This window comes from Planobispora longispora, from assembly GCF_016863135.1.
GTDB lineage: Bacteria > Actinomycetota > Actinomycetes > Streptosporangiales > Streptosporangiaceae > Planobispora > Planobispora longispora.
Genome location: NZ_BOOH01000057.1, coordinates 57672 through 113392, shown reverse-complemented (window position 1 = coordinate 113392; position 55721 = coordinate 57672). Strand labels below are relative to the sequence as shown.

Annotated in this window: 52 protein-coding genes (2 of these 52 cut by a window edge); 22 read left to right on the top strand and 30 right to left on the bottom strand. The window is 73.2% G+C overall.

Annotated elements, in window-relative coordinates; genetic code table 11:
* Positions 1-820 carry the 3' portion of an AAA family ATPase gene (locus Plo01_RS33310; protein WP_203894723.1) on the top strand. Its footprint begins 494 nt before the window's first position, so only the last 820 of its 1314 coding nucleotides appear in the window; its start codon lies beyond the left edge, outside the window; the stop codon is at positions 818-820.
* 199 nt (positions 821-1019) lie between these two features.
* On the opposite strand, the gene Plo01_RS33305 is transcribed toward Plo01_RS33310, so the two are convergent.
* Entirely contained in the window at positions 1020-2024 is a 1005-nt protein-coding gene (locus tag Plo01_RS33305) for a helix-turn-helix transcriptional regulator (RefSeq protein WP_239317557.1), read from the bottom strand.
* A gap of 101 nt (positions 2025-2125) precedes the next feature.
* Between Plo01_RS33305 and Plo01_RS33300 the strand changes: the two genes are divergently transcribed.
* The gene (locus tag Plo01_RS33300) at positions 2126-3508 is read left to right on the top strand and encodes an MFS transporter (protein WP_203894722.1); all 1383 of its coding nucleotides are present in this window, start codon (positions 2126-2128) and stop codon (positions 3506-3508) included.
* Between the two features lie 121 nt (positions 3509-3629).
* Here the strand turns inward: Plo01_RS33300 and Plo01_RS33295 are convergent, their stop codons facing one another.
* Positions 3630-4583: a GNAT family N-acetyltransferase gene (locus Plo01_RS33295; RefSeq protein WP_203894721.1), complete on the bottom strand. Its 954-nt coding sequence runs from the start codon at positions 4581-4583 to the stop codon at positions 3630-3632.
* Between the two features lie 101 nt (positions 4584-4684).
* A complete protein-coding gene (locus tag Plo01_RS33290) occupies positions 4685-6262 on the bottom strand; it encodes an MDR family MFS transporter (protein WP_203894720.1) in 1578 nt (525 codons plus the stop codon).
* A 140-nt stretch (positions 6263-6402) separates the two neighbouring features.
* Between Plo01_RS33290 and Plo01_RS33285 the strand changes: the two genes are divergently transcribed.
* From Plo01_RS33285 to Plo01_RS33275, 3 genes are all read left to right on the top strand, one after another.
* Positions 6403-6954 (top strand): TetR/AcrR family transcriptional regulator, encoded by a 552-nt coding sequence (locus Plo01_RS33285; protein ID WP_203894719.1) that lies wholly within the window; start codon positions 6403-6405, stop codon positions 6952-6954.
* A complete protein-coding gene (locus Plo01_RS33280) occupies positions 6951-7229 on the top strand; it encodes a DUF4031 domain-containing protein (RefSeq protein ID WP_203894718.1) in 279 nt (92 codons plus the stop codon). The genes Plo01_RS33285 and Plo01_RS33280 overlap by 4 nt, the downstream gene beginning before the upstream one ends.
* 85 nt (positions 7230-7314) lie before the next feature.
* Positions 7315-7764, top strand: a complete 450-nt coding sequence (locus Plo01_RS33275) for an ATP-binding protein (protein ID WP_203894717.1) — start codon at positions 7315-7317, stop codon at positions 7762-7764.
* Here the strand turns inward: Plo01_RS33275 and Plo01_RS33270 are convergent.
* From Plo01_RS33270 to Plo01_RS33260, 3 genes are all read right to left on the bottom strand, one after another.
* Positions 7729-9168 (bottom strand): WS/DGAT/MGAT family O-acyltransferase, encoded by a 1440-nt coding sequence (locus tag Plo01_RS33270; protein WP_203894716.1) that lies wholly within the window; start codon positions 9166-9168, stop codon positions 7729-7731. The two genes, Plo01_RS33275 and Plo01_RS33270, sit on opposite strands and share 36 nt — an antisense overlap.
* The gene (locus tag Plo01_RS33265; protein ID WP_203894715.1) at positions 9125-9331 is read right to left on the bottom strand and encodes a hypothetical protein; all 207 of its coding nucleotides are present in this window, start codon (positions 9329-9331) and stop codon (positions 9125-9127) included. Before Plo01_RS33265 ends, Plo01_RS33270 begins: the two co-directional genes overlap by 44 nt.
* Positions 9332-9450: 119 nt before the next feature.
* Positions 9451-10299 carry an SDR family NAD(P)-dependent oxidoreductase gene (locus Plo01_RS33260; protein WP_203894714.1) on the bottom strand — a complete coding sequence of 283 codons (849 nt, stop codon included), beginning with the start codon at positions 10297-10299 and terminating at the stop codon, positions 9451-9453.
* 75 nt (positions 10300-10374) lie between these two features.
* On the opposite strand from Plo01_RS33260, the gene Plo01_RS33255 reads away from it, so the two are divergent.
* Positions 10375-11037 (top strand): TetR/AcrR family transcriptional regulator, encoded by a 663-nt coding sequence (locus Plo01_RS33255; protein ID WP_203894713.1) that lies wholly within the window; start codon positions 10375-10377, stop codon positions 11035-11037.
* Here Plo01_RS33255 and Plo01_RS33250 read toward each other — a convergent pair.
* Both Plo01_RS33250 and Plo01_RS33245 read right to left on the bottom strand, forming a co-directional pair.
* Entirely contained in the window at positions 11034-11939 is a 906-nt protein-coding gene (locus Plo01_RS33250; protein ID WP_373871747.1) for a Sco1979 family transcriptional regulator, read from the bottom strand. The genes Plo01_RS33255 and Plo01_RS33250 overlap by 4 nt on opposite strands.
* Positions 11940-12056: 117 nt before the next feature.
* Positions 12057-12293, bottom strand: a complete 237-nt coding sequence (locus tag Plo01_RS33245; protein ID WP_203894712.1) for a DUF397 domain-containing protein — start codon at positions 12291-12293, stop codon at positions 12057-12059.
* A gap of 153 nt (positions 12294-12446) precedes the next feature.
* Between Plo01_RS33245 and Plo01_RS33240 the strand changes: the two genes are divergently transcribed.
* A complete protein-coding gene (locus Plo01_RS33240) occupies positions 12447-13022 on the top strand; it encodes an ATP-binding protein (protein WP_203894711.1) in 576 nt (191 codons plus the stop codon).
* A gap of 166 nt (positions 13023-13188) precedes the next feature.
* Positions 13189-14040: an SAM-dependent methyltransferase gene (locus tag Plo01_RS33235; RefSeq protein WP_203894710.1), complete on the top strand. Its 852-nt coding sequence runs from the start codon at positions 13189-13191 to the stop codon at positions 14038-14040.
* Here Plo01_RS33235 and Plo01_RS33230 read toward each other — a convergent pair.
* Complete coding sequence (locus Plo01_RS33230; protein ID WP_203894709.1) at positions 14027-14662, bottom strand: hypothetical protein; 636 nt, start codon at positions 14660-14662, stop codon at positions 14027-14029. The two genes, Plo01_RS33235 and Plo01_RS33230, sit on opposite strands and share 14 nt — an antisense overlap.
* A gap of 17 nt (positions 14663-14679) precedes the next feature.
* On the opposite strand from Plo01_RS33230, the gene Plo01_RS33225 reads away from it, so the two are divergent.
* Complete coding sequence (locus Plo01_RS33225) at positions 14680-14880, top strand: hypothetical protein (protein ID WP_203894708.1); 201 nt, start codon at positions 14680-14682, stop codon at positions 14878-14880.
* On the opposite strand, the gene Plo01_RS33220 is transcribed toward Plo01_RS33225, so the two are convergent.
* Both Plo01_RS33220 and Plo01_RS33215 read right to left on the bottom strand, forming a co-directional pair.
* Positions 14874-16490: a methyl-accepting chemotaxis protein gene (locus Plo01_RS33220; RefSeq protein ID WP_203894707.1), complete on the bottom strand. Its 1617-nt coding sequence runs from the start codon at positions 16488-16490 to the stop codon at positions 14874-14876. The two genes, Plo01_RS33225 and Plo01_RS33220, sit on opposite strands and share 7 nt — an antisense overlap.
* 104 nt (positions 16491-16594) lie before the next feature.
* Entirely contained in the window at positions 16595-17554 is a 960-nt protein-coding gene (locus tag Plo01_RS33215; RefSeq protein ID WP_203894706.1) for a helix-turn-helix transcriptional regulator, read from the bottom strand.
* A 180-nt stretch (positions 17555-17734) separates the two neighbouring features.
* Here Plo01_RS33215 and pgm point away from each other — a divergent pair, with 180 nt between their 5' ends.
* Positions 17735-19372 (top strand): phosphoglucomutase (alpha-D-glucose-1,6-bisphosphate-dependent), encoded by a 1638-nt coding sequence (pgm, locus tag Plo01_RS33210; protein ID WP_203894705.1) that lies wholly within the window; start codon positions 17735-17737, stop codon positions 19370-19372.
* A 72-nt stretch (positions 19373-19444) separates the two neighbouring features.
* Here the strand turns inward: pgm and Plo01_RS33205 are convergent, their stop codons facing one another.
* The gene (locus tag Plo01_RS33205) at positions 19445-20689 is read right to left on the bottom strand and encodes an anhydro-N-acetylmuramic acid kinase (protein WP_203894704.1); all 1245 of its coding nucleotides are present in this window, start codon (positions 20687-20689) and stop codon (positions 19445-19447) included.
* Between the two features lie 169 nt (positions 20690-20858).
* Between Plo01_RS33205 and Plo01_RS33200 the strand changes: the two genes are divergently transcribed.
* The 3 genes from Plo01_RS33200 (at position 20859) to Plo01_RS33190 (ending at position 24656) form a co-directional block, all read left to right on the top strand.
* Entirely contained in the window at positions 20859-21890 is a 1032-nt protein-coding gene (locus tag Plo01_RS33200) for an N-acetylglucosamine kinase (RefSeq protein WP_239317555.1), read from the top strand.
* Positions 21891-22071: 181 nt separating this feature from the next.
* Entirely contained in the window at positions 22072-23178 is a 1107-nt protein-coding gene (locus Plo01_RS33195) for a serine/threonine protein phosphatase (RefSeq protein WP_203894703.1), read from the top strand.
* Between the two features lie 53 nt (positions 23179-23231).
* Positions 23232-24656: a M20/M25/M40 family metallo-hydrolase gene (locus tag Plo01_RS33190; RefSeq protein ID WP_203894702.1), complete on the top strand. Its 1425-nt coding sequence runs from the start codon at positions 23232-23234 to the stop codon at positions 24654-24656.
* 22 nt (positions 24657-24678) lie between these two features.
* Here Plo01_RS33190 and Plo01_RS33185 read toward each other — a convergent pair whose 3' ends face one another.
* Entirely contained in the window at positions 24679-25647 is a 969-nt protein-coding gene (locus Plo01_RS33185; RefSeq protein WP_203894701.1) for a helix-turn-helix transcriptional regulator, read from the bottom strand.
* A gap of 65 nt (positions 25648-25712) precedes the next feature.
* Here Plo01_RS33185 and Plo01_RS33180 point away from each other — a divergent pair, with 65 nt between their 5' ends.
* The gene (locus tag Plo01_RS33180; RefSeq protein ID WP_203894700.1) at positions 25713-27188 is read left to right on the top strand and encodes an MFS transporter; all 1476 of its coding nucleotides are present in this window, start codon (positions 25713-25715) and stop codon (positions 27186-27188) included.
* A 705-nt stretch (positions 27189-27893) separates the two neighbouring features.
* On the top strand, positions 27894-28892 hold the full coding sequence (locus tag Plo01_RS33175; RefSeq protein WP_203894699.1) for a LysR family transcriptional regulator: 999 nt from the start codon (positions 27894-27896) through the stop codon (positions 28890-28892).
* Here the strand turns inward: Plo01_RS33175 and Plo01_RS33170 are convergent.
* Positions 28846-30402 carry a glycoside hydrolase family 10-like protein gene (locus Plo01_RS33170; protein WP_203894698.1) on the bottom strand — a complete coding sequence of 519 codons (1557 nt, stop codon included), beginning with the start codon at positions 30400-30402 and terminating at the stop codon, positions 28846-28848. The genes Plo01_RS33175 and Plo01_RS33170 overlap by 47 nt on opposite strands.
* Positions 30403-30644: 242 nt before the next feature.
* Here Plo01_RS33170 and Plo01_RS40660 point away from each other — a divergent pair, with 242 nt between their 5' ends.
* Entirely contained in the window at positions 30645-32375 is a 1731-nt protein-coding gene (locus tag Plo01_RS40660) for a glycoside hydrolase family 3 protein (RefSeq protein ID WP_239317553.1), read from the top strand.
* Between the two features lie 186 nt (positions 32376-32561).
* Positions 32562-33461: a MurR/RpiR family transcriptional regulator gene (locus tag Plo01_RS33160; RefSeq protein ID WP_203894697.1), complete on the top strand. Its 900-nt coding sequence runs from the start codon at positions 32562-32564 to the stop codon at positions 33459-33461.
* A gap of 89 nt (positions 33462-33550) precedes the next feature.
* Here Plo01_RS33160 and Plo01_RS33155 read toward each other — a convergent pair whose 3' ends face one another.
* From Plo01_RS33155 to Plo01_RS33140, 4 genes are all read right to left on the bottom strand, one after another.
* Complete coding sequence (locus Plo01_RS33155; RefSeq protein ID WP_203894696.1) at positions 33551-34036, bottom strand: NUDIX domain-containing protein; 486 nt, start codon at positions 34034-34036, stop codon at positions 33551-33553.
* Between the two features lie 119 nt (positions 34037-34155).
* Positions 34156-35766: an alkaline phosphatase D family protein gene (locus tag Plo01_RS33150; protein WP_239317551.1), complete on the bottom strand. Its 1611-nt coding sequence runs from the start codon at positions 35764-35766 to the stop codon at positions 34156-34158.
* 175 nt (positions 35767-35941) lie between these two features.
* The gene (locus Plo01_RS33145) at positions 35942-36928 is read right to left on the bottom strand and encodes an aldo/keto reductase (protein ID WP_203894695.1); all 987 of its coding nucleotides are present in this window, start codon (positions 36926-36928) and stop codon (positions 35942-35944) included.
* A 71-nt stretch (positions 36929-36999) separates the two neighbouring features.
* Positions 37000-37749, bottom strand: a complete 750-nt coding sequence (locus Plo01_RS33140; protein WP_203894694.1) for a DUF4386 family protein — start codon at positions 37747-37749, stop codon at positions 37000-37002.
* 89 nt (positions 37750-37838) lie between these two features.
* Here Plo01_RS33140 and Plo01_RS33135 point away from each other — a divergent pair, with 89 nt between their 5' ends.
* On the top strand, positions 37839-38543 hold the full coding sequence (locus Plo01_RS33135; RefSeq protein ID WP_203894693.1) for a TetR/AcrR family transcriptional regulator: 705 nt from the start codon (positions 37839-37841) through the stop codon (positions 38541-38543).
* Positions 38544-38571: 28 nt separating this feature from the next.
* On the opposite strand, the gene Plo01_RS33130 is transcribed toward Plo01_RS33135, so the two are convergent.
* From Plo01_RS33130 to Plo01_RS33085, 10 genes are all read right to left on the bottom strand, one after another.
* Positions 38572-39567, bottom strand: coding sequence for an alpha/beta hydrolase (locus tag Plo01_RS33130; protein WP_203894692.1), 996 nt, complete (start codon positions 39565-39567; stop codon positions 38572-38574).
* A 357-nt stretch (positions 39568-39924) separates the two neighbouring features.
* Complete coding sequence (locus tag Plo01_RS33125; protein ID WP_239317549.1) at positions 39925-41055, bottom strand: serine hydrolase domain-containing protein; 1131 nt, start codon at positions 41053-41055, stop codon at positions 39925-39927.
* Positions 41056-41131: 76 nt separating this feature from the next.
* On the bottom strand, positions 41132-42049 hold the full coding sequence (gene murQ, locus Plo01_RS33120; protein WP_203894690.1) for an N-acetylmuramic acid 6-phosphate etherase: 918 nt from the start codon (positions 42047-42049) through the stop codon (positions 41132-41134).
* Between the two features lie 191 nt (positions 42050-42240).
* Positions 42241-43134 (bottom strand): GNAT family N-acetyltransferase, encoded by an 894-nt coding sequence (locus Plo01_RS33115; protein ID WP_239317546.1) that lies wholly within the window; start codon positions 43132-43134, stop codon positions 42241-42243.
* Positions 43131-44141 (bottom strand): oligopeptide/dipeptide ABC transporter ATP-binding protein, encoded by a 1011-nt coding sequence (locus Plo01_RS33110; RefSeq protein WP_203894689.1) that lies wholly within the window; start codon positions 44139-44141, stop codon positions 43131-43133. The genes Plo01_RS33115 and Plo01_RS33110 overlap by 4 nt, the downstream gene beginning before the upstream one ends.
* Positions 44138-45196, bottom strand: a complete 1059-nt coding sequence (locus Plo01_RS33105) for an ABC transporter ATP-binding protein (RefSeq protein WP_239317544.1) — start codon at positions 45194-45196, stop codon at positions 44138-44140. The genes Plo01_RS33110 and Plo01_RS33105 overlap by 4 nt, the downstream gene beginning before the upstream one ends.
* A 3-nt stretch (positions 45197-45199) precedes the next feature.
* Complete coding sequence (locus tag Plo01_RS33100) at positions 45200-46102, bottom strand: ABC transporter permease (RefSeq protein ID WP_203894688.1); 903 nt, start codon at positions 46100-46102, stop codon at positions 45200-45202.
* Positions 46103-46166: 64 nt separating this feature from the next.
* Positions 46167-47177 carry an ABC transporter permease gene (locus Plo01_RS33095; protein ID WP_203894687.1) on the bottom strand — a complete coding sequence of 337 codons (1011 nt, stop codon included), beginning with the start codon at positions 47175-47177 and terminating at the stop codon, positions 46167-46169.
* A gap of 26 nt (positions 47178-47203) precedes the next feature.
* Positions 47204-49021, bottom strand: coding sequence for an ABC transporter substrate-binding protein (locus tag Plo01_RS33090; RefSeq protein WP_203894686.1), 1818 nt, complete (start codon positions 49019-49021; stop codon positions 47204-47206).
* Positions 49022-49244: 223 nt separating this feature from the next.
* The gene (locus tag Plo01_RS33085) at positions 49245-50222 is read right to left on the bottom strand and encodes a GlxA family transcriptional regulator (protein ID WP_203894685.1); all 978 of its coding nucleotides are present in this window, start codon (positions 50220-50222) and stop codon (positions 49245-49247) included.
* A 112-nt stretch (positions 50223-50334) separates the two neighbouring features.
* Here Plo01_RS33085 and Plo01_RS33080 point away from each other — a divergent pair, with 112 nt between their 5' ends.
* The 4 genes from Plo01_RS33080 (at position 50335) to menC (ending at position 54412) form a co-directional block, all read left to right on the top strand.
* Entirely contained in the window at positions 50335-50895 is a 561-nt protein-coding gene (locus Plo01_RS33080; protein ID WP_239317542.1) for a hypothetical protein, read from the top strand.
* Between the two features lie 184 nt (positions 50896-51079).
* Entirely contained in the window at positions 51080-52408 is a 1329-nt protein-coding gene (locus Plo01_RS33075; RefSeq protein WP_239317540.1) for a M20/M25/M40 family metallo-hydrolase, read from the top strand.
* A gap of 41 nt (positions 52409-52449) precedes the next feature.
* A complete protein-coding gene (locus tag Plo01_RS33070; RefSeq protein ID WP_203894684.1) occupies positions 52450-53268 on the top strand; it encodes a GNAT family N-acetyltransferase in 819 nt (272 codons plus the stop codon).
* 16 nt (positions 53269-53284) lie between these two features.
* Positions 53285-54412 carry an o-succinylbenzoate synthase gene (menC, locus tag Plo01_RS33065; protein ID WP_203894683.1) on the top strand — a complete coding sequence of 376 codons (1128 nt, stop codon included), beginning with the start codon at positions 53285-53287 and terminating at the stop codon, positions 54410-54412.
* 111 nt (positions 54413-54523) lie between these two features.
* Here menC and Plo01_RS33060 read toward each other — a convergent pair whose 3' ends face one another.
* A complete protein-coding gene (locus Plo01_RS33060) occupies positions 54524-55411 on the bottom strand; it encodes a haloalkane dehalogenase (protein ID WP_203894682.1) in 888 nt (295 codons plus the stop codon).
* Between the two features lie 52 nt (positions 55412-55463).
* Positions 55464-55721, bottom strand: partial view of a TetR/AcrR family transcriptional regulator C-terminal domain-containing protein gene (locus Plo01_RS33055; RefSeq protein WP_203894681.1) — the 3' portion only. Its footprint extends 381 nt past the window's final position; 258 of the gene's 639 nt are visible here — the last part of the coding sequence; the start codon falls outside the window, past its right edge; its stop codon occupies positions 55464-55466.

Sequence of the window (55721 nt, the reverse complement as noted above, 5' to 3'; positions counted from 1 at the left end):
GGGCGATCCGGGGCAGCTGGACCCGTTCTCGATCGTGGACGGCGACCGGTGGGCGGGCCTGTCGTGGGATCCGGTGCAGAGCGCGGTCTCGGTGCTGCTGCGCCACAATCCGGACCTGCCGGTGCACCGGCTCCCGGTCTCGTGGCGGCTGCCCGCGTCGGCGGCGCCGGTGGTGTCGGAGGCGTTCTACCCGTTCACCGGGTTCCGGTCGGGGACGACGCACGCCGACCGGACGCTGGAGCTGACGGTGAACGGCATGCGGACCTCCTACGACCGGGCGCTGGAGACGGCGGCGGCCTCGGGCTGGGCGCTGTACGAGCTGCCGAACCGGCACACGATCCGCACCGACGCCGAGGCGGTGCAGGCGGTGGCGCTGCTGGCGGTACGGCTGCTGCAGCGGGCTCCGGTGGCGCACTCGGAGCGGGGCAGCCACCCGGTCACGGCGGACCGGATCGCGATCGGCGCGGCCCACCGCGACCAGGTGGCGGCGATCCGCGCGGCCGGGGTGCCCGACGAGATCACGGTGGACACCGCCAACCGGCTGCAGGGCCGGGAGTACGACGTGACGATCGTGCTGCACCCGCTCTCGGGGCGGCGTGACGCCACCGCGTTCCACCTGGAGTCGGGTCGGTTGTGCGTGCTCACCTCGCGGCACCGGCACGCGTGCGTCGTGGTGGCGCGGGCGGGCATCCCGGAGCTGCTGGACGCCCACCCGTCGGCCGAGCCGGTCCGGCTGGGCGTGCCGGTGAAGTTCCCGGACGGCTGGGAGGCCAACCAAGCCGTGATGGCCCACCTGGCCAAGCACCGGGTGACGCCCTGAGCCCCGGGTGACGCCCTGAGCCCCGGGTGACGCCCTGAGCCCCGGGTGACGCCCTGAGCCCCGGGTGACGCCCTGGGCTCAGGGGTGCTGCCCTGGCTCTGGGGTGCTGCCCTGGAACGCCCCGAGCCCGGGTGACGCCCTGGACGCCGGGCGACATCCTGCGTTCCGGGCGACGTCCCGGCCGCCGGACCCGTACCGGTCAGTGGACGTGGTCGGGGGTGGGAACCTCCAGGTTCGCGCGGAGCCAGGCGATGCGCTCGCGGCTCTCGTCGTCGGCGGGCGTGTAGACCACCATGCGGGTCTCCGGCGGCGAGGCCAGGGTCATGCTCGTCGAGACGGTGCGGATCAGCCCCGCGACGCTGTGCTGGAAGATCTTCATACGGCTGCCGGGCCTGGCCACGTCATGGGTGTCCCACATCCGGGCGAACTCGGGGCTCGCCGCCGAAAGGCGCCGGACGAAGTCGGTCCAGACGGGTTCGCCGAGATGGCGGCCGAACCCGGCGCGCAGGGTCGCCACCATCTGCGGGAGCTCCTCCTCCAGGTTGACCACCGGGTTGCAGCAGTCGCGGCCGGTGAACAGCTGCCAGAGCGCGTTGCGGGCGGCGGGCGGCTGTCCCGTCAGGTTGGGGAACATCCACTCGTAGGTGTCGTTCCAGGCCAGGAGGTCGTAGCGGGCGTTGTAGACCGCGGCGGGGATCGGGTCGAGCTGGTCGAGGATGAGCTGCGTCTCGGGTTCCAGGGTGCGGCGGCCCCCGGTCTCGGTCACCTCGGGCACGTCGGCGAGCCGGTAGAGGTGCTCGTGCTCGGCCGGGTCCAGCCCGAGGGTGCGGGAGATCGCGTCGAGCACCTGCACGCTGACGTTGATCGGCCGTCCCTGCTCCAGCCAGGTGTACCAGGTGATGCCGACCCCGGCGAGCTGGGCGACCTCCTCGCGGCGCAGGCCCGGAGTGCGCCGGCGCAGGCCGGGCGGGAGGCCGACGTCCGCCGGGGTGACGCGTTCCCGGCGGCTGCGCAGGAAGGCGGCGAGTTCCGTCCGGCGGGCGCCCGATCGGCTTCCCGCCGGCGTCCCCGCCCTCGCGGCAGGCCTGGCGTCCGCCGGCGTCCCCGTCCCCGCGGCGATCCCGGCGTCCGCCGTCGCGTCGCGGGCGCCCCGGCGGCTTCCGGTACGGCCGGCGGGGCGGGCGTCGGGCTGGGTCACGGTCACCTCCCCATGCTGACCGACATGCGACCCGCTTGCCAGGTGCTGCCGGTACCAGGATCGGCAGGCTCTCACTACCCGTATCCGCCCGGCCGCAGAGTCGTCCCATGACCGCTGTCTCCACGGGCCCCGCGAGGACTCCGGCCCTTCGCTCTCCCTGGCTGCTGACGATCCTCCTGAGCGGGCAGTTCATGGCGATCCTGGACGTCTCGATCGTCAATGTCGCCGCCCCCGTCATCCGTTCCGATCTCGGCGCGTCGGGTTCCGCGCTCCAGATGATCATTTCCGGGTACACCGTCGCCTACGCCATGCTGCTGGTCACCGGGGCCCGTCTGGGCGGCCGGTACGGCGGGCGGCGGCTGTTCCTGTCCGGCCTGGCGCTGTTCACCGCCGCGTCCCTGGCCTGCGGGCTGGCCGTCTCGGCGGGCCAGCTGATCGCCTTCCGGCTGCTGCAGGGCGCGGGGGCGGCGCTGATGGTCCCGCAGGTGCTGAGCATGATCCAGACGAACTTCGCGGGGGCGGCCCGGGTCCGGGCGCTCAGCCTGTACGCCGCGGTGATCTCCGGGGCGGCGATCGCCGGCCAGGTGCTGGGCGGCCTGCTGGTCTCGGCCGACCTGCTGGGCACTGCCTGGCGGCCGGTGTTCCTGGTGAACGTGCCGATCGGGCTGGGCCTGCTCGTCGCCGGGCGGCGGCTGCCGCCCGCCTCCGGACGCGGCGCCCCGCGGGCGCTGGACCTGCCGGGTCTGGTCACGCTCTCGGCGGCGGTGAGCCTGCTGGTGGTGCCGCTGGTGCTGGGGCACGAGCAGGACTGGCCGCTGTGGGGCTGGGCGGCGATGGCCGGGAGCGCGGCCCTGGCCGGGGTGTTCGTGGCGGTGGAGCGGCGGGCCGTCGCGCCGCTGGTGCCGGCGCGGGTGCTCGGCGCGCCGGGGGTGGTCCCGTCGGTGCTGGCGGTGCTCGGGGTCATGGCGACCTACGGGGGTTTCCTGTTCACGATCGCGCTGCACCTGCAGGGCCCGCTGGGCGCCAGCCCGGTCGAGGCGGGCCTGACGTTCCTGCCCATGGCGGTGGCCTTCGCCGCGGCCAGCCTCAACTGGCGGCGGATCCCCGAGCGGCTGCAGCGCCGGTTGATCGTCGCTTCGTTCGGCGTCGCCGGACTGGGTTATCTCGGCCTGGCGGCCGCGTTCGGCGGGGGCGGGCACGGGCAGCCGCTGCTGGCGGTCATGCTGGCGGTGACGGGGGCGGCCCTGGCCGGGACGTTCAGCCCGGTGCTCGGGGTGGCCCTCACGCATGTCGCCCCCGCCGACGCCTCCGACGCCAGCGGGCTGCTCGTGATGGTGATGCAGCTCGGCCAGGTGGTGGGCGTGGCGACGTTCGGCACGCTGTACCTGGCGCAGGGGTCGATCACGGCCGCCGCGGTGGCTCTGGGGGTCACGGCGGTGGCGGCGGGGGCGTGCGCGCTGCCCCTGCTGCGGGTGCGGCCCGCGCGCTGAGCCGTGCCCGCGGCCGGGACGCCGGCCGCGGGTACGGCCCCCGCATCGGGCTGCGCCCGATCCGGGGTCTCAGACCGTACGGAGGTCCCAGCCGTACAGCGGCCTCGGCCGTACGGAGGTCTCAGACCGTACGGCGCCAGACGTCGATGGCCAGCACCTGCCGCATGCCCACCGACAGGTACAGGTCCAGGGCGGGGGTGCTGTTGTTGGCGTCGACGTGCAGGTAGGTGCCGACCCTGCCGCGCCGGGCGTCGGCGGCGAACGCCGTGCGGAGCATGAACCGGCCCAGGCCGCGGCCGCGGAAGGCGGGCAGGACGGCGAGCTGGCGGACGTAGCCGCAGTTCTCGTCCCCGGCGAACATGTCCGTGCCGAGCAGCATCGCCGCGGGCTCGCCGTCGGCGTAGGCGACGAGCAGCTGGGACCAGTCGGTGTTGCTGGAGGCGTCCAGGTCGGCGAACCACTCGTCGAAGCCCTTGGGGACGAACCCGAAGTGCTCGGCGAACCCCGCCTGCTGGACGGCGTGGCCGTGACGGCGCACCTCGTCGGCGTCGCCGGCGCGGAGGGTGATCCCGGTCGGGGCGGCGGGTTCGGCGACCGGCCCCTCGTGGTCGACCAGGAGCCGGATGAAGCTGGTCGCGGGGGCGAAACCGCGGGCGGCGGCGACGGCGCGCTTGCCGCTGTCCTCGCGGTAGAGGCCGATGTCCAGGACGGCGCGGTCGTGGCCCTGCGCGGCGGTGATCTGCCTGGCCCGCTCGGTCACGGTGTCCCAGAGCCGGCCGGTGAGGGCCTGGGCGTCGGGGTGGATCACCACCTCGACGTCCACGTTGTCGCTGTCGCCCTTGCCGCGGGCCCAGGCCCAGGCGACCAGGCGGCCGGCTCCGTCGTGCACGAGCCAGCCGTCCTTTTCCTTGTCGAAGCCGGGCTCGTTGAGCTCGTCCACGACGTCGTCCAGGGTCATGTCCGCCTTGCCGATCACCTGCGTGTCGCAGAGCGAGATCAGCTCGTGGATGGCGTGGGCGTCGTCGGCTGCGGGGCGCCGGGTGACGTACCCGGCGGCGGTTGCGGTGCTGTCCATGGGTCGAGTCTGACCCAGCCGGCTTGGCGGCGGCTGGGTCGCGACTTGGCGGCCGCATGCTCGGCCGCGGCCGGGGAGCTCCGGCGCGGGGCGGCGGAGGCTCAGTCCGCGGCGGCCGGGACCGCGGGCGCGGCCTCCCCGTCCTGCTCGGGCCCGCCGCGCAGCGGGATCTCCTTGACGAACGCGGCCAGCAGCGGCACCACGACCGCGAACAGGATCGCCCACCAGAACACGTCGGCGATGGAGACCGCCAGTGCCTCCAGGAAGCCGCTCCGCACGGGGGCGGGCATCTGCTCCAGGGCGGCCGGGTCGAACTGGCCGCCGCCGGAGGCGAGCTTCTCCCCCTCCGCGCCGAACTTGGCGGTCAGGCCGTCGGTGAACCGGTTGTTGAAAACCGCGCCGAACAGCGAGACGCCGAACGAGCCGCCGATGGAGCGGAAGAAGGTGGAGGTGCTGCTGGCGACGCCCAGGTCCTTCTGCTCCACGCTGTTCTGCGCGATCAGCATGGTGGTCTGCATCAGGAAGCCCATGCCCGCGCCGAGCACCGCGATGAAGACGCCGGTCTGCCAGGAGGGGGTGGCGACGTCCATCAGCGACAGCAGCCACATGCCGAGCGCCATCACGACACCGCCGACGACCGGGTAGATCTTGTACTTCCCGGTGGTGGTGATGGAGCGGCCGACGAAGAGGGAGATCACCATGGCGGCGCCCATCATCGGCAGCATGAGCAGGCCGGAGTTGGTGGCCGAGGCGCCCTGGACGATCTGCTGGAACAGCGGCAGGAAGTTGATCGCGCCGAACATGGCGAAGCCGAGCAGGAAGCCGATCAGCGAGATCAGCGTGAAGTTGCGGTTGGCGAACAGGGCGAGCGGCAGGATCGGCTCGGCGGCGCGGCGCTCGACCGGGACGAAGGCCGCCAGGGAGACCACGGCGAGCCCGGCCAGGCCGAGGATCTGCGGCGAGTCCCAGTCGTACTCGCTCCCGCCCCAGCTGGTGATGAGGACCAGCGCGGTGATGCCGATGGAGAGCAGGGTCGCGCCGAGCCAGTCGATGCGGTGCTCGGTGCGGAGCTTGGGCAGCTTGAGCTTGGCCGCGAGCAGGGCCAGGGCGACGAATCCGACGGGCAGGTTCACGTAGAAGGCCCAGCGCCAGTCGAGGTGGTCGGTGATGAACCCGCCGACGAGCGGACCGGCGATCATCGCCAGTGACATCACCCCGGCCATCATGCCCTGGTACTGTCCTCGCTCGCGGGGCGGGACCAGGTCGCCGATGATGGCCATGGCGTTGACCATCAGGCCGCCCGCGCCCAGGCCCTGGAGCGCGCGGAAGGCGATGAGCTGGGCCATGCCTCCGTCGGGACCGCCGAGCAGCTCGGACCCGGCCATGCCGCACAGGGCCGATCCGATCATGAAGATGACGATGGAGATCAGGAAGATGTTCTTCCGGCCGTACAGGTCGCCGATCTTCCCCCAGATGGGGGTGGAGATGGTCGTGCCGAGGACGTACGCCGTGACCACCCAGGAGAGGTGGGTGATGGCCTGGAACTCGTCGACGATGCGGGGCATCGCGGTCCCGACGATCATGTTGTCGAGCATGGCCAGCACCATCGCGAGCATCAAGCCCGGCAGCACGACCATGACCTCGCGGCGCCGTTCCGGCGCCGGTGCGGTCTGCTTCACTTCCGTTGCCCCCAGGGAGGATCCAGCAAAATGATCTTACTTACTTGCCGACCGGCAAGTGTCCGATATGCTAAGAAAGTAGGCAACTTACTTGCCGGCCGTCAAGTAGATTTCCGAGCGGAGAGAACCGTACGAACGCCATGAGGGATCAGGCCGACACCCGCACCCGCATCCAGGACATCGCCCTGAAGCTCTTCACCGAGCAGGGCTACGAGGCGACCTCGCTCCGCGAGATCGCCGAGGCCCTCGGCGTGACCAAGGCCGCTCTCTACTACCACTTCAAGACCAAGGACGACATCGTCACCAGCCTGGCCGAGGACCGGCTGCGCAGCGTCGAGGAGCTGGCGGCCTGGGCGGAGACCCAGCCGAGCACCGACGAGACGCGCCGCGAGCTGATCCGCCGCTACGCCGACGAGCTGCACCGGAGACGGCACCGGGAGATCATGCAGTTCTTCGAGCGCAACCAGACCTCGCTGAAGCACCACCCGGTGATGGAGAAGACCCGCGCGAAGATGTTCGACCTCCTCGCCTTCCTCGCCTCCCCCGGCGACCCGGCGGCCGTCCGGGTGCGCAACTCCATGGCGCTGTTCGCCCTGCACGCGGCCTGGTTCCTGCTCAAGGACGACGACATGCCCGACGAGGAGCGGCAGGCCGCCGGCCTGGAGGTCGCGCTGGAGCTCCTGCGGCGGTGAGCGTGCTCATCGATCCGCCCAACTGGCCGGGCCCGCGCGGCCTGCTCTGGTCCCACCTGGTCAGCGACGTCTCCGTCGAGGAGCTGCACGCCTTCGCCGCCGCGCTGGGCGTGCCGCCCCGGGCCTTCGACCGCGACCACTACGACGTGCCCGAGACCGTCTACGAGCGGGCGATCGCGCTGGGCGCCGAGGCGGTGTCCGCCCGCGAGCTGGTCACCCGGCTCACCGCCGCGGGTCTCCGCAGACGCAAAGTCCGCCCCTCAACCCGCCAGTAGCAAAATCCGTCCTTAAATCGTTACATATCCGCATGGGTGACCTCGTCACGGGAAGGGCTATGGGCCAGCCGTGAAGGAGGAGACTGTGGAAGCCACGATCGCGTTGCGCCTGCCGCGCGACGCCGCCAGCGTTCCGGTCATCAGGCAGATGCTGGACTCGTCGCTGGACGCCCTGGGCGTGCAGCGGCAGATCCGCGAAGACATCCAGCTCCTGCTCTCGGAGGCGTGCTCCAATGTGATCAAACACGCCGCCTCCAGTGACGACTACATGGTGCGCACCGAACTCTGCCACGACCGCTGTGTGATCAAGGTGGTGGACGAGGGACAGGGATTCGACTTCACCGGGATCCACCGGGCCGCCCCGAGCGCGGAGTCCGGCCGGGGTCTGCAGATCATGGAGGCGCTGGCGGACAAGGTCCGTTTCGACAAGCGGGAGGAGAACGGCTCCATCGTCTGCCTGGAGAAGGAGCTCCGCTTCGACGAGAACGCCCCCGGAGAGTCACTGCTGCTCAGCGACGAGCTTGAGCTCCGATAGGGCGTCGCGGAGATAGTCGGCGATCGTCCAGACGTCGGGCACCATCTCCCGGCAGGCGATCACGCCGACGTCCAGCGAGCCGTCATAGGAGAAGACCGTGACGTTGAGGCCGCCGCTGCCATCGGTGATCACCGAGACGGGGTAGTAGGAGAGCAGCCGCGCACTGCAGACGTAGAGGGGGATCTGCGGGCCGGGGACGTTGGAGATGATCAGGTTGATCGGCCCGGCGGTCCCGGCGAACAGGTTGAAGGCGGCCCGCGCCGCCAGCCCGGTCAGGGCCGAGGGCATCATGTCGCTGACCTGCTGCAGCCAGCGGGCCGGGGCGAGCGACGAGCGGTCCTTGATCCGCTTCATCGCGTCCCGTACGGCGTGCAGCCGCTCCACCGGGTCGGCGATCTGCGTGGCCAGCGTGGTGATCATGATGGTGACCTGGTTGCCCGCGCTCTCGTCCCCCGGCGCGCGCAGGGAGAACGGCACCCCCGCGACGAGCGGCCGGTCCGGCAGGGCGTCGTGCTTGAGCAGCCACTGCCGCAGCGCCCCCGCGCACACGGTCATCACGACGTCGTTCACCGTGACGCCGAAGGTGTTCTTGATCTGCTTGACGTCGTCCAGCGAGAGCGCGGCGAAGGCGAACCTGCGGTGGGCGCTGATCCGCCCGCTGAACGGGGTGCGCGGCACGGTCATCCTGGGCAGCGCGGGCACCTGGCTGCCGCCGGTCACGCGGCGGGCCAGGCCCCGGGTCGCGCGGGAGACCAGCCCCGCGCCGGGCACCTGGGAGACGACGGGGATCTCGTCGAGGTGGGGGACCGCGTCGACCAGGAACTTGAGCGTGTTCGCCGGGTTGGCGACGGCCTTGGCCATGCCCCGGGCGATCATCTCGGCCGTTCCGACGCGCTCGGGCGGCCCGGCGGCCGGCTGCGCGGGCGGGGCCTGAACGGGCTCGGGCGAGGTGTCCAGCAGCGAGGCGAGCACGCCGGCGCCGGTGACGCCGTCGACCGCGGCGTGGTGGACCTTGATGTAGAGGGCCGTCCTGTCGCCGGCCAGGCCGTGGATCAGGTACATCTCCCACAGCGGGCGCCGCCGGTCCAGGCGCCGGGCGTGCAGCCGGGCCACCTGCTCCCCCAGCTGCTCGTCGCTGCCGGGTGCGGGCAGCGCGAGCTCGCGCACGTGGTAGTCGAGGTCGACCCTGGCGTCCTCGGTCCAGTACGGATGGTCCAGGCCCAGCGGGACCGGGACGAGCCGCTGCCGGAAGGGCTCGGCCACGTGGAGCCGGCCGGCCATCAGGGAGAGCAGGTCTCCCCGGGTCAGTCCGCCCTCCAGGATCGCCAGCCCGGCGATGTTCGCGACGTTCGTCGAGGTCTCAAGGTTCAGGAACTGCGTGTCCACCGCGCTGAGCTGCCGCATCGTCTACCTCCCGGGGGGTCTGCGCCCCGCCCTTCTCCCGTCCGGTGACGATGGCCAGCACCACGAGGACGATGAGCGCGATCGCCGCGATGGCCAGCACCGCCACACCGATGAGCCCGAACACGATCAGGATGGTGAAGATCTCGCCGATCAACTGACGCACCGGAGAGCACTGCCCGGATTATCCGCTTCGTACACCGGGTTCCCGTACACGGCAGGAAGTTCTCACCGCCGGGTGCCATCTCCGGCGCGTCCGCCCTGCGGCCGCCCGCCGTACCGGGATCACTCCAGGGCCGGCTCCCCCAGCAGGGAGAGCAGAGCCGCGTGCAGCCGGGCCGCGTTCGCCCGGTCGAACTCGGGGCGGTCGAGGCCGACCGGCCGGCCCCGGAAGAACGCGCTGAGCGGGCCGGCGGGCGGGCGGTCCAGGAGGGCGGCGATCGGGCCCACGGCCCGGTCCACGGGCTGGGCGAACAGGGCGGCCGCCGCCTTCGTCAGGCCGCGCATGGGCCGCCGGAGCGACTGCGTCATCCCGGTCGCGACGAACCCGGGGTTGTAGAGCACGTAGCGGGTCCGCCCGCCCGCGTGCCGCTCCGCGAACGACACGCCCAGCAGGTCGTTCGCCCGCGCGCCCTGCATCGTCACCCTCCCGGCCCGGTACGGCTCCCGCTCGCGCTGCAGATCGTCCCAGCGGATCGTCCCGGCCTTGATCCCGCCCACCCCGCACAGGCTGAGGATCACCGGGGTCCCGGCGGCGCGTTCCAGCGATCCCCGCAGCCCTTCCGCGAGCAGGTGGCGGCTGAGGACGTACAGGGCGAAGGTCTGCTCGAAGCCCTCGGCGGTCCGGACCCGGGCGGGGTTGTAGCGGTAGGCGCCCAGGACGAGGGCGTCGACGGCCGGGTGCGCGGCGGCGAGCTCGGCGGCGACGGCCCGCGACCGGGCGACCGAGCCGAGGTCGGCCTGGACGAACCCGGCCCGCTCGCCCGCGCCGAGCCGTACGGCCTCCTGCAGGAGACGCGCGCCCTTGGCGGGGTCGCTGCCCAGGACGACGACCCGCTCGCCTTCCGCCAGGCGGCGCAGGGCGAGCCCTCTGCCGATGCCGTCGGTGCCGCCCGTGATGACGATCGTTCTCATCGATCCTCCATAACTTGAGGGTCACCTCACTTTATTGAGAAGTTGAGGATAGCCTCAAGTAGGTAGGGTGCGAGCATGGCGAAACCGTTGCGGAAGGACGCGCAGCGCAACCGGGACCTGCTCGTCGCGGCCGCCCGGGAGCTCTTCGCCGAGCGAGGGCTCGACGTGCCGCTGGAGGAGATCGCCCGCCGCGCGGGGGTGAGCATCGGCACGCTCTACAACCGCTTCCCGGCCAGGGCCGACCTGATCGGCGCGGTGTTCGCCGACCGCGTGGCCGCCACGCGCGCGCTCGCCGAGCAGGCGCTGGCCATGCCGGGCGCGTGGGACGGCCTGGTCCACTTCCTGGAGGGAGTGTGCGCGATGCAGGCCGCCGACCTCGGCTACAACGCCCTGGCCTCCGGGCGCGGCCCCTACGCCGCCGCGGACGATGCGGATCTGGCCGAGGGCTACGCGCTCATGCGGCGGATCGTCGCGCGGGCGCAGGAGAGCGGCGAGCTACGTCCCGACGTGACGCTGGAGGACATGGTCTTCGTGATCTGGGGTCACGCCCGCACCGTCGAGGCCACCGCGACGATCGCGCCCCGCCTCTGGCGCCGCCATCTCGCCCTCCTCCTGGACGGCCTGCGGACCCCCGAGCCCAGCCCGCTGCCCGAGCCCTCGCTCACTCCGGAGCAGGCCCGGCGGGCGATGTCCCCGCAGTCCCCGTGCCGTCCCGACGACGCGGCCTCCCCGGTCTAGAGCTCTTCGCGGAACCGGGTGAGGAGTTCCCGGGTCTTCGCACCCGGCTCGGCGTCGATGCACAGGCGCTCCATCACCTCGACGTAGCGGTCCACCTCGCTGCGCTTCTCCAGGTAGACGGCGCTGGTGAGCTGCTCCATGTAGACGACGTCGGGCAGGTCGGGCTGGGAGAAGCGCAGGATGCTGAAGGGCCCGCCGGCCGCGGAGTGGCCGCCCATGCTGAACGGCGCGATCTGGATGGTCACGTTGGGCAGGTCGAGCACCTGCAGGAGGTGGTCGATCTGGCCGCGCATCACCTCGGGCCCGCCGAGCGGGCGGCGCAGCACCGCCTCGTCCAGCACCACCCACAGGCGGGGCGGGCTGGTGGTGTACAGCAGCCGCTGGCGCGCCATGCGCAGCCGCACCCGCCGCCGGAGCTCCTCCTCGGAGGCGTCCGGGAAGCCGAGCAGGATCACGGCCCGCGCGTAGTCCTCGGTCTGGAGCAGGCCCGGGACGAACTGGACCTCGTAGTTGCGGATCATGGAGGCGGACTGCTCCAGGCCGACGTAGGTCTCGAACCAGGTCGGCAGGATGTCGCTGTAGTTGTGCCACCAGCCGGGCTGGTTGGCGCGCTCGACGAGCGAGAGCAGCGCCGCGCGCTCCTCCTCGCCCTCGACGCCGTACAGCGTCAGGAGGTCGGCCACGTCCCTGGCCCGGAAGCTCACCCGGCCGTGCTCCATCCGGCTGACCTTCGAGTGGGAGGCGCGGATCGCGCGGCCCGCCTCGTCGAGGGTGATGTGCCGCTCCTCGCGCAGCCGGCGGAGCTGCGTGCCGATCACGATCCTCAGCACCGTCGAACTGCCTTGGAGCTGGGTCATCGAGACGGGGGTGGTCGGGTCGTGCCGGGCCGGGGGTGCGATCATTGAGCAGTCCTTCGTGCGCGGAATGCGAACCTCTGCCCACGTATCGTGGCGTCGCGACCCCATACGGTACTCCGATCACTCGGAATCGACCATATAGAACTTTATTCTTCAACCATCTCAGTCCGTCAGATCGTCGAATTCTCCGTTCTTCACGCCGTGAATGAACGCCTCGACCTCAGCGCGCGTGTAGATCAGCGCGGGTCCCTGGGGATCGCGTGAGTTCCGCACGGCGATCCCGTCGCCGGGGAGCCGTGCCAGCTCGACGCAGTTGCCACTGGGGTTGCTGAAACGGCTTTTACGCCAGGCGACCGCTCCCAGCAGAGCCGCCGGCACCCCGTTGTCAGGCCGATCCATCCTCGCCCTCCCGAAGCAGGCAGGAAACTTTGCGATCAGCATAGGCGTTGTGCAGATGCACGTGCATCTGTACTTGCGCCTGCACAGTGACACGTGCAAGATGATTAACCGAACACCCTGTTATGCGATCGCCGTCTCCCCCCAAGGTCGCTGATGACTGGTTTCCAGAGGCACGAGCTCGCTTCCGTCCCGGCCGAGATCGACGATTGGCAGCGATGGTTGTCGATGCTCGACGACCTGCTCCCCCCGGACGGATCCCCGGCCCGGTCCGACGAGGACGGCCGTCCGGGCCACGTGCGGATGGCGGCGCGCGGCGTCCGGCACGACCAGTACGCCGCCAGGGCCGCCCGGGAGTTCACCTCCGCCTCGCTGCGGTCCTGGGCGCTGGAACACCTGATCGGTGACACCGCCGTCGTCGTCTCGGAGCTGGTGACCAACGCCGTGCGCCACGGCGTGGGCGATCCGATCTCCGTTCCCTCCGCCGAGCAGGTCAGGGTGGTGCTGTGCCGTACGGAGAACTCCGTGGTGTGCGCGGTCACCGACCCCAGCCCCCGGGGTCCCCGGCTCCGGGAGCCCGACCACGAGGCGGAGAACGGCCGGGGGCTGCAGGTCGTCCAGGGAATCAGCCACATGTGGGGCTGGTCTCCGCTCCAGACGCGGGGCAAGGCCGTGTGGGCGGCGTTCACGATCTCCCCGGCGCGCGGGCGGCGCCTGGAGCCCTGTCCCTGATCCCGGGCGGCGTCCGGCTCCCGGGACGTCACCGTGCGGTTTCCGGGGCGTCACCATCCGTCCCCGCGGAAAGACCGCTTACCGCAACCCTCCCAAACTCGCGTCATAAACGATGAAAAAACGGATATTCTCCGCTGAGACCTGAACTCGGTGAACGGAGAACGCGATGGCGACGCTGGAGCCAGAGCGTGCGAAGCTTGACACCACGACCCCGAACGAGGGCCGGATCGCCGACTATTTCCTCGGCGGGAAGGACAATTTCGCCGCCGACCGGGCGGCCGCCGAACACGCGCTGGCCATCGCCCCGGAACTGCCCGCGCTGGCGCGGGAGGGCCGGCGTTTTCTCGGCCGGGCGGTGCGCTTCCTCGCCGAGGCCGGAATCCGGCAGTTCATCGACATCGGCTGCGGGCTGCCGACCCAGGGCAACGTCCACGAAATCGCCCATTCCATCGCGCCCGACGCCCGGGTCGTCTATATCGACAACGACCCGATGGTCGTGGTCCACGGCCAGGCGCTGCTCCAGGACAACGAACGGACGGTGGTCATCGAGGCCGACGCCCGGGACCCCGCGAGGATGCTCACCCACCCCGGCCTCACCTCGATGATCGACCTCGACGAGCCCGTGGCGATCCTGCTCTTCGCCGTCCTGCACAGCCTCCCCGACGACGACGTGGCGACGCACGTCGTCACCCACCTGCGCAAGGCGATCGCACCGGGCAGCTACGTGGCGCTCTCGCACGCGGTGTCGGACCTGTGCCCGAAGAAGACGGCGAAGCTCGCCGCCGTCTACCAGGCGCAGGGCACCATCACCGGCGGGAGGCGCGGCAACCTGCGGACGAAGGCCGAGGTCGAGCGTTTCTTCGACGGGCTCGACCTCGTCGAGCCCGGAGTCGTCTACCTCCCCCTGTGGCGCCCCGGCGACGACCTCCACCACTCGCCCGACTCCACGTGGGTGGTCGGCGGGGTCGGCCGCAAGCCCCGCCGGCCGCGGGAGGGCCCGGCGTTCACCCGATCTTGACGGTGATCTCCCCGCCGAGCCGGAAGCCGCCCTGCAGTTCGAGGTCGTCCCCGCTCCAGAAGCGGCCCGGGTCGTACCAGTTCGGGCGGCGCCCGCCGGGCAGCAGCCCCATCTCCTCGTAGGTGACGGCCACGACCTCGGCGCAGTAGGCGCTCTCCAGCGCGCTCTCCTCGCCGCCCCGCTTCATGATCTTCGGCACCCGGCCGCGCAGCCACCGTCCGGCGAGCCGGGCCGTGGAGGGGAACGGCGTGCCGTCCAGGCGGGCGACCGTCCGCAGGACGGCGTCCTCCATCTCGGCGGTGACCTGCGGTTCGAGCTGGCGCAACCAGCCGCGCTGGCCGTACTTGGTGGCCCAGACGCACACGGCCTCGCGCAGGTCGTGCAGCTGGACGCCGCGCTGGTGCGTCCCCGCCCACATGTCGGGGAGCGAACGGCCCAGCTCGGCGTGCCACATCAGCGGGGGCATGTCCTCGATCACGACGGACATGCCGACGTGGTTGACCGGGCTGTTGGTCATGGTCTGGATCGCCCGGTCCGGCACCGAACGCCCGCGGAACAGCCACACGTCGCCGGTCCGCGTCAGGTTCAGCGCCTCATCCAGGCCGATGCTCGTAGCGGGCATTCCCCTACTCTAGGGATATGCGCTGGTGGAAGATACTCGGCCTGGCGGGAGTCGCGGGGGTTGCGGCGTCCGGGGTGGTCATCGCGCGGGCGGAGCGCCGCCGCCGCGCCTACTCTCCCGACGAGATCCGGGAACGGCTCCGCGCCCGCCTGGCCGAGGCCGGGACGACGGGCGCGGAGGAGGACACGGGCCCGCAGGCCCGGCGGGACGCTCAGTAGCGGAACGAGGAAACGATCTCCTGCAGGGCGTCGGACATCACGGCCAGCTCCGCCGAGGCCCGGCGGGTGGCGTTGGCCTCGCCGGTCGTGGCCGCGGCCGTCTCGGCCACATCGGTGATGGTGGCGGCGATCCGCTCGGAGCCGCCGGCCAGCTCGGTGACGCTGCGGTTGATCTCCTTGCTGGTGGCCGACTGCTCCTCGACCGCGGCGGCGATCGTCGCCTGGATCTCCGAGACCTTCTCCACGATCTCGGAGATCTCCGCGATGGCGGCGGTCGCCCGCGAGGTCTCCTCCTGGATCGCGGCGATCTTGGAGATGATGTCCCCCGACGCCCTCGCCGTCTCCTGAGCCAGGTCCTTGACCTCGCCGGCCACGACCGCGAAGCCCTTGCCGGCGTCGCCCGCGCGGGCCGCCTCGATGGTGGCGTTCAGCGCCAGCAGGTTCGTCTGCTCGGCGATCGAGGTGATCGTCTTGACGATCTGCCCGATCTCCTCGCTCGCCTCGCTGAGGTGCCCGACCGTCTCGGAGGTGGCCCGGGCGCTGTTGACGGCGTCGCCCGCCACGCCCGCCGCCGCGCTGGTGCTGCGGGCGATCTCGTCGATCGCGGCGTTCATCTCCTCCGCGGCCGCGGCGAGGGTGGTGACGTTGACCGAGACCTCCCTGGCCGAGCGGGACACGTCGCCGGCCTTCCCGCTGGTGCCGGTCGCCTGGGTGTCCAGCCGCTCCGACAGCGAGGCCAGCTGGTGGCCGGAGGCGGTCAGGGTGCCGGCGCGCTCCCCGACGCCGTTCAGCGCCTCGCGGATCGCGGCGGTCGCCCGGTTCAGCGCCCGCGCCATCTGGGCCAGCTCGTCGCGGCCCTGCTCCGGCAGGGACTGCGACAGGTCACGCCGGGCCACGGTGCGCAGCCCCTCGACGACCTCCTGCGCCGGGCGCACCACGCTCGCGGTGATGAGCAGGGCCAGCGCCACGGCGACGACCAGGGCCAGGGCCACACCCGTCAGCATCGTGGTGCGGGAGTCCGACGCGGTGTTCTCGGCCTCCTGCTGGGCCGCGTCCGTGCGGGTCTTCACCGAGTCGATGAGCTTGGTGGTCGCCTCCAGGATCTTGTAGTAGGCGTTGTAGCCCTCTCCCAGGATGAGCGCGTTGCCCTCCTTCATCCCGGCCTCGGTGTCCTTGCGGAACAGCTCCACGACCTTGGTGTCGTAGTCGAGGAAGACACGGAACTGCTCGGTGATCTCGTCGAACAGAGCCTTCTCGCCCGCCGACATGTACGCCGTGTGGACCCGCGCCAGGTCCTTCTCCAGAGCGGCGGCCGAGTCCAGGAAGCCCTTGCGGTTGACCGAGCTCTCCTCGGTCGCGGCCTTGCCGCCGATGAGCGGGACGTCCCACGCGTAGGCGACCTGCCAGCCGCTGACGTCCGCGTCGCGGAACTTCAGCTCCATGACCTCGCGGGTGAGGACCTGCAGCTGCCCCATGCGCTCGGTGACCTGCCGCTGCGCGTCGGCCTGGTAGGCACCCACGGCGGCCATCGTGGCGAGCATGGCGAACAGAATTCCGAAAGCGGCGAGCAGGCGGGTGCGGAGCCTGACCCGGCGGAGTAGCGTGATCATGTCTGTGTCCTTCATGGGGATGAACTGCTCCCCCCATCGGTGGCCGGGGCCCCGGGTTGAGGACTCAAGACATTAATCTGTGATTAATCCGTTACGCACCGCGATCACAGCGTTCGCGGCACCGCGCGGGCGTAGCGGGCGGCCAGGTCACGGATGATCCCGACGAGCTCGGGAGGCTCGGCGACCTCGAAGTCGGACTCCAGCATGCCGAGGTAGAGGGCGAGCGTGTGCAGGGTGTCGGATCCGGCGACGACGACGCAGGTGCCGGCGTCGACGGGCTCCACCGTGACCGTGGGCGGCAGCCGTACCGCGATCACCTCGGCGGGGGCATGGACCGTCACCCGGGCGGAGTACTTCCACAGGGCCGCCTCCAGCCCCTTCGCCACGTGGCCGGCGAAGCCTCCCTCGGGGGGCTCGCGCGGCGCGAAGCGGGGGCCGTTGGGCGTGCGCAGGCGGATCCGGTCGGCCCGGAAGGTGCGCCAGTCGTTCCGGGCGACGTCCCAGGCCACGAGATACCAGCGGCCGCGCGCGTGCACGAGGCGGTGGGGCTCGGCCTCGCGCGGGCCGCTCGCGCCGTCGTGGCTGACGTAGTCGAACCGGAGCCGCTCTCGGTCCCGGGACGCCGCCGCCACGGCCGCCAGCAGATCCGCCTCGACGGTGGGACCCGCGCCGGAGAGCGGGACCGTGTAGCTGGTCAGGGCGCCGACCCGGTGGCGCAGCCGCGAGGGCAGCACCCGCTCCAGTTTCGCCAGGGCGCGCAGCGACGTCTCCTCGATGCCCGCGACCGACCCTCCGGCGGCGGTGCGGAGCCCGACCGCCACCGCCACGGCCTCCTCGTCGTCGAGCAGCAGCGGCGGCAGGGACGCGCCCGCGCCCAGCCGGTAGCCGCCCGCGGCGCCCGGGGTCGCGTGGACCGGGTAGCCGAGGCCGCGCAGCCGTTCCACGTCGTTGCGGATGGTCCGGGTGGTCACGCCGAGCCGCTCGGCCAGCTGGGGACCGGACCAGTCCCGCGGCGTCTGGAGAAGGGAGAGCAGGCGCAGCAGGCGCGCCGAGGTGTCCGCCATCACCCAAGAATGTCACGCGGCGCGGAAAGCTTCCTTCCGCATTCGGCGGCGCACCGCGACGGATCGCAGCGGATCGCGGCGCGTCCCGGCATGCCCGGCGGAATCCGGCAGATCCGGGTATGTAGCGTTTCCCGGGACTTTCCCGGGACGCCTTCCCGGGATGATGTGAGGAGATCTCCGATGACGCACGAGCGCGCCGGGCAGCCCGCCCGGCCGTCCGACCTGGTGGACGTGGCCCGGCTGGTGACCGCCTACTACGCCCTGCATCCGGACCCGTCCGACCCCGGCCAGCGGGTGGCGTTCGGCACCTCCGGGCACCGCGGCTCGTCGCTGAACGCCGCCTTCAACGAGGACCACATCGTCGCCACCAGCCAGGCGATCGTGGAGTACCGCGCGGCGCGGGGCGTGGACGGGCCGCTGTTCCTGGGGGCCGACACGCACGCGCTGTCGGAGCCGGCCCGGGTGTCGGCGCTGGAGGTGTTCGCGGCCAACGGGGTGACCGTAATGATCGACTCCCGGGACGGCTACACCCCGACCCCGGCGGTCTCGCACGCCATCCTGAGCCACAACCGGGGCCGCACGAGCGGCCTGGCCGACGGCGTGGTCGTGACGCCCTCGCACAACCCGCCCGGCGACGGCGGTTTCAAGTACAACCCGCCCCACGGCGGGCCGGCCGACACCGACGCCACCTCCTGGATCCAGGACCGGGCCAACGCGCTGATCGCGGGCGGGCTGAAGGAGGTGCGGCGGATCCCGCTGGCCAGGGCGCTGACCGCGGAGACCACCGTCCGCCACGATTTCCTGGCCGGCTACGTGGACGATCTGCCCTCGGTGCTGGACCTCGACGCGATCCGGGCGGCGGGGGTGCGCGTGGGCGCCGACCCGCTGGGCGGGGCGAGCGTGGCCTACTGGGCGGAGATCGCCGAACGGCACCGGATCGACCTGACGGTGGTCAACCCGCTGACCGACCCGACGTGGCGGTTCATGACGCTCGACTGGGACGGCAAGATCCGTATGGACTGCTCCTCCCCGTACGCCATGGCCTCCCTGATCGCGAACCGCGACGCCTTCGCCGTCTCCACCGGCAACGACGCCGACGCCGACCGGCACGGCGTCGTCACCCCCGACGGCGGCCTGATGAACCCCAACCACTACCTGGCCGTGGCGATCTCCTATCTCTACTCCCACCGGCCCGGCTGGCCCGCCGGGGCCGGGATCGGCAAGACCCTGGTGAGCAGCGGCATGATCGACCGGGTCGCCGCCGACCTGGGCCGGCCGCTGGTGGAGGTGCCCGTCGGGTTCAAGTGGTTCGTGCCGGGGCTGCTGGAGGGCTCGCTCGGCTTCGGCGGCGAGGAGAGCGCGGGGGCGTCGTTCCTGCGCCGCGACGGCTCGGCGTGGACCACCGACAAGGACGGCCTGATCCTGGCCCTGCTCGCCGCGGAGATCATCGCGACCACGGGACGCTCCCCGAGCGAGCACTACGCGGACCTGGTGTCCCGGTTCGGCGACCCGGCCTACGCGCGGGTCGACGCCCCGGCGACCCGGGAGGAGAAGGCGGTGCTCGCCCGGCTCTCGGCCGAGCAGGTCACCGCCGGCGCGCTGGCCGGGGAGCCGATCACGCAGGTGCTCACCTCCGCGCCCGGCAACGGCGCGGCCATCGGCGGGCTCAAGGTCTGCACCGACAGCGCCTGGTTCGCCGCCCGCCCCTCCGGCACCGAGGACGTCTACAAGATCTACGCCGAGTCGTTCAGGGGCCCGGAGCACCTGGCCGAGGTGCAGCGGGCCGCCAGGGAACTGGTGTCGGCGTCGCTCGGCTGAGGAGGTCGCCCGGCCGGACGCGCACCCGGCGCAGGACATCGCCCGGCCGGGGACGTCCGGCCGGACGCGGCGTCACCCCGCCGGGGTCTCCGCGGGGTGACGCCGCACCCGGGTGAGGCGGAGCCGGGCCGGGGCCTCGCGGGCGGGCTCCGGCAGGCGCAGCGGCCCGCGGCCTGGCGTGACGGCGCCCAGCACGCGCGGTCCCGAGGCGCCCGTGCAGCCGGGCACCGTCGCCGGCAGCCCGTGCGCGGTCATCCACCCGAGGAACGAGAAGGCGATCGCCTCCTTGGCGTCGGCCGGGGCCCCGAGCCCGTCGCTCGGGACGACGCGCGCCTCCCCGGCCCGTTCGCGCAGCATGTCCATGAGGACCGGATTGCGAGTCCCGCCTCCCGACACGACGACCGTCTCCAGCCGGTGCCTCCGGATCTCGGCGGCCGCGGTCTCGGCGGTCAGCGCGGCCAGCGTCGCCAGCAGGTCCTCCAGGCCGAGGCCGTACGGCGCGGCGAACCGGTCCAGGTAGCCGAGGTGGAACAGCTCCTTGCCGGTGCTCTTGGGCGGGAGGCGGCGGTAGTACGGCTCGGCGAGCAGCTCCGCCAGCAGCGGCTCGCAGACCTTCCCCGCCGCGGCGAGGCGGCCGTCCTCGTCGTACGGCCCGCCGGTGGCGGCCAGCACCGCGGCGTCCATCAGCGCGGAGGCCGGGCCGGTGTCGTAGGCCGCCGCGGACATGCCGTGGACGATCGCGGGGCCGTGCTCCCCGTCCGGCGCGTCGGGCGAACTCCGGACGGCGGGCACGGTCAGGCCGGCGGGCACGGTCAGGTTGGCGATCCCGCCGAGGTTGAGCGCGCCGGTCCGGCCCGGGAGCCCGGCCAGCAGGAGCAGGTCGAAGGCGGAGACCAGCGGCGCGCCCTGCCCGCCCGCGCTCACGTCCCGCGCGCGCAGGTCGGAGACCACCGGCACGCCGAGCCGCTCGGCGATCCAGGCGGGCTGGCCGAGCTGGAGGGTGCCGCGCGCGCGGCCGTCCTCCACCCAGTGGAAGAGGGTCTGCCCGTGCGAGCAGACCAGATCGGCCGCCGGGCACCGCGCCGCCGCGTCGGCGAACGCCCGGCCGATCAGCGTGTCCAGGCGGCAGACCTCGTCCACGCCGATCCGGTGGGGCGGCAGCGCGGCGACGAGGCGCGCGCGGAGCTCCGGATCGTACGGAGTCTCGCCGGTGTGCTCGACGACGCCGGTGAGCACGCCGCCGGAGAGCGACCAGTCCACGACCGCGCTGTCGATGCCGTCGTGGGAGGTCCCCGAGATCAGGCCCAGCACCCGCATGCCCGCTCCTTGTAGAAATCCTTCACGAGGATATAGTCAGCCGGAGGATATCTACCAGGGTGCGCCCCGGGTCGGCGCCTGTCCCCGAGAATGGGGCCCGGCGGATTTCCCGCTCCCCTGGCGGGTTCTCTCGGAGCCCTCCCGGACCGGGACGGAGAACGGAGCGGGTGTGACGACACTGGTCATCGGCGTCGACGGAGGCGGGACGAGCACCCGGTGCGTGGTGGCGACGGAGTCCGGTGAGATCGCGGGGCGGGGGTACGGCGCGGGCGCCAACATCCTGACGGCCGCCGACCCCGGAGAGAGCCTGCGCACGGCGCTCCTGGCCGCGACGGAAGGGCTCTCCCCCGGCGCGGTGGCGGCCGGGGTGTTCGCCCTGGCCGGCTCGGAGTCGGCGCGCGAACGGGCCGGGCGCCTGGCCGCCGAGGCGTGGCGGGCCTGCGGGCTGGCCGGGCGGATCGAGATCGTCCCCGACCCGCTCGCCGCCTTCGCCGGGGCCACCGAGGAGCCGTCGGGGACGGTCCTGATCGCGGGCACCGGGGCCGTGGCCGCCCGGATCACCGGCCGCCGCCTCGCCCGCCGGGCCGACGGGCACGGGTGGCTCCTCGGGGACGCGGGCTCGGGGGTGTGGATCGGGCGGCGCGCCGTACAGGCCGTGCTGGCCTTCCTCGACGGCCGCGCCGGGCCGACGGTGCTCCTCGACGCGCTCAGCGGGCACGTCACCGCCTGGGAGGAATCCGATCACGAGGCTCCGGCCGATGAGACTCCAGCCGACCACGAGACCCCGGCCGGTCACCGGGCCGCGACCGATCGCCGGGCCGTGGCCATGACCACGCAGCGGGCCGTCCGGGCGGTCCACGGGGGCATCGCCCGGACGGGGCCCGCCTGGCTGGGACGGCTGGCCCCGGCGGTGGAGACGGCGGCCGCGGAGGGGGACGCGGCGGCCCTGGAGATCCTGCGGGAGGCGGCCGACCGGCTCGTCTCCACCACGCTCTCGCTCGGCCCGGGCCCGGGGCCGCTGGTGCTGGCGGGTTCTCTGCTGACGGAGCCGACGCTCCTGGCCGCACAAGTGCGCGCCGGACTCGGCGGACTCGGCGGAACCGTCCTGACTGCCCGCGACAGCGCCGCCGGGGCCGCCGCCCTCGCCCTCCACATGGTCGCCTCCGACGCCCTGCCGGCCCACCGCGAGCTGATCGCCTGACCGTTCCCCGGCGCCCGGGACGGCGACGGAGCGGACCGGGGACGGAGCGCCCGGGTCTTCGCGCCCCGTACCCGGCGGGATGACCCGGAAAGGCCGGTCACCGGCCGGTGTAGCGTCTGACCCACGCGAAGTCGATCACGAAGGGTGCCCGTCCTTGGAACTGCGGGACACACGGCTGGACATGTCTCACGGTGAGCGTGTCAGCAGATACAGCGAGGTCGCGAGCGCGCTGGCGCTGCGCAGTGACCGGCGACTCGCCGAGTCGCTGGAGCGGGCGCAGGTCCTGGGCGCGGGGATCGGTGGCACCTCGGTGCTGCTGGACGTCGACGGCGTGCCGGTCTTCGCCAAGCGGATCCCGCTGACCGACCTGGAGCGCGACGCGGGCAACGCGATGTCCACGGCGAACCTGTTCGGGGTGCCGGCGTTCTGCCAGTACGGGATCGTCGAGTTCGGCGGGCCGGGCTTCGGCGCGTGGCGTGAGCTCGCGGCCGGCGTCATGACGACCAACTGGGTCCTGGCCGGGCGCAGCGCGGCCTTTCCGCTGCTGTACCACTGGCGGGTGCTGCCGGGAGCGCCGCCGCCCAGCGAGGAGCACGCCGACGTCGAGGCGGTCGTGCGGTACTGGGAGGGGTCGCCGGCGGTGCGGGACCGCCTCCGCGCCGTCGCGCGGGCCTCGGCCGGCATCGTGCTGTTCCAGGAGTTCATCCCCCACAACCTCGACGACTGGCTCGCCGCCCGGCTCGCCGCCGGCCAGGACGCCGCGATAGCGGCGTGCGCCATGGTCGAGTCGTGCCTGCTGACCGACGTGGCCTTCATGAACGGCCAGGGACTGATGCACTTCGACGGCCACTTCGGCAACATCCTCACCGACGGTGAACGCCTGTACCTCGCCGACCTCGGGCTGGCGACCTCCACGCGGTTCGACCTGTCCGCGCAGGAGACCGAATTCCTGGAGCACAACCGGACCCACGACATCGCGTACGCGCTGATGCGGCTGGTCAACTGGCTGGTCACCAATGTCTGCGGGGTGGCGGCCCCGCAGAACGGCGGACCGGCGCGACGCAACGAGTACATCCGCGCGTGCGCGGAGGGCGCGGACCCCGTCGGCGCCCCGCCGGCCGCAGCCGCGGTGATCCGCCGGTACGCGCCCGTGGCGGCGGCCGTGAACGACTTCTACTGGGACCTGTTCGGCTCCGGCCGGACGACGCCGTATCCGCGCGAGAAGATCGAACGCGCCCTGAGAAGTGCGCTGGTCCCCATCCCGGATCCCGTTGCGCGGATTTGGTAAAACGGCATGTCGCCGGAGGCGGGGCCGGTACCCGCGCGCCTAGCCTCACCGCTATGACGGCAGATGGCGCCGATGAGGCGGTACGAGGGTTCCTGGGCGAGTATCGCCAGGAGTTCCTGCGCGAGCTCGGTGACTGGGTGCGCATCGCCTCGATCTCCTCCGATCCCGGGCACGGCATGGACATGCTCCGCTCGGCCAACTGGCTGACCGGCCGGCTGCGCGAGATCGGGTTCCCCGTCGTCGAGCTGTGGCAGACCGAAGGCGGCGCCCCCGCGGTGTATGCCGCCTGGTGCGCCGCGCCGGGTGCGCCGACCGCGCTGGTCTACAGCCACCACGACGTACGCGCCGTACGCGCCGACGTCTGGGGCGAATCGCTGCCGTTCGAACCGCAGGTGCGCGACGGCAAGATGTACGGCCGCGGCGCCTCCGACGCCAAGGGCCAGGTGCTGGCCCACCTGTGGGGACTGCGCGCCTACCTGGCCGCCGGCGGCCGCGACGCGCCGCCGGTCAACCTCAAGCTGCTCGTCGAGGGCGAGGAGGAGATCGGCTCCCCGCACCTGGCCGCGATGCTGGACGACCACCGCGGCGAGCTGGAGGCCGACCTGATCGTGCTGTCCGACACGTTGACGTGGTCGGTGCGGGCGCCGGCGATCTGCACGGGGCTGCGTGGCATGCTCAGCGCCAAGCTGCAGGTGTTCGGACCCTACCGGGACGTCCATAGCGGGGCCGTCTCCGGGGTCGCGCCCAACCCGTGTGCCGAGCTGTGCAAGCTGCTGGCGCAGCTGTACGACGAACGCGGCCGGGTGACGCTGCCCGGCTTCTACGACCGAGTGGCGGAGCCGTCCCAGCCGGAGCGAGACGCGATCAACGCCCTGCCCTACAGCGACGCCGACTGGCTGGAGCGCACCGAGACCCGCGCCATCGGCGGCGAGGACGGCTACAGCGTGCTGGAGCGGGCCTGGATCCGGCCGGCGGCCGAAATCCTCGCCTTCATCGGCGGCGACCCCGACGGACCCTCCCGGGGCGCGATCCCCTCGGTGGCCTCGGTGGATGTGAACCTGCGGCTGGTACCGGAGCAGAAGGCGGCCGAGGTGGCCGAGCAGTTGAAGACCTGGGTCGCCGAGCGGATCAGCGACAAGGTCTCCTACGAGCTGAACATCTCGCTGGAGGCGGCCCAGGAGCCGTACCGCACTCCATCGGGCCATCCGGCGCTGGAGGCGCTGGGCCGGGCGATGGAGCGCGGCTTCGGCGCCCCGGTGGCCGGGCAGATGCGCAACGGCGGCGCAGGCCCGGCCAGCCTGCTGTCCGGGACCCTGGAGGCACCGGTGATCTTTTTTGGCACCGGCCTGCCTCAGGACCGCTGGCACGACAGCGACGAGCGGGCCGACATCGACGCGCTGCTCAGCGGGGCGGCCACGCTGGCGTTCTTCTGGCCCGACCTCGCCCGGACCCTGGCCGGTGATCAGGCCGGCCGGTGACATGTGCGGGTCGACGGTGAGGTCAGTCGGGTCCGAGTCCCCTGCCGATCCGGGTGCGCAGGGAGTGCAGGGCCTGCCGGAGTTCGGCCGGTTCGATGTCGGTGATGTCGGCGTCGAAGGTGAGCAGCAGTCCTGCCAGCCCTGCCCATGACCATGCGCCGAGGGTGAGGCGGCATGTGCTTTCGGTGTCGTACTCGACTGTTGATCCGCCGGGGGCGAACGGGGCGACGGTGGAGGCGGGCAGGGCGAGGACGGCGGAGCCGCGACACGGCCATTCGGCGGCGGCGTCTCCGCGGTCGTGTTCGGTCATGACGAAGGCGGCGGGATCGCCGTGCGGGATGTCCCGCCGGCCGAAGGGGGTGTGGGTCGGCAGGTGGGGTCGGATGCGATCCATGCGCATCGCGCGCCATCGGTCCGCGTCCGGGTCGAAGGCGACCAGGTACCAGCGTGCGGCCCAGACCACGAGGTCGTGCGGCTCCAGCGTGAGGGTGACGGGTTCGCCGTCCCCGGTGTAGTCCACGCGGACGAGGTGCCGCCGGTTGATCGCGCCGCCGATGGCGCGGACGGTCTCGGCGTCGATCGGCGGCGCGGGGAACTCCCAGTAGTTGCGGGCCGAGGAGACGGTGAACGCTTCGGCGTGCCGACGACTGCGCGCGGGCATCGCCTGCCGCAGCGTGGTGAGGGCACGGGCCGCGTTCTCGCGGATGCCGGACAGGACCGCCGGCACGGTCTGGAGCGCGACGGCCGTGGCGACGGCCTGGTCTTCGTCGAACACGACCGGCGGCAGGCGGGTGGCGCGGCCGAGCCGATAACCGCCGCCCGCCCCGCGGACGGCCTCGATCTCGTACCCGAGGTCCCGGAGTGTGTCGATATCGCGACGTACGGTTCTCACCGACGTGCCGAGCCGGGTGGCGAGTTCCCCGGCGGTCAGGGTCGCGCCGATCCCGAAGATGGACAGCAGCTTGAGTGTCCGCGCGGAGGTGGCAGCCATGATTCTCCGATCCTCGCACCGGCAGCGGCCACTCGATGGCAACTATGCCCGGCATGGTGACCGGCATGACCGCTTCACCGAGCCCCCGAGAGGGCACCCTCAGCACTGAGGCTTCTCCCGCACCCATCGCCGGCGCGACCACGGCGCTGCTGGTGGTGCTCTTCGGTTCCTTCATGGACCTTCTCGACGCGACGATCGTCACCGTCGCGGCCCCGGCGATCGCCCGGGACCTGGGAGCGGGCGACGCCCAGATCCAGTGGACGATCGCCGCCTACGCCCTCGCCCTGGGCGCGGGCCTGATCACCGGTGGACGGCTCGGCGATCAGTACGGCCGCAAGCGGCTGTTCCTGGTCGGGCTGGCCGGGTTCATGGCCACCTCGGCGCTGTGCGCGCTGGCCGCCGATCCCGGAACGCTCATCGGCATGCGAGCCGGGCAGGGACTGACCGCCGGGATCATGGTCCCGCAGGTGTTCGGGATCATCCGGGCATCCTTCGCCCCGGGCGAACGTGCCAAGGCGTTCGGCGCCTACGGAGCGGTCCAGGGCCTCGCCTCGGTCGCCGGCCCGCTGCTGGGCGGGGTGCTCGTCGACGCCGACCTGTTCGGCCTGGGCTGGCGCACGATCTTCTGGGTCAACGTGCCCGTCTCGATCCTGGCGCTCGTCATCGGCGCGAAGGCGCTGCCGGAGTCCCGCTCCGCCTTGACCGCGCGGCTGGACCTGCCGGGCGCGCTCCTCGCGGCCACGGGCATCCTTCTCCTGCTGCTGCCGCTCATCCAGACCGAGGTCTGGGGGTGGACCTGGGGCAGCTACGCCCTCCTGGCGGCCGGGATCGTCGTGCTCGCGATCTTCCTCGCCTACGAGCGCCGCCTCACCGGGCGCGGAGCCGAACCCGTCTTCGACCCCGCTCTGCTGAGGATCCGCGCCTTCACCGTCGGCCTGAGCGCTTCGGCGCTGTTCTTCGGCGGCCTCGGGCCGTACTTCCTCACCCTCTCGGTCTACCTCCAGAACGGGACCGGCCGGACCGCGTGGGAGACCGGCCTGGTGATCCTCCCGTACGCGCTCGGCTCGATCATCACCTCCGGGCTCGGCGTCGCCCTCGCCACCAAGGCGGGCAGGAAGCTCCTGGTCGCCGGCTCGCTGACCATCGCGGCCTCTCAGCTCGTCCTGTGGTCCGTCGTCAAGGACGGCGACGATCCCGGATACTGGCCCCTCGCCCTGACGCTCTTCATCGGCGGTCTCGGCCTCGGGCTCGCCGCGCCCATCCTCGTCAGCGTCGTCCTCGCCGGCGTGCCCGGGCGCAACGCGGGCGCCGCGGGCGGAGTGCTGTCCACCGTCAACCAGATCGGCGGCGCCGCCGGCATCGCCGTACTCGGCACGGTCTTCTTCACCTCCGTCACCGGTTCGGCCGTCGGCGGAGCACCGGCGCCGCCCGACTACGGTCACGCGCTCGGCATCGTCCTGATCGTCTCAGCCGCGCTCTACCTGATCACGGCACTCGTGATGCTCGCACTCCCGCAAGCCGCAGCCGAGCACACGGGGTAGAGAATTCACGCCGCCCATCAACCGGCCGGGTCAGGCCGCCGGACAGCGGAGCCCGCGTTCCGCCGACATCGTCGGCGCCGGTCACTGGAACTGAGCGGGCGCCGATCGCAGGAACCGTCCTGTGCCCGGTGGACGTCATGTCGACATGGCGCCCACCGGACCCGGCGTGCCCGCGGCTTCGGCCGTGGGGCAGTCTCGCGGCTGCCGGTCTAGGTCTGCCGGGGAAGCAGCAGCGGGGTCGCCAGCAGGAGCACACCGGCATCCGGTCCCAGGAAGGCCAGGCCGACGGGCCAGGCCGCGCGCAGCGTCCCGGCCACGACCAGGACCCGGTGCCGCCCGAACCGGGTGACGAGCGGTTGGGCCAGCCGCGCGCGGCCCCCCGCTGTGCGCGAACGCGGCGGGGATCGTCAGCAGCGCCGCGAACCGCACCAGGTCCGCCCCGATCAGCACCGGCCGCTTGCGGCGGAACTCCGTCCACGGGCCGAGCGGCACCGCCGCGACCGCGCCCGCTGGTCCCGTACGCCGCCCAGAGCCACCCGAACCGCCGCCCCGATCGGTGCCTGCTTCGCATACCCGACGCTCCTCGCCACTCGCCCGCACAACCGATCCGCGAGCGCAGGCATCAAAGCGCGCGTCGTACCAGGAGATCAAACAACCGCAAGGCCCCTGGCTCACAACCATCGGTTGTACCCGTAGGGTGCTCGTATGGACCTCGACACCGTCCGGACCTTCGTCGCCGCCGCCGACGCGGGGCAGTTCCAGGAGGCCGCCGCCGAACTGGCGATCACCCAGCAGGCCGTCTCCAAGCGCATCGCCGCGCTGGAGCGCACCCTCGGCGTGCGGCTGTTCACCCGCACGCCGCGCGGCGCCGAGCTCACCATCGACGGGCAGGCGTTCCTGCCCCACGCCCGCGAGCTGCTGCGCGCCGCCGGGCGCGCGGTCGCCTCCGTGCTGCCCGGCAGCCGCCCGCTGCGCGTCGACGTGATCAGCTCGCGCGTCGCGCCCTCGGGCCTGATGCGCGACTTCCACCGCGCGCACCCGGAGATCGAGCTCGACGTGGTGATGCTGTTCGACATCGAGGCGGCCCTCGCCGCCATCCGATCCGGCGCGATCGATGCGTCCTTCCGCGCCGTCGCCGCACCCGGCCGGCCCCTGCCCGAGGACATCGCCTCCGTCCGGGTGCTCGACGAGCCGCTGCAGCTCCTCACCGGCCCCGCCCACGCGCTGGCCTCCGCCCGGTCGGTGACCGTCGCCCAGCTCGCCGGGCACCGCATCTGGATGCCCGGCCTCGCCCCCGGCACCGAGTGGGCCGCCTACTACGACGATCTGGCCGCCGGGTTCGGCCTCACCATCGAGGCGACCGGCCCCAACTTCGGCTCCGACGCGCTCCTGGACACCGTCGCCGACACCCCGGCGCTGGCGACCTTCATGGGCGGGCAGACCCGCCTGGTCTGGCCCGCCGGCCACGGCCTGCGCCGCATCCCGGTGACCGACCCCACGCCCGTCTACCCGCACTCGCTGCTGTGGCGCCGCGACAATCCCCACCCCGCGCTGGTCACCCTCCGCGACCACCTCGCCGCCACCGCGACCGGCCACGGCGCCGCAGGAACCTGGGCGCCGGACTGGGCGACGGGGCGGGAGGGGCGAGAGGGGCGGGTCAGCCGGTCACGCGGCGGCCTCCGCTCGGGGGGCTCTGGCGGCTGACGCGGTCGACGGCCGTCACGTAGTAGTACGCGCCCTCGGCGCCCTCGGGGTCGACCCAGCGGACGTGGCGGCCGGCGGGGACGACGGCGGCCAGGTGGCGGGCGTCGGCGAAGTCACCGGGACGGGCCCTGCGGTCCAGGCGGAAGATCGCGAACTGGAACGGGAGGCGCCGGCCGGTGGCGATGACGGTCAGCTCCACTCCCCCGCCGACCGTCCGCGCCGAGGCGAGGACCGGGCGGCGCGGGACCGGGCCGTCCGCCAGGCGGGGCAGGAGCGGCGGGAGCGCGGGCCGGGTGTAGTGGTCGGCCACGGCGGTGCTGATCGAGCCGATCCGGTCGGCCCGCAGGTCGCCGGAGTTGTACCAGATGTCGCCGCCGACCTCCGGGTGCTCCCGGTTGAGCGTCAGGTGCCGGGAGAGCTCGTCCGGCTGGAACCACTGCTCGGGCTGACCGGCCGCCCCCGCCTTGTAGGCCGCCTGGCCGATCCAGAGCTGCACGCCGGTGCCCGCCGCCACGTCGGACCACCAGGGGACCAGCTTGGCGTAGTCGGCGTTGGACTGGCCGATGTACCAGTAGAGCTGCGGGGCGATGTAGTCCAGCCAGCCCTTCTTGACCCAGCCCCGCGTGTCGGCGTGCAGGTTGTCGTAGGACTGGCCGCCGGCGGTGTCCGAGCCCAGCGGGTCGGTGGACCGGTTGCGCCAGATGCCGGACGGGCTGATGCCCCAGGAGACCTCCGGTTTGGCCCGCCGTACCCGCTGCTGCATCTCCTGGACCAGCAGGTCCACGTTGTCGCGCCGCCAGGCCGCCAGGTCGGGGAAGCCCTGGCCGTACCTGGCGAAGGCGGCGCTGTCGTCGAAGGCCGTGGTGTTGACCGGGTAGAAGTAGTCGTCGAAGTGCAGGCCGTCGATGTCGTAGCGGGTGACCGCGTCCATCATGGCGTCCTGCACGAACGCGCGGACCTCGGGCATGCCGGGGTTGTAGTAGAGCCTGCCGCCGTAGGCGACGATCCAGTCGGGATGCCTGCGGCCGGGGTGGTCGGGGTGGAGCTTGGCCGGGTCGCCCTGCATCGACACGCGGTAGGGGTTGAACCAGGCGTGGAAGGTCAGGCCCCGCCGGTGGGTCTCCGCCACCATGAAGGCCAGCGGGTCGTAGCCGGGGTCCTGCCCCTGCGTGCCGGTCAGATACTGCGACCAGGGCTCGTACGGCGAGGGCCAGAAGGCGTCGGCGGTCGGCCGGATCTGCACGAAGACCGAGTTGAGCCTGCGCCCCTGCGCGAGGTCGAGCCAGGCGAGATACTCGGCCTTCTGCTCGTCGGCGGTGAGACCGGGCTTGGACGGCCAGTTGATGTTGAGCACCGAGGCGATCCACATGCCGCGCATCTGGCGCAGCGGCGGGACGTGTCCGGTGGGGTCGGGGGAGGACGGCGAGGCGAAGGCGGGCAGCGGCACGGCCGACGCCGTGGCCGCCAGCGCCAGGCCGCGCAGGATCGTACGCCGGGTGGGTGAGCTCATGCGGACTCCTGGGGGGCGAAGATGAGAGCGCCGATGATGACGGTGGCAGAAAATTACATTCGCATCAATGATGGTGAAAGAAAGCGTCATCGATGTGTAACCTGCTGCCAGACGCCCGGCCCGCGGCGTCGCACGGCACCGGAGGCGGCAGGGCGCCCCGCCGGAAAGGTGACCCGCCGGAACAGGCGGCCCGCCAGGGAGGCGACCGGCCGGGAAGGCGACGCGCCAGGAAGGTGACCCCGATGCCGCACAGCAGTCCCGATCTGGCCCGGCTGGCCATGACCGTGCTCCAGCCCGGCTTCGACGGCGTCACCCCGCCCGGCTGGCTCCGCCGGGCCCTGGGCGAGGGCCTCGGCGGGACCGTGCTGTTCGCCAGGAACCTGGTCGATCCCGCCCAGACGGCCCGGCTCGTCGCGGAGCTGCGCGCGGAGAACCCGGCCGTGGTGGTCGCCGTCGACGAGGAGGGCGGGGCGGTCACCCGGCTGGAGGCCGGGACCGGCAGCTCGTTCCCGGGCAACCGGGCGCTGGGCGTGGCCGACGACGCCGGACTGACCGAGCGGGTCGCCCGGGCGATCGGCCGCCTCCTGGCCGCCGCCGACGTCACGCTGGACTACGCCCCCGTCGCGGACGTCAACGCGAACCCGGCCAACCCGGTGATCGGCGTGCGCTCCTTCGGTCCCGGCCCGGAACTCACCGCCCGCCACACCGCCGCCTGGGTCCGGGGGCTGCAGGGCGCGGGGGTGGCCGCCTGCGCCAAGCACTTCCCCGGACACGGCGACACCGTCACCGACTCCCACTTCGCGCTGCCGACCGTGCACGCCCGTCTCGACGTGCTGCGCGAGCGCGACCTGCCGCCGTTCCGCGCGGCGGTGGCGGCCGGGGTCCGGGCCGTGATGTGCGGCCACCTGCTGGTCCCCGCGCTCGACCCGGACGCCCCCGCCACACTGAGCCGCCGCATCCTGACCGGCCTGCTCCGCGAGGAGCTGGGCTTCGACGGCATGCTCGTCACCGACGCCATCGAGATGCGCGCCGTGGCGGCCCTCCACCCGCCCGGCGAGATCGCGGTCCGCGCGCTGGCCGCGGGCGCCGACGCGGTCTGCGCCGGGGTCTCCTCCCCCGGCGGTGAGAGCGTCCACGCGCTGCGCGAGGCGATCGTCGAGGCCGTGCACGCGGGACGGCTGCCCGAGGAGCGCCTGGCCGAGGCCGCCGCCCGTGTCCTGGCCCTGGCCTCCTGGCACGCCGGGCGGGCGGATCTCCGGAACGCCCCGGGCCCCGGCCCCGAGGGCGGAGAGGACGGGGCGGCCGTCGGGTTGGAGGCCGCCCGCGCGGCCGTGCGGATCATCGTCCCCGGGACCGCCGCGACCGCGGAAGCGGAGGACACGTCCCCGGCCGGGGACGGCGCGGCCGGGGACGGCGCGGCCGGGGACGTGTCCTCCGCAGTGAACGGCGCGATTCCGGCGGTGGACGACGCATCCCCCGAAGTGAACGGCGCGGCCCCGGCCGGGGACGACGCACCCCCCGAAGTGAACGGCGCGGCCCCGGCGGGGAACGGCCTGGTTCCGGAGGCGGGCGCCGGAATCGGTGAGCACTCCCCTCCCCCGCTCCGGACTCCGCCGTTCGTCGTCGACATCACCCCACGCCTCAACCCGGCCGCCGATCCGGCCACCCCCACCGGCCTGCTCGGCGCGCTGCGCGAGACCGCGCCCGGCACGACCGGGTGCACCGTCACCGCCCGGGTCCCCGAGCTGCCCGCCGTGCCGGACGACCGGCCCGTCGTGCTGGTCGTCCACGACGCCGGGCGGCACCCGTGGGTCCGGGAGCTGCTGGCCCGGGCCGTACGGCTCCGGCCCGACGCCGTCGTGGTGGAGACCGGGATTCCCGATGAGCCGGTCGGCGCGGTATATGTCACCACGCACGGTGTCTCCCGGGCTTCCGCCCGTGTGGTCGCCCACTGGCTGACCGGTGACAAATAAGCTGATCCCTACACGGAAGGGTGGAATCAATGAACCAGCACGGCGGCCCCGCCGGGCCTCCCCGCGGCGAGCGCCCCGCATGAGCGGGCGCCGCGGCGCCACCGCCGGGCCGCGCACGCCGCGAAGGTCGCGCTTGACCGGACGCCACGCTTCCGCCACCGGAGATCTCCGTCACGAGGGTTGCGCATGACCGAGAACGAAAGCCCCAGCCCGGCGAACCTCGTGGCGACGATCCGGGCGGTCCTGCCCTCACTCACCCCCGCCGCCCAGGCCATCGCCCACCGCATCCTCGACGACCCGGGGATGGTCGCCCGCAGCACCATCACCGAGTTCAGCGCGGTCTCCGGGACCAGCGAGGCCACCATCGTGCGCACCGCCCGGGCCCTCGGCTTCGCCGGGTACTCCCAGCTGCGCTTCGCGCTGGCCGCGGCGGTGGCCAGCCAGGCTCCCGAACGGCTGGTCCCCGGCGATCTCGCGCCCGACGACCCGCTCACCGACGTGATCGCGAAGGTGACCCGGGCCGAGTCGGAGGCGCTGGCCGACACCGCCGCGCAGCTCTCCCCCGACACGCTGGACGCCGTCGTGAGCGCCGTGTCCGCCGCCCGGCGGGTGGACGTCTACGGGGTCGGCGCGTCGGGCCTGGTGGCGATCGACATGGCGCAGAAGCTCATGCGCATCGGCCTGTCCGGCCACGCCTTCACCGACGCGCACCTGGCGGTCACCAGCGCCGCCCTGGTCAGGGAGGGCGACGTGGTGGTCGGCGTGAGCTGCACCGGCGAGACCTCCGACGTGCTGGGACCGGTGCGCGTCGCGCGCAAGGCCGGGGCCACGACCGTGGCGATCACCAACAATCCGCGCTCGTCCCTGGCCGAGCTGGCCGACCACGTCCTCGTCTCCGCGGGCCGGGAGACCGCCTTCCGCCCCGGCGCGCTGGCCAGCCGGATCAGCCAGCTGCTGATCGTCGACTGCGTCTTCGTCGGAGTCGCCCAGCGCACCTTCGAGACCTCGGACGCCGCCCTGCGCGCCACCCGCGACGCCCTGGACGAGTTCCTGGCCGACTCTCCCCGCAGGGGCCGGTCCTCCTGAGCGGTCCCGCCCCACTCACCCCGGAGGGATTCCGGGCCCGGAGACCCGGGGAACGGCCGCGGGCCCGTACGGCGGCGGGCCCGGGACGGTCAGCTCCGCCGCGCGTCCCGCCAGGCGTCTCGCCAGGCGAAGACCTCGGGCAGCACGACGGGCGCCCAGTGGGGCAGTCTCAGGTCGGCCAGCTCGGCCTCGTGCATGAAGCGCGCCTCGCTGATCTCCTCCCCGTCCGGGACGATCTCGCCGCCCACGAGCGCGCAGCCGTACACCGTGATCACGTAGGAGGTCTGGTCGCCGTTCCGATAGTGGACCCGGAACTCCGGCCCCCCGTAGACCCCGATGATGCCGAGCGGCTCCACCGTGAGGCCGGTCTCCTCGTGGAGTTCGCGGACCAGGGCGTCGGCGGGACGTTCGTCGGGCTCGATCAAGCCTCCCGGCGGGGCCCACACGCCGCTCTCATGGCACGCCATGAGCAGACGGCCGTCGTCGTCGAACACGCAGGCGGTCACGGACGGAAGGACCATGAGGTCGTGCCCGACCCGGGCGCGCAGCGACGCGAGGAACTCGGGGATCGGCATGCTATCGGCGGCCGGAGCCCGGGAGACGGATCATGAGCCCAGCCTAGCGGTGTACGGCCCGGCGCCGCCGCTCTCCCGGGCACCCGGCCCGGGAGACGGCTTCCTCCCCGCACGCGGCGCTAGGAGACGGGCCGGTAGACCCGCCTGAGCCTGCGGCTGCCGTGGGAGCTGGCGAACGAGGCGAGCCACGAGGAGGTCGCGTCCGCCCGGCTCCGGTTGGAGATCGTGAACCAGTCCATCTGGACCCGGCCGGGCTGGACGTCGAGCACGCCGTAGCCGTGCGAGTCGAGCTCCACCCCGCGCACGTGCCGGTTGGCCGCGCGGACCAGCCCTTCGGCGGTGAGCGAGAGCGTGCGCGGCTCGACGCGCAGGAAGTCGTCGATGTTGTCGCTGGTGACCGAGGGCACGACGAACTCGACGGCGAGCGAGGGCGACACCGGGTAGGTCGCGGCGGTCTGCGGGACGTCGTTGGCCCAGCTGGTGTGGATGTCCCCGGTCAGGAAGACCGTGTTGTCCGGCAGGGCCGCAAGCAGGCGCTTGCGCTCGGCGGTGTAGCCGTCCCACTGGTCGCTGTTGAGCGCGTACCCCCCTTCGGGGACGCCGAGCAGCCTGCGCAGCGGGCCGAGGAGGTGGGCGGGCAGGGAACCGAGCGCGAGCGGGCTGATCATCACCGAGTTGCCGATCAGCCGCCACCGGGCGCCGCCGCCGGACAGGGTGTTCCTGAGCCAGTCCATCTGGGCCTGGCCGGTCATCGTCCGGCCCGGGTCGTCCACCTCGACGCCGGAGGTCTGCTGGGAACGGTAGGAGCGCAGGTCGAGCATGGTCAGGTCGGCCAGGGTGCCGAAGCGCAGGTTGCGGTAGATCTCCCCCGACGGTCCGGTCCGCACCGGCATCCACTCGAAGTACGCCTGCCGGGACGCGGCCAGCCGGGGCGCCCAGGGACCCTCGGTCGCGGGGTCGTGGTTCTCCGCCCCGCCGGACCAGGAGTCGTTGGCCACCTCGTGGTCGTCCCAGACGATCATCCAGGGGCAGGCCGCGTGCAGGGCCTGCAGGTCGGGGTCGGTCTTGTACTGGCCGTGCCGCGTCCGGTAGTCCGCCAGGGAGAGGATCTCGTGCGCGGGCTCGTGCGGTCGCACCACGGCGCCGCGCGCGGCGAACTGCCCCCTGCCGTACTCGTAGATGTAGTCGCCCAGATGGACGACGCCGAACAGGTCGCCGCGGGCCGCCAGGTGACGGTAGGCGGAGAAGTGGCCGGCCTCCCAGTTGGAGCAGGAGACCACGCCGAGGCGGAGCCCGTCGACGTCGTCCTCCGGACGGGGCGCCGTGCGGGTCAGCCCGGCCGGTGAGGCGACGCCGGCGTACAGGAAGCGGTAGTGGTACGCGGTCGCCGCCTCCAGTCCTCGCACGTCCGCCTTCACCGTGTGGTCCCGCTCCGGACCGGTGGTCAGCGTGCCGGAGGCCACGATGCGCTGGAACTCCGGGTCCGCGGCGACCTGCCAGGTCACCTCGGCCGGGGCTCCCGCGCCGCTTCCGGGTACGGCCTCCGGTGAGGGGGTGACCCGCGTCCAGATGATGACGGCGTCCGGCAGCGGGTCGCCGGAGGCGACGCCGTGCCGGAACAGCGGGGTCTCGGCCGCCGCCGCGGTGGCGGCGGGGAGGCCGACCGCCGCGAGACCGGTGCCGGCCGCCGCGGCCTTGAGGAAGTCACGTCGCATGATCGTCTTCGCCACGACCGGAAGTTACTTCCGGTAAAGAGGACTGACAAGGCCCAACTACGGAGGTTCATCCGGCGTTCCACGGCCGGTCGGCCGCCGATCCCTCCGCGGTCGGTGAGCCGCGTCCAGCCGGGGCCGATCCGCCTGCGGTCAGTGCACCGTTATCCAGCCGGGGCCGATCCGCGCGCGGTCAGTGCGCCGCGTCCAGCCGGGCGCGCTGGTCCTCCGTCAGCTCCAGGTCCACCGCGGCCAGGTTCTCCTCCAGCTGCGCCACCGAGGACATCCCGACCAGCGGGATCACCGGCAGTTCGCCGCCGATCTGCCAGGCCAGCACCACCTGGTTCGCGGTCGCCCCGGTCTCCTCCGCGATCTCGCGCAGCACCGCCAGCCGGGCGGGCGTGCCGGGGTGGTCGTAGTCCGGCGGGAGCTGCTTGTCCTGGCGGGTGTAGACGCCGTGGAGCAGCGGCGAGTAGGCCACCAGGACCAGGCCGGGCTCGGCCCGCAGGTAGCCGCGGAGCTCGGCTCCGGCGTGGCCGAGGCCGCCGTCCGGGAAGAGCGGCTCGGGCATGTCGGAGCGCGGCCGGAGATAGCTGTGCTGGTACTGCAGGACCTCGTAGCCGGGCAGCCCGGCCGCCTCGGCCAGCGCGCGGGCCCGCTCCACCCGCCAGATCGCGTGGTTGCTCACCCCGAGCAGCCCGGCCGTCCCCTCGGTCACCAGCTCGGCGAAGCCCTCGACGGTCTCGCGCGGCGGGACCGTCCAGTCCTCGATGTGCGCGTACAGCAGGTCGATCCTGTCCACTCCGAGCCGTTCCCGGCTGCGCTCGGCGGCCTCCCGGATGACCTTCGCCGACAGTCCTTCCGGGTTGTCGACGTAGCTGGTTCCGGGCGCGAGCGGCCGCGCTCCCAGCTTGGTGGCGATGACGATCTCGTCACCGATGCCGCGGCTCCGCCGCCACCGGCCGAGCAGTTCCTCGCTCTGCCCGCCCTGGCCGCCGTCGACCCAGAAGGCGTAGTTGTCGGAGGTGTCGATGAACGTCCCACCGGCCTCGACGTAGCGGTCGAGGATGGCGAAGGAGGTCTTCTCGTCGGTCGCCGAGCCGAAGAGCATCGCGCCGAGGGCGAGCACGCTCACCTCGCGGCGAGTCTCCGGAGCGGTGCCGATGGTGCGGTACTTCATGGTTTCCTCCCGTTCGCGCCCGTCATCTCCGGGCCTCGGAAAGGAGTCTGGGATGTGGAGCGCGCTCCAGGTCAAGCCCCGCGGATCAGCGGCTCATGAAGATCCGGGGAGTCGGCCGCCGGCCGGCCGAGCAGCAGGGTGACGCCGAGGGCGGCGGCCCAGACGCTCCACAGGATGTAGCCGGCGAAGTTCGCCAGGTCCGCGCCGGGCACGCCGAAGGGGGCGAGCAGGCCGGCCAGGATCAGCGGGACCGAGATCACGGCGATCGCGGTGCGGACCCGCGGCAGCCGGGCGCGCCGGCGCAGCCCCAGCAGCAACAGCACGGTGAAGGCCGAGGTGAACACGTAACCGGCGGCCTCGCCCACCCACTGGCCGAGCACGGTGTGCAGGAGCTGGAACGTCTCGACCGCGTCCGCGACGTCGTCCGGCGCGGCGTGCGGGTCGGTGACCGTGCGCGCCAGCGCCGGGACCAGCAGCGGCCAGCGCAGCAGTCCGGCGACCTGCACGAGGGCGGCCAGGACGCCGGTCGCCGTCACGGCGCGGGCGATCCGGCCCGGTCCGACCAGCCGCGCGGTCCCGGCCGCGGCCGGGGCGAGCAGGGCCGCCCCGGCCGCGAGGAGCGCGAACAGCGCCGGCACGGCGCCGCCCGAGTCGGTGAAGCGCCGCAGCGCCTCGGCGGCGGGCCGCTGCAGGATCTGCGGGTAGTCGAACACGACGCTCAGCCCGACGAACGCGCCGTTCACCATCGCGACGGCGGTGACCAGCAACGCGCCGGTCCCCCGCGACCGGCGGCCTGTGCCTTCTTGCGAGACGGTGACCACGATTCCTCCTGTACGGTGTCCAGAATTGTACGCTGTACAGAGTTTGTACAATGTGAGGAGATACGTCAAGGGAGAAGGGGAGCCAAGACATGGGAGAGACCGGCCGCCGGGCACGGCCTGGCCCGAGACGGGCCCTGAGCGAGCGGGAGATCCTCGACGCGGCGATGCGCCTGCTCGACGGCGGCGGAGCCGAGGCGCTGTCGGTCCGCAGCGTCGCCGCCGAGCTCGGCGTCGCGCCCAACGCCCTCTACACGTATTTCGCGTCCAAGCCCGTTCTCGTCCGCGCCCTCGTCGACGACCTCCTCGGGCAGGTCGGCCCCGGCACCCTCACCCCCGCCGACGATGACTGGCGCGGCGCGGTGACCCGGTTCGCCCTCGCCCTGCGCGAGACCCTGCTGGCCCACCCCGGGGCGGTGCCGCTGCTGCTCGGCTCCGGCTTCGACGGGCCCAACGCCCTGGCGGGCGGCGAGGCCCTGCTCGACCTCCTGGTGCGCGCCGGGCTGCCCCAGGACACCGCGTCCCGGGCGTCCTACCTGATCATCACCTACATCCTGGGCACCGTCGCCCTCGACGCCGCCGAACTGCCCCCCGGCGTCCCCCGGCCCGACGACGCCGCCCGCACCGCCGCCAGGCGCGGCCGTCTCGCCGGCATCCCGGCCGACCGTTTCCCCCGCACCGCCGCCACGGCCGACGTCGTGGCGGGCTACAACAGCACCGAGCAGTACCTGTGGGGCCTCACCCGGCTGCTCGACGGCATCCTGACCGGCCCGCCCGGCCGCTCGACGGCATCCTGACCGGCCCGCCCGGCCGCCTCCCGGCGGATCAGGGGCGGGCCGCGGCGACGACGTCCATGACGGCGCCGACCACCAGGTCCTGCCGGGCGAGGTGGACGTAGTGCTCGTCGGTGTCGGCGAGCACGTACCGGCCCCGGGTGGACAGCTTCGCCAGGGACTCGTAGGTCCCGGGCGGGCCCCCGGCCCGGGCGGCGATCACCACGACGGGCATGTCGCCCCACGCGCCGGGACGCTCGGTGGCGTGGACCTGCCGGGTGCCGGCGAGGAACGACTCCGCCTCCCGGGTCGCCGCCTCCAGGGAGCCGGGCCCGTACACCACCGGCGCGTGCTCGCGGCCCGGCGCCGTGGTGGTCTCCGGCAGCAGCCAGCCCCCGGCCCAGCGGACGAGGCCGAGCCGGGCGGCGAGGCCGTACAGGCGCGTCTGGCCGATCATCAGCGGGACGCCCGCCTCGATGGCTGCGTCGGATTTGCCGGACGCGTCGCTGACGTCCACCAGGACCATTCCCGCGACCCGCTCGGGGTGGCGGTCGGCGAGCAGGCGGACGACGTGACCCCCGTAGGAGTGGGCGGTCAAGACGAACGGGCCGGTCTCGCCGCCGCGCTCCAGCAGGGTGTGCAGCTCGTCGGCCGCCCGGCCCGCGTCCCTGGGGCCGGGGCCGGGCTCGCTCCAGGCGTATCCGGCGCGGTCGTAGGCGCAGGCCCGGACCGAGCGGGCGGCGAGGGCGGAGCGCACGCCCGCCCAGGTGGTGGAGGACTCGCCCCACCCGGCGTCGAGCAGCACGGTCGGGCCGCCCGACCGGGGACCCTCGCAGTGCAGGTGGAGCCGGTGACCGCCGACGTCGACGAGCCTGCCGGGCATCGGGTGCCGGGTGCCGTCCCCCTTCTCCGCGATGGCCTCGGCCCCGCATCCGGCCCCCGCCAGGACGAGCAGTACGGCCACCGCCCCACCGGCGATCCGGGCCGTCCTGCGCAGCCATCCCTTCCGTCCCGGCCGCTCCCGGCGGCCGGCTTTCGTCTTCCCCATATGTCTGATCCCCATGTGATGTCGGCTGGCAGCGGAGGGAACGGGGATCCGCCGCACGCGGGGCTCCGTCCCTCCCGGTGATCAGGTTTCCATCGGGGCCCGCCGGGCGGATCGGCCCTTCGGCCGGCGATGCGGGGCCGTGAAACTGGGACACCGGAGCACCGGGGTGCGACCCGGGGATGACCCGGCTCCACCGCCGGGACGACCGGGAGCCGGGGCGGGAAGGAAGGCGGAAGGAGGGCGGAAGGAGGGCGGAAGGAGGGGCTCCGGGCCTGGCCGCGCCCGGACCGGCCGCACCCGGAACAGACACGCCCCGGACGGACGTGCCCGGACCGGCCGCGCCCCGGACGGACGCGTTCAGGTCAGGCGCAGGGCCTCGGCGGCGACGGCGTGCCGCAGGGCGCGGATGCCGGGACGGCCGCGCAGGGGGTGGACGTTGTTGGTCAGCAGGACGACGGTCAGCTCGCGGGCGGGATCGACGACGAGGGAGGTGCCGGTGAAGCCGGAGTGGCCGTAGGCGTCGGGCAGCGGGCCGACGATGGCGGGGTCGCCGATCCGCACGCCGAGGCCGTGGCGGAAGCCGTCGCCCTCGATCCCCTGGTCGCGGGTCATCTCCGCGACGGTGTCCGGGCGCAGGACGGGTCCTCCCCCGCCGCGCAGCGTCTCGGCGAAGCGGAGCAGGTCCCCGGCCGTGGAGAAGATCCCGGCGTGCCCGGCGACGCCGCCCAGGCCGTACGCGGTCTCGTCGTGGACCTCGCCGCGCACGCACCCGGAGCGGGGACGCTCGGTCTTGTGCTCGGTGGCGACGGTCCGGGACAGCAGCGGCCCGCCGGGCCGGTAGACGGTGTCGGCCAGGCCCAGCGGCCCGGTGACGCGGGAGCGGACCAGCTCGTCCAGCGGCGCTCCCCCGGCGAGCTCGGCCACCCGGCCCACGGTGATCATTCCGACGTCGGAGTAGAGGTAGCGCTCTCCGGCCGCGTGCAGCGGCGCGGTGGACAGGACGCACTCCATTCGGGAGGCGTGGACCCCGGCCCCCTCCCCGGGGATCTCCAGGTCGGCCCTGCGGCCGGGCGGCAGGCCCGCCGTGTGGGTGAGCAGGTGCCGGAGGGTGATCTCCGGATGCCCGCCGTAGCAGGCGGGCAGCAGGGCGGCGACGGGATCGTCGAGGCCGACGAGCCCGTCCTCGGCCAGGGACAGCACGACGGCCGTCGTGAACAGCTTGGTGACCGAGGCGAGGTCGAAGAGCGAGTCGTGACGTGCGGGCGGCCGCTCGGGCACGAGCTCCTCCGACACCCCGGCGTACCGTACGGCCTCGCCCACGGCGGCGACGGCGGCCACCTCCCCGCCCGCCGCGACCGCCGCCACCGCGGCCGAGCACACCCCGGGCACGGCGGCGGCCAGGACGCGCTCCAGCGCGGAACAGGCCGCGGGGTCGCCGGCCCCGCCGAGAGCGGCCGGTGGGCCCGGGACGCCGGGCCCCTGGGACACCGGAGCAGCGGCCGGGCCTGGAACGCCGGGCGCACCGGATCTGCCGCGCTCCCGGGGCGTCCTCGACCCGGGCGGATCAGCCACCGCGCACTCCCTCGGCGGCCAGGGCGGCCTCGAGGTTGTCCCCGTGCGCCGTCAGCAGGGTGCGGGCGCCCTCGCTGTCCAGGCCCTGCTCGACCATGAGCACCGCGACCTTCACATTCCAGCCCGCCTCCTCCAGCGCGGAGCGGGCGGCGGAGAGCCCGGCCCCGGTGATGTCGCTGACCATCCTCGTGGCCCGGTCGGCGAGCTTGGCGTTGGCCGCCGACACCTCGATCATGTTGTTGCCGTAGGTGCGCCCCAGGCCGACCATCGCGATCGTGGAGATCATGTTGAGGACCAGCTTCTGCGCGGTCCCGGCCTTGAGGCGGGTCGAACCGGTCACCACCTCGGCCCCGACGACGACCTCGATCGGGTGCCGCGCCGCCGCCGCGATGGGGGCGCCCGCGTTGCACGTCAGCGCGACGGTCAGCGCGCCCCTGCGCGCCGCCTCCCGGAGGGCTCCCACGACGAACGGCGCCCGGCCGCTGGCGGAGACGCCCACCACCGAGTCGAGGGCGCCGACCTCCCGCTCCTCCATGGCGGCGGCCCCGGCCGGGGCGTCGTCCTCGGCGCCCTCGACCGAGCGGGTCAGCGCGGGCTCGCCGCCCGCGATGACCCCCTGCACCAGTTCCGGGTCGGTGCCGAAGGTCGGCGGGCACTCGGAGGCGTCCAGCACGGCCAGCCGGCCCGAGGTGCCCGCGCCCACGTAGATCAGGCGTCCGCCCCGCTTCATCCGGCCGACGATCGCGTCGATCGCGGTGGAGATCGCCGGGATCGCCTCGGCCACCGCCGCGGGCACCGTCGCGTCGGCGGTGTTCATCAGCCGGGCCACCTGCTCGGTCGAGAGCCTGTCGATCTCCCGGTAACGCGGATCACTCTGTTCGGTGGACAGGCCGGCGAGTGAATCAGTCATGACGCCCCATGTCGCTAATTTTCATCAAGACCTTCTCTTGTGTAAATTATCTTCTAAGACGGGACATGTCACTCACCCACCCCGGGGCCGCGCGGCCCGCACCCGGCCGGCCGCCCCGTGCCGGCGGCCGGTTCACCGCCCCGTCACCGGCGTCCCGGGACTCCGGCGCTCACCGTCCGGATCTCCGGCGGTCACCGCAGGCCGCGGCGGTAGAGCCAGAAGACCCGCTCGGTGCGCGCCCCGACCGCCCGCGAGTAGAAGCGCAACGGGCCCACCCACGAGATCTGCGCGCTCGCCAGCCCCGCCGCCCGCATCTCGGCCAGGCAGCGGCGGAGCAGGACCCGCCCGGCGCCGAGGCCGCGGGCGGCCGGGGCCGTTCCCATCGGGCCGAACCAGGCGGGCCGGGCGCCCCACGCCGCGAAGGCGAGGATCTCCCCGCCGCGCGCGGCGTAGTGGCAGCCGGTCGCCTGCTCGGCCTCCCAGGCCCAGGTGTCCTTCCAGTGGTCGCGCACGAACGCGGCCACGGTGGCGCGTTCCACCGGCGGGCCGGCGGCCTGCACGGTGACCCCCTGCCCGGCCAGGCGTGCCAGGTCGGCCTCCGTGGACAGGTCCGCGGCGTCCAGATCGACCGTCATGTTCCAGGCGGCGTGGTAGCGCTCGTAGCCGAGGCCCTCGGCCAGGCAGACGGCCGGGGTGTAGCGCACGTCGACGCCCGGCCAGGCGTAGCAGGGCGGGTTCCCGGCGAGGCGGGCCTCCGTCGCGCCCTCGGCCCGCAGCCACTCCTCGGCCGCGCCGACCAGCGCCCGGCCGCACCCCCGGCCCCGGGCGCCGGGATGGACGGCCAGCAGGTCGATGTGTCCGACTGCGGCGTCGCGTCCCGACATCGAGGCGAAGACGACGCCGTCGAGACCCGGGGTCGTCAGCGCGGTCCAGCGGCGCCGCGGGGGCGGCGTCGCGAGCCGGGAGACCAGCGCCGGGCCGTCCCCGGGGTCGAGGGTGAGCGCCGCCCCGGCGACCTCGCCGAGCGTCGCCAGCTCGGCGGCGGACGCCTCCCGGATCTCCCAGGACCCGCCCACCGGGTTCACGCCCGGCCTGCCGGCATGGCGACGACGCTGCGGCGTTCGGGGTGGAAGCAGGCGTGTTCCTGCGGGATGTCGCCGGTGCGGCCGAGGACCGGGACCTCGGCGGAGCAGCGCCCGGTGGCGAACGGGCAGCGCCGGGCGAACAGGCAGCCCGCGTCGTGCTCGTCCTCCTCCAGCGCCCCGGCCGGCGTCACCGGCTGCCCGCCCGGCACCTCCAGGCCGTGCAGCACCGGGATGGCCGACAGCAGCGCCTGGGTGTAGGGGTGGACGGGGGCGGAGATGATCGTCTCCACGGGACCGCGCTCGACGACCTGGCCCCGGTAGATGACGTACAGCTCGCCGTCGTCGCCGATGTAGCGGGCGGTCGCCACGTCGTGGGTGATGAACAGCACGCTCACGCCGAGCCTCTCGCGCAGGTCCCTCAGCAGGCCCAGGATGCCCAGCCGGAGCGAGACGTCGATCATCGAGACGGCCTCGTCGGCGACGAGCGCCTCCGGGTCCACGGTCAGGGCCCGGGCGATGACGACGCGCTGGCGCATGCCGCCGGAGAGCTGGTGCGGGTAGCGCGGCAGCACGTGGCCGGGGTCGAGGCCGACCAGCCCGAGCAGTTCCTCCGCCCGCTCGTCGATCCACCCCTTCGCCCGGCCGGTCTGCCGGGCCCGCAGCGCCAGGGGCGCGGCCAGCGTCTGGTGCACCGTGCGGGTCGGGTTGAGCGCGGAGTAGGGGTCCTGGTGGATGAGCTGGATCCGGCGGAAGTACGGCCGGCGCGCCCGCGGGCGCAGCGACGTCATGGAGACGCCGTCGATGGTGATCTCGCCGGAGTCGTGGCTCTCCAGCCCGGCGAGGATCCGGCCCAGCGTCGTCTTCCCGCAGCCGGACTCGCCGATGAACGAGACCGCCCCGCCCCTGGCGATGGAGAAGTCGACGCCGCGCAGCGCCCGCACGTCCCGGCCGCCGAGCACGCCGCCCCGCTGCCTGAAGGTCTTGGTGATGCCCTGTCCCGTGATCACGCCTGCTCCTCCCGCGCTCCGGCGGCGACCGCTTCCCCGCCATGCTCCTGCGCGCCCGCCTCGACGGCGTGGCACGACACGAGCCTCGTGCCGTGCGCGACCGCGGGCGGATGCTCGCTCTCGCAGACGTCCATCCGCAGCGGGCAGCGTTCCCGGAACACGCATCCCCGCGCCGGGACGGTGGCGAGCGTCGGCGGGCGGCCGGGCAGCGCCCTGGCCTCGCCGATGTCGCCGACCAGCCGCGGGATGGCCTGGATGAGGCCCCGGGTGTAGGGATGGCGGGGATCGCTCAGCACCTGGCGGGTGGGGCCCTGCTCGACCAGGCGCCCGCCGTACATGACGGCCAGCCGGTCGGCGACCTCCGCCACCACGCCGAGGTCGTGGGTGATGACCAGGGTGGTGAGCCCGCGCTCCTCGTGGACCTCCCGGATGATCCGCAGGATCGTCGCCTGGGTGATCATGTCCAGCGCGGTGGTGGGCTCGTCCAGCACGACGAGGTGGGCGTTGAGGACCAGCGCGAACATGATGCCCGCGCGCTGGCGCATGCCGCCGGACAGCTCGTGCTGGTAGGAGTCCAGCACGCGCGCGCCGTCCAGGCCCATCCGGCCGAGCAGGTCCCTGGCCTCGCGCACCAGGGCGCGCAGGTCCTCCACCCCGTGCGAGCGGCCGAGGTCGAGCAGCTGCTTGCCGACCGTCTTGAGGGGGTTGAGGGAGTTCTGGGCGGCCTGGAAGACGTAGCCGACGTGCCGTCCCCGGGCCCTGCGCAGTTCCTCGCCGCGGAGCGCGACGACGTCGCCGAGGCCGTCGATCTCCACGCTGCCCGCGCTGATCCTGCCGGGCGGCTGGACCGCGTTGAGCAGTGAGAGCGCCAGCGTGGACTTGCCGGAGCCCGACTCGCCGACCACGCCGGTGATCGTCCCGGGGGGCAGTTCCAGATCGACGCCGGAGACGGCGGGCAACTCGCCGGCCGGGGTCCGGTAGACGACGGTCAGCCCGCCGATCCGGACGCCGGGGGCGCTCTTCCGTCCGGGGGTGGCCGATGGGGTCACAGGCACCCGTCACTCCTCACGCAGGCGGGGGTTGAAGATCTCGTCCATGGCGTCGACCACGAGCACGATGCCCAGGGTGAACAGCAGGATCGCCAGCAGCGGCGCCAGCATGTACGGCAGCGCCGCCGTGGTGGTCAGCGCTCCCCCGCCGAACACCGAGAGGTTGAGCATGACGCCCCAGTTGTCCGCCTCGTACGGCAGCACGCCCAGGAAGAACAGGCCCACCTGCGCGTAGACGGCGCCGGTGACCGCGATCAGCATGTTCATCGCGATGTACGGCGCCATGCTCGGCAGCAGCTCCCTGCCCACGATGTGGGTGGTGGGCAGGCCCAGCCCGCGGGCCGCCTCGATGAAGCCGCGCTCGCGCAGCGACAGCGTCTGCGCGCGCACCGCCCGCGCCACGCCGCCCCAGCCGAGCAGGCCCAGCACCAGCCCCATCTCCACCGCGCTGCCGAACGACCACACCGTCGACAGCACCAGCAGCAGCGGCAGCCCGGGGATCGTCAGCTTCATGTCGGTCAGCCGCATGAGCACGGTGTCCCAGCGGCCCCGCTTGAAACCGGAGAACAGCCCGATCGCCGTGCCGAGCACCACGGTGATGACGGCGGTGACCAGGGCGCTCAGCAGCACGTACCGCGAACCGGTGACGACCTGCGCGAGCACGTCACGCCCCTGCCCGTCGGTGCCGAACCAGTGCTCGGCGCTCATCGGCGCGTAGATCCGGTCAGGGTCGCGCGGCAGCAGCTCCGGATGGAACATCGGCCCGAACACGCCCATGAAGGCGAAGCCGAGCACGATGACGGCCCCGATCAGACGGCTGGGCTTGCGCCGCATCACCCGCCACACGCCGCGCCAGAAGTTGCGGCGCATGGCCGCCGCCGTGCCGCCGGTCTCCAGGATGGCACTGCTCACGTGGCCTCCTCCGTCGGCCGCGTTCGCGACGCCGCTGTGTCCATGGCTCGCTCGCTCCGCTCGCTCACGTCGCCGCCTCCTCACCCGAGCGGACCCTCGGGTCGATGACCGTGTAGAACAGGTCGGCCAGGATGTTGGCCACCACGATCGCCGCGGTGATGAGCAGGAACGCGCCGCCCATCAGGGCGTAGTCGCGGTTGACGACGCTCTCGATGAGCAGGAAGCCCAGCCCCGGATAGTTGAAGATCTTCTCGATGAAGATCGCGCCGCCGAAGAGCAGGCCCAGCGAGAGCGCCAGGATCGTGAACAGCGGCAGGATCGCGTTGCGCGCGACGTACCGGAAGATGATCGAGCGTTTCATCCCGCGCAGCTCGGCGGCCAGGATGAAGTCGTCGCCGAGCACCGTGACCACGCTCGACTTCATCGCCAGGATCCAGCCGCCGTAGCTCGCCAGCGCGTAGGTCACCACCGGCAGCGTGGCGTGCTCGATCAGCGAGCCGATGTAGCCGGCGTTGAACCCCGGCTCGAACAGGATGTCGGCGGTGCCGCCCTGCGGCAGGATCGGGATCAGCGTGGTGAAGATCGCGCCCATCAGCAGCGCCAGCACGTACTGCGGCACGCCGTGCAGCAGCGAGCCGGAGATCGCCAGGAGGTCGCCCAGCACGCCCGAGCGCTTGACGGCGGCGTACACGCCCATGATCACGCCGACCAGGAAGCTCAGCAGCGTGCCGGCCAGCACCGGCAGGACGGTCCACTTGGCCGCCTCGCCCAGCACCGCCGTCACCGGGGTGCCGGGGTTGGTGACCGACACGCCCAGGTCGAAGCGGAACAGGCCGGTCATGTAGTCGGCGTACTGCTCCCCCAGCGTGCCGCTGGGCAGGAAGCCGTACATGACGGCCGTGGCGCGCTCGGCCGCCTCCGGCGACATGCCCTGCTCCAGCAGCTTCTGGTAGCGCGCCGCGATGGGGTCGCCGGGGATGTTGCGGATGATGAAGAAACTGATCGTGGCGACCACGAGGACCATGGCGATCCCGCGGGCCAGGTGGCCCGCGAGACGCCGTGCGATAACCGTCATGCCCACTGAGTCTTCTACGTCTTCCGCTACGAGGTCTTCTTCACCATGCCGAGCTGGATCCACACCCCGGCGGGCAGGCGCAGCAGGTCGCTGTCCTGCTCGGGCCAGCCGGTGAACCTGCCGGTGTTGGTGAACTGGGTGTTGACGTAGTCCCAGAGCTGGATGACCGGCAGATCCCGGTTGGCGGTCTTGGCGAGCTGGAGCATGATCGGCTTGGCCGCCTCGGCGTCGGCCGCGTTCAGCTTGCCGGTCAGCTCACCGGGGTTGACCTTGCCGACGCCCTCGACGTCGATCTCCTCGGCGCCGCCCATCCAGTTGCCGCCCTTGCCCGGGGCCGCGTGCTGGATCTTGCCGGCCACGTTGGTCCAGCCGTTGGAGGCGCCGTACAGGCGCTGGTAGATGTCGTACGGCGCGGGACCGAGCGCGATCAGCCAGAAGCCGGCGTCGTACTTGCCGGCCGCGATCTCCTCCAGGTACAGCGGGTAGTCGGCGACCGTGACGACCTCGGCGTCCACGCCGTTCTCGGTGAGCTGGCCCTTGATGTTCTCCTGCGCGGAGATCCAGTCGGAGAAGCCGGACGGGGCGTGCATGGTGAGCTTCCACGGCGTGCCGTCGGCCAGCGTCCACTTGCCGTCCTTCTTCTGCAGCCCGGCCGCCTTGAACTCCTCCTCGGCCTTGGCCACGTCGTGCTTGTACGGCTCCAGCGCGCCGAGCTCGGCGCCCAGCCACTCCTGGGCGGGCTTCTGGTGGATGCCGGAGGTGGTCACCGCCGGGGTGCCGCCCTCGGGCGAGGCGACCTTGACGACCTGCTCGCGGTCGATCAGGTAGGCCAGGCCGCGGCGTACGTGCACGTTGTCGTAGGGCTTCTTGGACTGGTTGAACGCCAGGCCGACGGCCACCGGCGAGTAGCCCTTGATGATGTTGGCGCCGGACGCCTGCTTGATCTTGTTCATCACGTCGGGGGGAGCCGCGGTGAAGCCGGCGTGGTCGAGCTTGCCGCTGATCAGGTAGTTCCAGATCTGCTCGTTGCCGGTGTAGTTGAGGAACTTCACCTGGTCGGGGGCGACGTTGGCGGCGTTGTAGAAGTTCTTGTTCTTCACCAGCAGCGCCTCGCCCGGGTTCGCCCGCTGCAGGACGAACGGGCCGGCGGAGACGTCCTTCGGCGGCGCGAAGGCGATGATCTTCTGGCCCAGCGCCGTGATCTCCTCGCGGGCCTTCTCGGCGTCGGCGCCGGTGCCGCGCGAGGCCTTCAGCTTGTCCCAGAAGTCGGCGGGCAGCACGCTGCCCCACACGTGCGCGGGCGCCACGTAGGTGTCGAGCACGCCGCGGGCGAACTTGGCGCTCGGGTTGGTCATGTCCTGCGTGACCTTGACCGTCTTGTCGTCGACCACCTGCACGTCCGCCGCCGCGCCGGCCGCGCCGGGCGTGATCGCGAAGGCGGTGCTGCCCTGGGTGTAGGCGATGCCGATGGAGAGCCTGACGTCCTCGGCGGTCACCGGCTTGCCGTCGGACCACTTGTTGTCCGGCTGGAGCTTGACGGTGATCGAGGAGTTGTCCGGGGCGATCTCCCAGCTCTCCGCGATGCCCGGATAGAACTGGTTCGGGTCGGTCATGTGGTTCTTGATCCAGGCGAGCTTCATCGCGTTGTACCCCAGGAACGAGTTGCCCTTGGGGTTGTACGGGTTGGCGGGCGCGTTGGGGTCGATGCCCGGCCTGTTGACGTCGATCGTGGTGAAGAGCCCGCCACCGCCGCCGGCGGACTTGTCTCCCGTGGTGCTACCGCTGCTGCATGCCGTGACGGCGGCAAGGCTGAGCAGCACCGCTGCCGCTGCTAGACGCTTCATGAACCGCTCCGGTGGGGGGTCTCGTCGATGCCGAAAGGCGGGACTTTGACCGGACCCTACGGGCGCGCGGAAGCTCCGTCAATAATTTCCATGAGACGTGAAGGTTCTGTAATTTTTCTTCATCGCCGCCGCGGTGAAGCCCGCCTTCATGATCGTCGTGATGGCCGTTCAGGCCGCCGGGACCGGGTCTCCCGCCGGTCCGGCCCGCCCCGTCCGCACCGTCTCACACCGCCCGCGGCGGATGCGTCGCCTGCGTCGAGCGGTAGCGCGAGGGCGGGATGCCGTACTGGTCCACGAACGCCTGGCGCAGGGTCTCGGCCGTCCCGAAACCGCAGCGGGCCGCCACGACCGCGACGGGCAGGGAGGTGGAGGCCAGCAGGTGCGCGGCGGCCTCGGTGCGGGCCCGCCGGACGAACCGGCCGGGCGTCCGCCCGAGGTGCTTGAGGAACAGCCGGGTCAGATGCCGCTCGCTCACCCCCGCGCCGGCCGCCAGCGCGGCCGTGGCCAGATCGCCGGCCAGGTCGCCGGCGATGCGGTCGACCACCCGTTTGACCAGGGCGTCCTCGGGCGGCGGGGCGGCGGTGAACATGCTCATCTGCGCCTGGTTGCCGGGCCGCTGCAGGTAGGTCACCAGGTACCGGGACACCCGCCGCGCCAGCTCGGTGCCGTGGTCCTCCTCGATGAAGGCGAGGGTGAGGTCCAGGGCGCTGGTGACCCCGGCCGACGTGGCGACGTTCCCGTCGCGGATGAAGATCGGGGCGGGGTCGACGGCGACCTCCGGGTGCCGGACCGCCATGTCGCGCGCCCACCGCCAGTGGGTGGTGGCGCGCCGGCCGTCGAGGAGACCGGCGGCGGCCAGGATCCCGGCGCCCGTGCACACCGACGCGACGCGGCGGCTCTCCCGCGCCAGGCGGCGGACGTGCGCGACGAGCAGCCGGTCGCCGGCCGCGTCCTCGTGCCCGATCCCGCCCGACACGATCAACGTGTCGAGCGGCCCGGCGACCCGCTCCAGCGTCTCCTGGACGTGCAGCGTCAGGCCGCTGCCGCAGGTGATGGGACGGCCTCCCGGACCGGCCAGGCGCACCCGGTACGGCGGCGCGGCGCCCAGCCCGTTCGCCATCTCCAGGGTCGAGGTCACACAGGCGATGTCGAGGAGCTCGGCTCCCTCGTATCCGACGACGGTGACGCGCCGTTCTCTCATGAACCGACTCTAAGCGGACGACTCCATGTCGGAAAGACAGGGATGCCAAGTTTTCGGACCTCTCCGCCGGTGTCCGTTGGCTCCCGGGCGGCGGGACGGCAACGTTTGCGCCATGACTGCGACCCGCACCCCGGAAACCGTCCAGACGACGTCCTCCACCGCGCTCCCCGCCGACCCCCGGCCGGAGTCCCCGGCCGCGTCCGAACCGGCGGCTCGGACGACGGCCCCGGCCGTTCCCGGGGCGGTGGCCCCGGCCGCGCCGGAGGCGGCGCCCCGGGCCGCGCGGCCCCGGCGGCGATGGGCCCGGTTCACCTGGCACTACATCGAGATGATCATCGCCATGTTCGTCGGGATGGCCGTCCTCGGCATGCTCCTGAGCGCCGTCGGGCTCGGCCTCTCCCACGAGCGGCACCCCGATCTCGCCTACCTGGTGATGGCGTTCGACATGTCCGTCGGCATGGCCGTCGTGATGCGCTTCCGCGGTCACGGCTGGGTGAGCACCCTGGAGATGTGCGCCACGATGTTCATCCCCGCCGTGCCGCTCTTCCCGCTGCTGTGGCTGGGCGTCATCGACGGCGGCACGCTGATGGTCGTCTCGCACGTGGCGATGTTCCCGCTCATGCTGGCCGCCATGTTCCGGCGGCTCGACGAGTACGCGGGCTGCGCGCACTGAGGGGCACGGGCGGCACGCGCCGGGGGCACGACCGCGCGCATCGGACGACGGCGGGGAATCCGCCCCCGGCCTCCCGATTCGGCCTGACGGGCGAACCGGGAGGCCGCTCCCGGGAGATCCCGATGAATGCGCCGGGCGCGCGCCTGCCGTACGGTCACGGTAACGCCGACAGAAAGGCCGGTCCGTGTCCGCTGCCCCCGCCGGTTCCCCCCTCTCCCGCGACCGCGCCGCCCTCCTGGACGCCATGCTGGGAGATCTGGAGGAGCTCGTCGTCTGCGAGTCGTTCTCCGCCGACCTCGACGCGGTCGCCCGCAGCGCCGGGGTCGTCGCCGCACAGGGGACGCGCCTGCTCGGCGTCCCGCCCGAGACGATCGTGATCGACGGCGTCACCCACCTGCGCTGGACGTTCGGGACCCCCCGTGTGCTCGTCCTCGGCCACCACGACACGGTCTGGCCGATCGGCTCCCTGCGGACCCGCCCCTGGTCGGTGACCGGCGGGATCGCCCGGGGGCCGGGGGTGTTCGACATGAAGGCCGGGCTGGTCCAGGCCTTCCACGCGCTGACCTCGCTGCCCTCCCCGGACGGGGTGTGCCTGCTGGTCACCGGGGACGAGGAGGTCGGCTCGACGACCTCGCGCGACCTGGTGGAGGGGGCGGCCCGCCGGTGCTCGGCCGCGTTCGTGCTGGAGGCGGCCGCCGACGGCGGAGCCCTCAAGACGGCCCGCAAGGGCACCTCGAACTACGAGATGGTGGTGCACGGCCGGGCGGCGCACGCCGGGCTCAACCCCGAGAAGGGCGCGAACGCCGCGATCGAGCTGGCCCACCAGGTCCTCGCGATCGAGGGCGTCGCCGCCCTGGTGAACGGGGACGGCACGGCCGCGCCGGCGGGCGCGGACGGCGCGCGGACTCCCGCGACCGCGACCGCGCCCGGGACCGCCGGCGTGCCCGCGGTCACGGGCGCCGGGACCACCGTCACCCCGACGGTCCTGAGCGCCGGGACCACCGCCAACACCGTGCCCGCCCTGGCCCGCGTGGCCGTGGACGTCCGCTCGCCGACCCTCGCCGCGCAGCGGCGGGTGGACGCGCTGATCCGGGCGCTTCCCCCCCGGCTCGCCGGGACCCGGCTGGAGGTCCTCGGCGGCCCGAACCGGCCTCCGATGGAGGCGTCCTCCTCCGCCGGGCTGTTCGCGCTGGCCCAGCGCGTCGCCGCCGATCTCGGCCTGGATCCGCTCACCGGGATCGGCGTGGGCGGGGGGTCCGACGGGAACTTCACCGCCGGGGTGGGCTGCCCCACTCTCGACGGGCTGGGCGCGGTCGGCGGCGGGGCCCACGCCGAGGACGAGCATGTGGTGGTGGCCGAGCTGCCGGGCCGTACGGCGCTGCTGGCCGGACTGATCAGAGCGGTGCTGGCCGGGGACGGGCCGCGGGGCCGGAAGGGGACCGGCTCCGGGACCGGCTCCGGGGGCGTAGACGGGGGCGTGGACGGGGGCGTGGACGGGACAGGACCGCGGTGAGCGGGGCCGCGGCGGGCGGTGTCACTGCGGGCGGTGTCACGGTGCGCGGTGTCACGGCGGGCGGTGTCACGGTGCGCGAGCTCCACTCCCTGGGAGAGTTCGAGGAGGTCGCCCGGTTGTTCGACGGCATCTGGCGGCCCGTCCCGGGCGGCGAGCCGGTCACGGTCGAGCTGATGCGGGCGTTGTCGCATGCGGGCAACTACGTGGCCGGGGCCTACGGGGAGGACGGGCGGCTGATCGGCGCGTCGGCCGGGTTCCTGGCGGCCCCCGTCGGCGAGGCCCTGCACTCCCACGTCACCGGGGCGCTGGCCGGGCGGGGGGCCGGGCTCGCGCTCAAGATCCACCAGCGGGAGTGGGCGCTCGCCCGCGGCCTGGAGCGGATCACCTGGACCTACGACCCCCTGGTACGGCGCAACGCCCACTTCAACCTGGTCAAGCTCGGCGCCCTGCCCGAGGAGTACCTGCCGTCGTTCTACGGGGCCATGGGAGACGCGATCAACGCCGGGGACGAGTCGGACCGGATCCTCGCGGTCTGGCGGCTGGCGGAGCCGCGCGTGACGGCCGCCGTACGGGGCGAGCCGCTCCCGCCCGGGGTCCCGCCGGACGCGGTGGCCGGGCTGGGAGAGCGGGACGGGCATCCGGTCCCCGGCCGGACCGACGCCCGGGTGGTGCTGGTGGCGGTGCCGGACGACATCGAGACGCTGCGGCGGCGGGATCCGGGGGCGGCCAAGGCGTGGCGGCACGCCGTGCGGGACGTGCTGGGCGGGCTCATGAACGAGGGTGCTCAGGTCACCGGTTTTCACCAGAAATCGTGTTATGTCGTGGAACGACACGATCGAGCGGCGTCTGAGAACCGATGAGCACCGAGGAGAGCCTATGGAGATCACCGGGGTCGAGCTGCGGCGGATCGCGATGCCGCTGGTCACGCCGTTCCGCACCTCGTTCGGGACCGAGACGACCCGCGACGTGCTCCTGGTCCGGGTCGTCACCCCGGACGCCGAGGGCTGGGGCGAGTGCGTGGCCATGGCCGAGCCCCGCTACTCCTCCGAGTACGCCGACGGCGCCGCCGACGCGCTGCGCCGCTTCCTCATCCCGGCCCTGTCCCGGTACGCCGCGGGGCTCGCGGAGCTCGCGGAGCTCGATGCCCACGCCGCGGGCCGGGCGATGGAGCCGTTCAAGGGCCACCGGATGGCCAAGGCCGCCCTGGAGACCGCCGTCCTGGACGCCCGGCTCCGCGCGCGCGGCGAGTCCTTCGGCTCCTTCCTCGGCGCCGCGCGGGACCGCGTGCCCTGCGGCGTCTCGGTCGGCATCATGGACTCCGTCCCCCGGCTCCTCGACGCCGTCGCCGGCTACGTCGAGGAGGGCTACGTCCGGATCAAGCTGAAGATCGAACCGGGCTGGGACGTCGCCCCGGTCCGGGCCGTGCGCGAGCGCTTCGGCGACGACCTGCCGCTCCAGGTCGACGCCAACGCCGCCTACAGCCTCGCCGACGCCCACCACCTGGCCCGGCTGGACGCCTTCGGCCTGCTGCTCGTCGAGCAGCCCCTGGCGGACGACGACCTGGTCCAGCACGCCCGGCTGGCGAAGCTGCTGCGCACCCCGATCTGCCTGGACGAGTCGATCGAGTCCGCGGCGCACGCCGCCGCCGCGATCTCCTTGGGCTCCTGCTCCATCGTCAACGTCAAGCCCGGCCGGGTCGGCGGCTACCTGGAGGCCCGCCGCATCCACGACCTGTGCCGGGCCCACGGCGTCGCCGTCTGGTGCGGCGGCATGCTGGAGACCGGGCTCGGCCGGGCCGCCAACGTCGCCCTGGCCGCCCTGCCCGGCTTCACCCTGCCCGGCGACACCTCCGGCTCCGGCCGCTACTACGCGACCGACATCACGCCCCCGTTCGTCCTGGACGACGGCCACCTGGCCGTCCCCACGGGCCCCGGCCTCGGGGTGAGCCCCGTCCCGGAGATCCTGGACGAGGTCACCGTCGCCACCGAGTGGATCGCCCTCTGACGCGCGGCGACGAGGTCGGCGCGCGGCCCGACCGGCTCCACGACACCCATGACGAGTTCGCCTACCGCTACGTCTACGCCGCCTACCGCGCCGTGCGCCCGCCCCCGGCCCTCAGGCGCGGACGAAGCGCAGGATCTCGCGGCCGAGGCGCTCGCCGGCGTCCTCCTGCAGGAAGTGCCCGGCGCCCTCCAGCACCGGATGGTCGATCCCCCGCGCGCCCGGGACGAGGCTCCGGAACAGCCCCGCCATGGGGCCGGTGATCGGGTCGCGGTCGCTGAAGGCGACCAGGAAGGGCCCGTTCCAGGCGCGCAGGACCTCCCAGGCGTCGCGGTTCGGCTGGGCCTCGACGTCGTCCGGTTCGGCGGGCACCAGGCCCGGCATGGCGCGCGGGCCCGCCTTGTAGGTCTCGTCGGGGAAGGGCGCGTCGTAGGCGGCCAGCACCTCGGGCGGCAGCGTGCCCGTGCAGCCCGCCTGGATGCCGCGCGGCACGTCGAAGTGCGCGCCCGCGCCGCGCACGGCCTGGCGGAAGCGCAGCCAGGTCTCCGGCATCGGGAAGTCTCCGGTCGGCAGGCCGGTGTTGGCGGCCACGATCCGCGCGTAGCGGCCGGGGTCGGCCACGGCCAGGCGCAGGCCGATCAGGCCGCCCCAGTCCTGGCCGACGAGCGTGACGTCCTTGAGGCCGAGAGCGTCGACGAACGCCGCCGTCCAGGCGATGTGGCGGGCGTAGGTGTGGTCGGCGATCGCGGCCGGCTTGTCGGAGCGGCCGAAGCCGATCAGGTCGGGGGCCACCGCGCGGCAGCCGCCGTCCACCAGCACCCGGATGACGTGCCGGTACAGGAACGACCACGACGGCTCACCGTGCAGCAGCAGGACGACGGGACCCTCGCCCTCGTCGACGTAGGCCATGCGCGGGCCGCCGGGCAGGTCGGCGTAGCGCGGCGGGTAGGGGAAGTCGGGCAGATCGGCGAAGCGCTCGTCGGGAGTCCGCAGCAAATCCATGAACGCATACGTACCAGAACATTTGTCTACGGGCCACCGTGCGACCGGACGCTCAGGGCGGGCCGGGCGGGGAGGTGCCGGCGATGATGGTCCGGATCCCATGGTCGAAGTTCGCGCCCCAGCGCTCGGACGAGCCGTGTTCCAGCGCCGCGACCAGCGGCGCCTCGGCGCCGTCGTCCAGGATCGAGATCAGCGGGCCGAGGGAGGAGCCGCCCGCCGGGGCCGCGGCCTGTTCCTGCAGGACGAAGCCGAGGACGTAGTGGCTCAGCGTGGTGATCGTGCGCAGCGCCAGCACGGGCGTGAAACCGCG

Excerpts from the sequence above, each read along its gene's own strand:
- Plo01_RS33300 (WP_203894722.1), top strand. The coding sequence starts at position 2,126 with ATGACCGCTGTCTCCACGGGCCCCGCGAGGACTCCGGCCCTTCGCTCT.
- Plo01_RS33295 (WP_203894721.1), bottom strand. The coding sequence starts at position 4,583 with ATGGACAGCACCGCAACCGCCGCCGGGTACGTCACCCGGCGCCCCGCA.
- Plo01_RS33285 (WP_203894719.1), top strand. The coding sequence starts at position 6,403 with ATGAGGGATCAGGCCGACACCCGCACCCGCATCCAGGACATCGCCCTG.
- Plo01_RS33270 (WP_203894716.1), bottom strand. The coding sequence starts at position 9,168 with ATGCGGCAGCTCAGCGCGGTGGACACGCAGTTCCTGAACCTTGAGACC.
- Plo01_RS33260 (WP_203894714.1), bottom strand. The coding sequence starts at position 10,299 with ATGAGAACGATCGTCATCACGGGCGGCACCGACGGCATCGGCAGAGGG.
- Plo01_RS33255 (WP_203894713.1), top strand. The coding sequence starts at position 10,375 with ATGGCGAAACCGTTGCGGAAGGACGCGCAGCGCAACCGGGACCTGCTC.
- Plo01_RS33250 (WP_373871747.1), bottom strand. The coding sequence starts at position 11,939 with ATGATCGCACCCCCGGCCCGGCACGACCCGACCACCCCCGTCTCGATG.
- Plo01_RS33245 (WP_203894712.1), bottom strand. The coding sequence starts at position 12,293 with ATGGATCGGCCTGACAACGGGGTGCCGGCGGCTCTGCTGGGAGCGGTC.
- Plo01_RS33240 (WP_203894711.1), top strand. The coding sequence starts at position 12,447 with ATGACTGGTTTCCAGAGGCACGAGCTCGCTTCCGTCCCGGCCGAGATC.
- Plo01_RS33235 (WP_203894710.1), top strand. The coding sequence starts at position 13,189 with ATGGCGACGCTGGAGCCAGAGCGTGCGAAGCTTGACACCACGACCCCG.
- Plo01_RS33230 (WP_203894709.1), bottom strand. The coding sequence starts at position 14,662 with ATGCCCGCTACGAGCATCGGCCTGGATGAGGCGCTGAACCTGACGCGG.
- Plo01_RS33225 (WP_203894708.1), top strand. The coding sequence starts at position 14,680 with ATGCGCTGGTGGAAGATACTCGGCCTGGCGGGAGTCGCGGGGGTTGCG.
- Plo01_RS33220 (WP_203894707.1), bottom strand. The coding sequence starts at position 16,490 with ATGATCACGCTACTCCGCCGGGTCAGGCTCCGCACCCGCCTGCTCGCC.
- Plo01_RS33215 (WP_203894706.1), bottom strand. The coding sequence starts at position 17,554 with ATGGCGGACACCTCGGCGCGCCTGCTGCGCCTGCTCTCCCTTCTCCAG.
- pgm (WP_203894705.1), top strand. The coding sequence starts at position 17,735 with ATGACGCACGAGCGCGCCGGGCAGCCCGCCCGGCCGTCCGACCTGGTG.
- Plo01_RS33205 (WP_203894704.1), bottom strand. The coding sequence starts at position 20,689 with ATGCGGGTGCTGGGCCTGATCTCGGGGACCTCCCACGACGGCATCGAC.
- Plo01_RS33195 (WP_203894703.1), top strand. The coding sequence starts at position 22,072 with ATGTCTCACGGTGAGCGTGTCAGCAGATACAGCGAGGTCGCGAGCGCG.
- Plo01_RS33190 (WP_203894702.1), top strand. The coding sequence starts at position 23,232 with ATGACGGCAGATGGCGCCGATGAGGCGGTACGAGGGTTCCTGGGCGAG.
- Plo01_RS33185 (WP_203894701.1), bottom strand. The coding sequence starts at position 25,647 with ATGGCTGCCACCTCCGCGCGGACACTCAAGCTGCTGTCCATCTTCGGG.
- Plo01_RS33180 (WP_203894700.1), top strand. The coding sequence starts at position 25,713 with ATGACCGCTTCACCGAGCCCCCGAGAGGGCACCCTCAGCACTGAGGCT.
- Plo01_RS33175 (WP_203894699.1), top strand. The coding sequence starts at position 27,894 with ATGGACCTCGACACCGTCCGGACCTTCGTCGCCGCCGCCGACGCGGGG.
- Plo01_RS33170 (WP_203894698.1), bottom strand. The coding sequence starts at position 30,402 with ATGAGCTCACCCACCCGGCGTACGATCCTGCGCGGCCTGGCGCTGGCG.
- Plo01_RS40660 (WP_239317553.1), top strand. The coding sequence starts at position 30,645 with ATGCCGCACAGCAGTCCCGATCTGGCCCGGCTGGCCATGACCGTGCTC.
- Plo01_RS33160 (WP_203894697.1), top strand. The coding sequence starts at position 32,562 with ATGACCGAGAACGAAAGCCCCAGCCCGGCGAACCTCGTGGCGACGATC.
- Plo01_RS33155 (WP_203894696.1), bottom strand. The coding sequence starts at position 34,036 with ATGCCGATCCCCGAGTTCCTCGCGTCGCTGCGCGCCCGGGTCGGGCAC.
- Plo01_RS33145 (WP_203894695.1), bottom strand. The coding sequence starts at position 36,928 with ATGAAGTACCGCACCATCGGCACCGCTCCGGAGACTCGCCGCGAGGTG.
- Plo01_RS33135 (WP_203894693.1), top strand. The coding sequence starts at position 37,839 with ATGGGAGAGACCGGCCGCCGGGCACGGCCTGGCCCGAGACGGGCCCTG.
- Plo01_RS33130 (WP_203894692.1), bottom strand. The coding sequence starts at position 39,567 with ATGGGGAAGACGAAAGCCGGCCGCCGGGAGCGGCCGGGACGGAAGGGA.
- murQ (WP_203894690.1), bottom strand. The coding sequence starts at position 42,049 with ATGACTGATTCACTCGCCGGCCTGTCCACCGAACAGAGTGATCCGCGT.
- Plo01_RS33095 (WP_203894687.1), bottom strand. The coding sequence starts at position 47,177 with ATGACGGTTATCGCACGGCGTCTCGCGGGCCACCTGGCCCGCGGGATC.
- Plo01_RS33090 (WP_203894686.1), bottom strand. The coding sequence starts at position 49,021 with ATGAAGCGTCTAGCAGCGGCAGCGGTGCTGCTCAGCCTTGCCGCCGTC.
- Plo01_RS33085 (WP_203894685.1), bottom strand. The coding sequence starts at position 50,222 with ATGAGAGAACGGCGCGTCACCGTCGTCGGATACGAGGGAGCCGAGCTC.
- Plo01_RS33080 (WP_239317542.1), top strand. The coding sequence starts at position 50,335 with ATGACTGCGACCCGCACCCCGGAAACCGTCCAGACGACGTCCTCCACC.
- menC (WP_203894683.1), top strand. The coding sequence starts at position 53,285 with ATGGAGATCACCGGGGTCGAGCTGCGGCGGATCGCGATGCCGCTGGTC.
- Plo01_RS33060 (WP_203894682.1), bottom strand. The coding sequence starts at position 55,411 with ATGGATTTGCTGCGGACTCCCGACGAGCGCTTCGCCGATCTGCCCGAC.